The 47287-nt window shown below is 43.9% G+C and carries 44 protein-coding genes and 1 riboswitch; of the genes, 18 read left to right on the top strand and 26 right to left on the bottom strand.

What is annotated here, in order from left to right; genetic code table 11:
- The 3 genes from NC238_01680 to ade all read left to right on the top strand — a co-directional run.
- Nucleotides 1–1044 (top strand): IMP dehydrogenase (locus NC238_01680; GenBank protein MCM1564666.1); only part of this gene is annotated, 1044 nt, incomplete at its 5' end.
- 378 nt (nucleotides 1045–1422) lie between these two features.
- Nucleotides 1423–3063, top strand: coding sequence for an acyl--CoA ligase (locus NC238_01675; GenBank protein ID MCM1564665.1), 1641 nt, complete (start codon nucleotides 1423–1425; stop codon nucleotides 3061–3063).
- 104 nt (nucleotides 3064–3167) lie between these two features.
- A complete protein-coding gene (gene ade, locus NC238_01670) occupies nucleotides 3168–4976 on the top strand; it encodes an adenine deaminase (GenBank protein MCM1564664.1) in 1809 nt (602 codons plus the stop codon).
- A 42-nt stretch (nucleotides 4977–5018) separates the two neighbouring features.
- On the opposite strand, the gene NC238_01665 is transcribed toward ade, so the two are convergent.
- Both NC238_01665 and NC238_01660 read right to left on the bottom strand, forming a co-directional pair.
- Nucleotides 5019–5240: a hypothetical protein gene (locus NC238_01665; GenBank protein ID MCM1564663.1), complete on the bottom strand. Its 222-nt coding sequence runs from the start codon at nucleotides 5238–5240 to the stop codon at nucleotides 5019–5021.
- Nucleotides 5241–5248: 8 nt separating this feature from the next.
- Nucleotides 5249–5845, bottom strand: a complete 597-nt coding sequence (locus tag NC238_01660; protein MCM1564662.1) for a hypothetical protein — start codon at nucleotides 5843–5845, stop codon at nucleotides 5249–5251.
- A gap of 288 nt (nucleotides 5846–6133) precedes the next feature.
- Here NC238_01660 and NC238_01655 point away from each other — a divergent pair, with 288 nt between their 5' ends.
- The 3 genes from NC238_01655 (at nucleotide 6134) to NC238_01645 (ending at nucleotide 9489) form a co-directional block, all read left to right on the top strand.
- Nucleotides 6134–6364 (top strand): hypothetical protein, encoded by a 231-nt coding sequence (locus tag NC238_01655; GenBank protein ID MCM1564661.1) that lies wholly within the window; start codon nucleotides 6134–6136, stop codon nucleotides 6362–6364.
- 631 nt (nucleotides 6365–6995) lie between these two features.
- Nucleotides 6996–8441 (top strand): DEAD/DEAH box helicase, encoded by a 1446-nt coding sequence (locus NC238_01650; protein ID MCM1564660.1) that lies wholly within the window; start codon nucleotides 6996–6998, stop codon nucleotides 8439–8441.
- 142 nt (nucleotides 8442–8583) lie between these two features.
- Nucleotides 8584–9489, top strand: a complete 906-nt coding sequence (locus NC238_01645; GenBank protein ID MCM1564659.1) for a chemotaxis protein — start codon at nucleotides 8584–8586, stop codon at nucleotides 9487–9489.
- Between the two features lie 136 nt (nucleotides 9490–9625).
- Here NC238_01645 and NC238_01640 read toward each other — a convergent pair whose 3' ends face one another.
- Nucleotides 9626–9991: a sporulation protein gene (locus tag NC238_01640; GenBank protein ID MCM1564658.1), complete on the bottom strand. Its 366-nt coding sequence runs from the start codon at nucleotides 9989–9991 to the stop codon at nucleotides 9626–9628.
- Complete coding sequence (locus NC238_01635) at nucleotides 9981–10712, bottom strand: hypothetical protein (protein ID MCM1564657.1); 732 nt, start codon at nucleotides 10710–10712, stop codon at nucleotides 9981–9983. The genes NC238_01640 and NC238_01635 overlap by 11 nt, the downstream gene beginning before the upstream one ends.
- Before the next feature lie 242 nt (nucleotides 10713–10954).
- On the opposite strand from NC238_01635, the gene NC238_01630 reads away from it, so the two are divergent.
- From NC238_01630 to NC238_01620, 3 genes are all read left to right on the top strand, one after another.
- Nucleotides 10955–13330 carry a DNA topoisomerase 3 gene (locus NC238_01630; GenBank protein MCM1564656.1) on the top strand — a complete coding sequence of 792 codons (2376 nt, stop codon included), beginning with the start codon at nucleotides 10955–10957 and terminating at the stop codon, nucleotides 13328–13330.
- Nucleotides 13331–13446: 116 nt separating this feature from the next.
- Nucleotides 13447–15516 carry a DNA topoisomerase III gene (locus NC238_01625; GenBank protein MCM1564655.1) on the top strand — a complete coding sequence of 690 codons (2070 nt, stop codon included), beginning with the start codon at nucleotides 13447–13449 and terminating at the stop codon, nucleotides 15514–15516.
- A gap of 78 nt (nucleotides 15517–15594) precedes the next feature.
- Entirely contained in the window at nucleotides 15595–16455 is an 861-nt protein-coding gene (locus tag NC238_01620; GenBank protein ID MCM1564654.1) for an NYN domain-containing protein, read from the top strand.
- Here the strand turns inward: NC238_01620 and NC238_01615 are convergent.
- The 3 genes from NC238_01615 to motA form a co-directional block, all read right to left on the bottom strand.
- Nucleotides 16452–18002 (bottom strand): diguanylate cyclase, encoded by a 1551-nt coding sequence (locus NC238_01615; protein ID MCM1564653.1) that lies wholly within the window; start codon nucleotides 18000–18002, stop codon nucleotides 16452–16454. The genes NC238_01620 and NC238_01615 overlap by 4 nt on opposite strands.
- A gap of 175 nt (nucleotides 18003–18177) precedes the next feature.
- Complete coding sequence (locus NC238_01610) at nucleotides 18178–18906, bottom strand: OmpA family protein (GenBank protein MCM1564652.1); 729 nt, start codon at nucleotides 18904–18906, stop codon at nucleotides 18178–18180.
- A gap of 2 nt (nucleotides 18907–18908) precedes the next feature.
- Complete coding sequence (gene motA / locus NC238_01605; GenBank protein MCM1564651.1) at nucleotides 18909–19709, bottom strand: flagellar motor stator protein MotA; 801 nt, start codon at nucleotides 19707–19709, stop codon at nucleotides 18909–18911.
- Nucleotides 19710–20037: 328 nt separating this feature from the next.
- Here motA and NC238_01600 point away from each other — a divergent pair, with 328 nt between their 5' ends.
- Both NC238_01600 and NC238_01595 read left to right on the top strand, forming a co-directional pair.
- Nucleotides 20038–20520, top strand: a complete 483-nt coding sequence (locus NC238_01600; GenBank protein MCM1564650.1) for a hypothetical protein — start codon at nucleotides 20038–20040, stop codon at nucleotides 20518–20520.
- A gap of 236 nt (nucleotides 20521–20756) precedes the next feature.
- On the top strand, nucleotides 20757–21221 hold the full coding sequence (locus NC238_01595) for an accessory gene regulator B family protein (protein MCM1564649.1): 465 nt from the start codon (nucleotides 20757–20759) through the stop codon (nucleotides 21219–21221).
- 94 nt (nucleotides 21222–21315) lie between these two features.
- Here the strand turns inward: NC238_01595 and cobT are convergent, their stop codons facing one another.
- Nucleotides 21316–22434, bottom strand: coding sequence for a nicotinate-nucleotide--dimethylbenzimidazole phosphoribosyltransferase (cobT, locus tag NC238_01590; GenBank protein ID MCM1564648.1), 1119 nt, complete (start codon nucleotides 22432–22434; stop codon nucleotides 21316–21318).
- Between the two features lie 103 nt (nucleotides 22435–22537).
- Nucleotides 22538–22715: riboswitch (cobalamin riboswitch) on the bottom strand.
- 160 nt (nucleotides 22716–22875) lie between these two features.
- Here cobT and NC238_01585 point away from each other — a divergent pair.
- The 3 genes from NC238_01585 to NC238_01575 all read left to right on the top strand — a co-directional run bounded on the left by NC238_01585 (nucleotide 22876) and on the right by NC238_01575 (nucleotide 25166).
- Nucleotides 22876–23829 (top strand): tetrahydromethanopterin S-methyltransferase subunit H, encoded by a 954-nt coding sequence (locus NC238_01585; GenBank protein ID MCM1564647.1) that lies wholly within the window; start codon nucleotides 22876–22878, stop codon nucleotides 23827–23829.
- A 217-nt stretch (nucleotides 23830–24046) separates the two neighbouring features.
- On the top strand, nucleotides 24047–24976 hold the full coding sequence (locus NC238_01580) for a hypothetical protein (GenBank protein MCM1564646.1): 930 nt from the start codon (nucleotides 24047–24049) through the stop codon (nucleotides 24974–24976).
- Nucleotides 24977–24992: 16 nt separating this feature from the next.
- Nucleotides 24993–25166, top strand: a complete 174-nt coding sequence (locus NC238_01575; GenBank protein ID MCM1564645.1) for a hypothetical protein — start codon at nucleotides 24993–24995, stop codon at nucleotides 25164–25166.
- Nucleotides 25167–25171: 5 nt separating this feature from the next.
- On the opposite strand, the gene NC238_01570 is transcribed toward NC238_01575, so the two are convergent.
- Nucleotides 25172–26662 (bottom strand): FMN-binding glutamate synthase family protein, encoded by a 1491-nt coding sequence (locus NC238_01570; protein MCM1564644.1) that lies wholly within the window; start codon nucleotides 26660–26662, stop codon nucleotides 25172–25174.
- Between the two features lie 399 nt (nucleotides 26663–27061).
- Between NC238_01570 and NC238_01565 the strand changes: the two genes are divergently transcribed.
- Nucleotides 27062–27322: a hypothetical protein gene (locus NC238_01565; GenBank protein MCM1564643.1), complete on the top strand. Its 261-nt coding sequence runs from the start codon at nucleotides 27062–27064 to the stop codon at nucleotides 27320–27322.
- A gap of 52 nt (nucleotides 27323–27374) precedes the next feature.
- Here the strand turns inward: NC238_01565 and NC238_01560 are convergent, their stop codons facing one another.
- The gene (locus NC238_01560; protein ID MCM1564642.1) at nucleotides 27375–27572 is read right to left on the bottom strand and encodes a cold-shock protein; all 198 of its coding nucleotides are present in this window, start codon (nucleotides 27570–27572) and stop codon (nucleotides 27375–27377) included.
- A 111-nt stretch (nucleotides 27573–27683) separates the two neighbouring features.
- On the opposite strand from NC238_01560, the gene truA reads away from it, so the two are divergent.
- Nucleotides 27684–28418, top strand: coding sequence for a tRNA pseudouridine(38-40) synthase TruA (gene truA / locus NC238_01555; GenBank protein MCM1564641.1), 735 nt, complete (start codon nucleotides 27684–27686; stop codon nucleotides 28416–28418).
- A gap of 346 nt (nucleotides 28419–28764) precedes the next feature.
- Here the strand turns inward: truA and NC238_01550 are convergent, their stop codons facing one another.
- Entirely contained in the window at nucleotides 28765–29697 is a 933-nt protein-coding gene (locus NC238_01550; GenBank protein ID MCM1564640.1) for an arginine deiminase family protein, read from the bottom strand.
- A gap of 172 nt (nucleotides 29698–29869) precedes the next feature.
- Between NC238_01550 and NC238_01545 the strand changes: the two genes are divergently transcribed.
- Nucleotides 29870–30727 carry a DegV family protein gene (locus NC238_01545; GenBank protein MCM1564639.1) on the top strand — a complete coding sequence of 286 codons (858 nt, stop codon included), beginning with the start codon at nucleotides 29870–29872 and terminating at the stop codon, nucleotides 30725–30727.
- 41 nt (nucleotides 30728–30768) lie between these two features.
- Here the strand turns inward: NC238_01545 and NC238_01540 are convergent, their stop codons facing one another.
- The 3 genes from NC238_01540 to NC238_01530 form a co-directional block, all read right to left on the bottom strand.
- A complete protein-coding gene (locus tag NC238_01540; GenBank protein MCM1564638.1) occupies nucleotides 30769–30915 on the bottom strand; it encodes a hypothetical protein in 147 nt (48 codons plus the stop codon).
- Between the two features lie 1080 nt (nucleotides 30916–31995).
- The gene (locus tag NC238_01535) at nucleotides 31996–32796 is read right to left on the bottom strand and encodes a M23 family metallopeptidase (protein ID MCM1564637.1); all 801 of its coding nucleotides are present in this window, start codon (nucleotides 32794–32796) and stop codon (nucleotides 31996–31998) included.
- 134 nt (nucleotides 32797–32930) lie between these two features.
- Nucleotides 32931–33248, bottom strand: coding sequence for a LysM peptidoglycan-binding domain-containing protein (locus tag NC238_01530; GenBank protein MCM1564636.1), 318 nt, complete (start codon nucleotides 33246–33248; stop codon nucleotides 32931–32933).
- A gap of 173 nt (nucleotides 33249–33421) precedes the next feature.
- Between NC238_01530 and lexA the strand changes: the two genes are divergently transcribed.
- A complete protein-coding gene (gene lexA, locus NC238_01525; protein MCM1564635.1) occupies nucleotides 33422–34048 on the top strand; it encodes a transcriptional repressor LexA in 627 nt (208 codons plus the stop codon).
- A gap of 185 nt (nucleotides 34049–34233) precedes the next feature.
- Here the strand turns inward: lexA and NC238_01520 are convergent, their stop codons facing one another.
- From NC238_01520 to NC238_01465, 12 genes are all read right to left on the bottom strand, one after another.
- Nucleotides 34234–35328 (bottom strand): D-alanine--D-alanine ligase, encoded by a 1095-nt coding sequence (locus tag NC238_01520; GenBank protein ID MCM1564634.1) that lies wholly within the window; start codon nucleotides 35326–35328, stop codon nucleotides 34234–34236.
- A 169-nt stretch (nucleotides 35329–35497) separates the two neighbouring features.
- Nucleotides 35498–36031: a signal peptidase I gene (gene lepB, locus NC238_01515; GenBank protein ID MCM1564633.1), complete on the bottom strand. Its 534-nt coding sequence runs from the start codon at nucleotides 36029–36031 to the stop codon at nucleotides 35498–35500.
- 41 nt (nucleotides 36032–36072) lie between these two features.
- Nucleotides 36073–37347, bottom strand: a complete 1275-nt coding sequence (locus NC238_01510; GenBank protein ID MCM1564632.1) for a methionine gamma-lyase family protein — start codon at nucleotides 37345–37347, stop codon at nucleotides 36073–36075.
- 73 nt (nucleotides 37348–37420) lie between these two features.
- Entirely contained in the window at nucleotides 37421–37843 is a 423-nt protein-coding gene (locus NC238_01505; GenBank protein ID MCM1564631.1) for an arsenate reductase ArsC, read from the bottom strand.
- 3 nt (nucleotides 37844–37846) lie between these two features.
- Nucleotides 37847–38932 carry an ACR3 family arsenite efflux transporter gene (arsB, locus tag NC238_01500; protein ID MCM1564630.1) on the bottom strand — a complete coding sequence of 362 codons (1086 nt, stop codon included), beginning with the start codon at nucleotides 38930–38932 and terminating at the stop codon, nucleotides 37847–37849.
- An 80-nt stretch (nucleotides 38933–39012) separates the two neighbouring features.
- Nucleotides 39013–39915, bottom strand: coding sequence for an AAA family ATPase (locus NC238_01495; protein ID MCM1564629.1), 903 nt, complete (start codon nucleotides 39913–39915; stop codon nucleotides 39013–39015).
- A gap of 245 nt (nucleotides 39916–40160) precedes the next feature.
- Nucleotides 40161–40406, bottom strand: coding sequence for an RNA chaperone Hfq (gene hfq, locus NC238_01490; GenBank protein MCM1564628.1), 246 nt, complete (start codon nucleotides 40404–40406; stop codon nucleotides 40161–40163).
- Between the two features lie 47 nt (nucleotides 40407–40453).
- The gene (gene miaA, locus NC238_01485) at nucleotides 40454–41395 is read right to left on the bottom strand and encodes a tRNA (adenosine(37)-N6)-dimethylallyltransferase MiaA (protein MCM1564627.1); all 942 of its coding nucleotides are present in this window, start codon (nucleotides 41393–41395) and stop codon (nucleotides 40454–40456) included.
- Complete coding sequence (locus tag NC238_01480; protein MCM1564626.1) at nucleotides 41392–42222, bottom strand: class I SAM-dependent methyltransferase; 831 nt, start codon at nucleotides 42220–42222, stop codon at nucleotides 41392–41394. Before NC238_01480 ends, miaA begins: the two co-directional genes overlap by 4 nt.
- Before the next feature lie 95 nt (nucleotides 42223–42317).
- Complete coding sequence (mutL, locus tag NC238_01475) at nucleotides 42318–44360, bottom strand: DNA mismatch repair endonuclease MutL (protein MCM1564625.1); 2043 nt, start codon at nucleotides 44358–44360, stop codon at nucleotides 42318–42320.
- Complete coding sequence (locus NC238_01470) at nucleotides 44353–45684, bottom strand: histone deacetylase (GenBank protein ID MCM1564624.1); 1332 nt, start codon at nucleotides 45682–45684, stop codon at nucleotides 44353–44355. Before NC238_01470 ends, mutL begins: the two co-directional genes overlap by 8 nt.
- A partial coding sequence (locus NC238_01465) for a hydantoinase/oxoprolinase family protein (GenBank protein ID MCM1564623.1) occupies nucleotides 45681–47287 on the bottom strand: 1607 nt, incomplete at its 5' end. The genes NC238_01465 and NC238_01470, both read right to left, overlap by 4 nt.

Here is a 47287-nt window from a genome sequence, read left to right as displayed (position 1 = left end):
GTCAGCAGAATGTCCAAAGATACGAAAGTCAAAGAATTCATGACAAAGTTTGAGGATCTGATCTGCGGAAGTGATCAGATCACCCTGAGTGAAGCCAACGATATTATTTGGGACCATAAGCTCAATGCTTTACCTTTGATCGATAAAGACCAAAACCTTAAGTATCTGGTTTTCCGCAAAGACTATGATTCCCATAAAGAATACGAAAGGGAACTTCTGGACACCTCCAAACGGTATATTGTCGGAGCAGGGATTAATACCAGGGACTATGAAGAACGGGTGCCTGCGCTGGTCAATGCCGGAGCGGATGTTCTTTGCATTGATTCTTCCGAAGGCTTTTCGGAATGGCAAAAAAGGACGATTGATTTTATCCGCAAAAAATACGGCGAATCCGTAAAGGTGGGTGCCGGGAATGTCGTGGACCGTGAGGGATTTTTATTCCTGGCCGAAGCAGGGGCTGACTTTGTCAAAGTCGGTATTGGCGGCGGATCGATCTGTATTACCCGCGAACAAAAAGGGATAGGCCGCGGACAGGCTACCGCGTTGATTGAAGTTGCCAATGCGCGTGATGAATATTTTAAGGAAACCGGAATTTATATTCCCGTCTGCTCGGATGGCGGTATCGTCCACGATTATCATATTACGCTGGCTCTGGCGATGGGTGCCGATTTTATCATGCTTGGCCGGTATTTTTCACGTTTTGATGAGAGCCCGACGAACAAAGTCAATATCAATGGCAGCTACATGAAGGAATACTGGGGAGAAGGCTCTAACCGTGCCAGGAACTGGCAGCGCTACGATCTCGGCGGTGACGGCAAGCTTTCTTTTGAAGAAGGCGTTGACTCCTATGTGCCATACGCCGGCAGTTTAAAAGACAACGTAACCCTAAGCCTGAACAAAGTCCGTTCAACCATGAGCAACTGTGGGGTTCTGACGATACCCGAACTGCACAAAAACGCCAAACTTACGCTCGTATCCGCAACAAGCATCGTGGAAGGCGGTTCACATGACGTCCTTCTAAAGGATAACAGCTATATAAAATAAAAAATTACTTTGTTTTATTGCATGTAAACGTGACGTAATCTAACCGCTCTTCGGCTATTGCGCCCTCCTTGGCGCAAAAAGCCGCACTGCACATCCGTGTTCCGCTTGGGCGCGGTTAGATTACGTCACGTTAATTTAATATTAGGTCAAGATAATCGAATGGGTAATAATATACTGTAATGTCGTTGACGATTATGCCAAAAAAGAATTATACTTAAATATGTTATTTTGCAATTTCAAAGCTTGTCTTTCTCCAAAGGGCAGGCTTATTGGTTTGTTGGTCTATATTGAATGGTCCGTCAATGAAAAAGTTTTATATAGTCAATTTGTTTCATCACAAACAAATGTTGTCATGGTAGAACGGGAGGAGATTGAACAATGCCCATTACTGAATTGCTGGCACGCAACGCAGCGTTGTACGGCCAGGAGAAATGTCTGACCGAGATTAATCTGGATCTTCAGGAAAGCCATAACATCACCTGGAGAGAGTATGAACTGATCGAAAATAATCCGGCAGGGGAATACCGGCTGGAAATGACCTGGCGGGTCTTTGACGAGAAAGCGAACCGCATGGCGAATCTGCTGCTGAAAAGAGGCATCAAGAAAGGCGATAAAGTTGCAATTCTATTAATGAATTGCCTGGAATGGCTGCCGATTTACTTCGGTATCTTAAAATCCGGCGCCGTTGCAGTTCCCTTGAATTTTCGTTACACGGCTGAAGAAATCAAATACTGCCTGGAATTGTCCGATACAATTGCGTTGATCTTCGGACCGGAATTTATTGGCCGTGTGGAAACGATTTACGATCAAATCCCTGAAGTCAGAACGCTTTTATTTGCGGGTGAAAACCGTCCGTCTTTTGCGGAGAATTACGACCGGCTGGCAGCGAACAGTTCCTCGGAAGCACCGGAAGTTATGCTGTCTGACGATGATGATGCGGCCGTCTACTTTTCTTCCGGGACGACCGGTTTCCCGAAAGCAATCCTGCATACGCACCGGAGCTTAATGTCGGCCTGTTATACGGAACAAAAGCATCATGGACAGACCCGTGACGACAATTTCGTGTGCATACCGCCGCTTTATCACACCGGCGCCAAAATGCACTGGTTCGGCAGCCTACTCTCAAGCAGCAAAGCTGTCCTGCTGCGCGGCGTCAAACCGGAGTGGATTCTGAAGACGATCAGTGAGGAAAAAATCACCATTGCCTGGCTTCTCGTTCCGTGGGCCCAGGATATCCTGGATGCGATTGAGAGCGGTAAAGTCAAGCTGGAGGATTATGAACTCTCCCAATGGCGGCTGATGCATATCGGGGCCCAGCCGGTACCGCCCAGTCTGATTCGCCGCTGGAAAAACTATTTTCCGAACCATCTGTACGATACAAATTACGGTCTGAGTGAGTCCATTGGACCGGGTTGTGTGCATCTTGGCATAGAGAACATTCATAAAGTCGGCGCGATTGGGATACCTGGTTATCAGTGGGAAATTCAAATTACCGATGAAAACGGCTGTCCGGTTCCGCAGGGCCAGGTAGGGGAACTGAGGGTCAAAGGACCAGGTTTGATGAAATGCTATTATAATGACCCGGAAGCCACGGCCGCAGCCCTGCGAGACAGCTGGCTGCTGACCGGTGATGTGGCCAGGATGGATGAAGACGGCTTTATTTATCTGGTGGACAGGAAAAAAGATGTGATCATCAGCGGCGGCGAGAATATTTATCCGGTTCAGATTGAAGACTTTTTACGGGCGCATACGTCAATTAAAGATGTCGCCGTGATTGGTTTACCCGATCCGCGTCTCGGTGAGATTACCGCAGCAATCATCGAACTCAAACCGGGGAACAACTGTACAGAAGAAGATATCAACGTTTTCTGTGCACCGCTGCCGCGCTATAAACGTCCGCGCCGGATCATTTTCGACAAGATCCCGCGCAATCCAACCGGCAAGATTGAGAAACCGCGTTTAAGGGAAAAATACGGAGCAGCCACCCTGATTGCCGCTCAGACAGAAAATGGTCTATAATCAATGAGATGAAATAGCATCATTAATAATCATCATTGATAATCATTCATAAAAATAATCATAGCAAAAAGGAATCATCCATGAAATAAAACGAGGTGATTCACATGTTGAATGACTGTGCGCTCAATTTTCTTGTGAAAGATTTTCAGGAGAAAACTGCCGAATTGGCTCAAACTGCCATGGGTGTTCTGAAAGCGGACACGGTGATCCGGGGCGGCCGCATCATCAATGTAAATACTTGTGAAATCGAAGAGAACAAGGACATCGCGGTCAAACACGGCCGGATTGTCCTGGTTGGTGATGCCGCGCCTGCTATCGGAGAAAAAACGAAAATCATTGATGCCTCAGGCTATACACTGGCACCAGGTTTTCTGGACGGACACCTGCATGTTGAGAGCAGCATGGTCACGTTGAAGGAATTCACGAGGGCTGTCCTGCCGCAGGGAACGACATGCATTGTGATGGACCCGCATGAGATTGCCAATGTCTTCGGTCTGGAAGGCGTTAAGATGATGGTTAAAGAAGGACAGGTCATGCCGCTTAAAGTATTCGCCACTGTGCCGTCCTGTGTACCTGCTGCCCCGGGTTTTGAAGATGCCGGAGCGGTCATCGGCCCGGCTGAAATCGAGGAAGCCATGCAGGACAGCCGGATCATCGGACTCGGGGAAATGATGAATTACCCGGGAGTCATCTCTGGTGATGCGCAGGTTCATGCCGAATTAAAGGCAACGCTGAACGCCGGCAAGCCGCTTACCGGGCATTACGCTTCTGCTGATCTCGAAAAAGGATTGCAGGCTTATGCAGCAGCCGGAATCCTGTCCTGCCATGAAAGTACAACCAGGGAGGATGCCCTGGCCCGGATGCGTCTCGGTATGTATGCCAAACTACGGGAAGGCTCAGCTTGGCAGGACGTAAAGGAAACCGTCCGGGCCATTACTGAAAACAAAGTGGATTCCCGGTATGCCGTACTGGTGACGGACGATGTACATCCGCATACCCTTCTGGCCAAAGGACACCTGAATCATGTGATCCGCCAGGCGATTCGCCAGGGTGTCAATCCGGTGACGGCGATTCAAATGGCAACCCTTAATCCTGCTCAGTGTTTCGGGCTTGACCGCCATCTCGGGAGTATCTCTCCCGGCAGATGCGCAGATATTGTTTTTCTGCGTGACCTCACGGAAGTCACTGTAGAAAAAGTGATGATCGACGGGGAAATCATGGCGGAACAAGGACGGATGCTGGCTGAAATTTCGTCCGTCAGCTATCCGGAGAAGTTCCGCAGCTCCGTTCATTTGTCCCATAAACTGAAATCCGGAGACTTTATCATCAAAGCTCCGGAAGGAAGAACAACGGTCAGGGCACATGTCATCGAGATCAAAGAAGCCCAGGCCGGAACGCTTCACCGCGTGATCGAGATGGGAACAGCGCAAGGGCAGGTATGTCCTGACATTACGGCCGATATTGCCAAGGTTATGGTCCTGGAAAGGCACGGCGGCCCGGGGAATTATGGCCTCGGGTATGTGAAAGGTTTTCAGCTGAAGAGCGGGGCCGTCGCATCGACAGTGGCTCATGACAGCCATAATCTGATCATTATCGGTGTAAATGACGAGGATATGGCGCTTGCAGGCAACACACTAACTGACCTTGGCGGCGGGATGGCCGCAGTGAGAGACGGGAAAGTGCTGGTCGTACTGCCTCTGCCGATTGCCGGCTTAATGTCGGACAGACCGGTCGAAGAAGTGGCCGGAATGGTAGCTCAACTTGATGAAGCCTGGAAAGAGCTTGGATGCAGTTTGGCCTCGCCATTTATGACCATGGCGCTCTTAAGTCTGCCTGTTATTCCGGAGCTGCGCTTAACGAACCGCGGATTGATTGATTGTCTGAACTTCACATTCCTGTCTTTGCTCGAATGATTCGCTTCAATGATACGACTTCACCCAACGAACATTTCAGTGTTAGTAATCCAGGGATCTGGTCCATTTAAGAGCTTCCACGTATAAAAGCATAAAACGCTGAATACTGAGCTTGTTGATCAGGTTTTGATTCTCAACTTTGCTCCATTGCGCTTTTTCAAAGTCGATGATGAAATCCAATAAGCGCCGCTGTTTATTATCCTGCCCGAGCAAGGCCGATTTTACATGATCCGGCAGGGAAAGGTTCCGGAGAACCTGCTCCATACTTTTGTTCAGCAGGACGTCAATCGAAGAAAACATCCCGGTAAAAAAGAAGTCAGAACTGCTCGTCTTTTCTCCCAGCTCTGAATAGCGTGCAGGAACTCTTCCCGCGTTTCTATTTTTTCAGCGACAAACTTCACCTTCGTGTGAAATTTCTTGATAAGCTTACGCTGAAGTTCTTCATTTACAGCCGGGTACTCTATTTTGATGATGTCTGCTGTTTCGATTAACGGCAAGTAGCTCTGATCGAACACAAAATCGTCAAGTGCCACCAGATAACCCATTCTTCTGACCCGTTTACAGGCTTCAACGGTTAACTGCGTTACCTCTTTCCGTTCAAGTATTTCCAGCACGACATTGTGATTCAGCAGCAGTGAGGGGATATCGCTGTCAACAAGATCCTTGGAGAAATTGATAAAGGCCTTGGTATCATCCGTTAAGTCATGCATTCCAAAAACTAAAAAGGAGTTGTAGATTAACTCTACAGTGGCCTGATTATCGTCGATACCGCTAAAGCTATTGTCCTGACCTTGTCTATACAGTAGTTCATAGCCGTAGATATGCAAATTGCGGTCAAAGATAGGCTGTCTGGCAATAAAGACATCCATTGTTTATCCTCCATAACAACGAAATACATTTCCACAATTGGCCAGTACTACCATTATATTTAAGAATTACGAATAAGTAAATTGCTTAATGTATACAGAAGATGTCTTAATCAAGTGTATGCTGCCGTAAAAGATGGTTGACACATCATTATTCCTTCTATATAATACATTTCGGAGTATTTTTACGGATATCAAGATTTCATTTACATCATTGTTTAACTGAATTCTGAAATATTGAAGTAACACTCCCTGAAGTATTGGAGCATGTGAGAAGGAGGTGTTTTTTTTATGCGTTTTTGTCATGAACTTAAAAAACTGGCGAATGCTTTTGAAGCGGACCAATTTGTGGCCGTCAAAAAAGATGTACTCGTCGTCCTCGAAAATATATATGGTGAAACCTCCAGAGAGTATAAAGTTGTCAAACAGACATCTTCTCCTGCAACCATTATCAAGGTTTTGAACCATATCGCCGAAAGATCAGATGATTTGTCCCTTCATGCGCTTGCTGCAAATATGTAATTTAAATCCATGACGCGGACTACGGCCTCCTTTCTGCAAGGGGGTCGTATTTGTTTAGGTTGCTACTATGCATTTAACGTTAATAAGGCACTTGGAAGAAAGAATAAAGGAATTGATTCCTGATCTGCAGAAATATTATTAAATAGAATAATAATAGATCGATTCGTTTGTTAGGGTTAGTCTGTGGGGCACAATACCGCTTTCCGGTTATTGCGCCATCCTTGGCGAGTCGCTCCTTGCCATCCATGGCATCGCGACATTAGGCCATCCGTGGCCGTCAAAAAGCCGCACTTCGCATCGTGCTCCGCTTACAGCGGAACAGTGCCCCACAGACTGATTATATGGTTATTTGAGCAAGTCGGCATGTCGGAATGCAAATCATTATTTGTGTGGCTATTTTAAGAATATCAACTAATACTTGGATTCCAATGTAATGTTGACTAAAAAAAACAACTGACTAACTCCAGACTAGTCAACGTAATGGATGGACAGTGTCAAGCGGAGCATGGATTGCGAAGCGCGGGATTTTGTGTCAGGATGACACAATGACCGAAAGCGGCCATCCATTAGGTTGACTGACCCATGTAAATCTAAAGATTTATACATATCTGATAAAGAAAGAGATGACCGCATGAACCAGGTTTCTTTTGACCGCTATCCGTTAAGTCCGGAAATATTAAAAGCCCTTCAGCTTCTGAATTATAACAAGCCTACCAACGTCCAGCAGCAGGTCGTCCCATTGTTTCTGGCGCAAAAAGATGTGATTGTTAAATCTCAGACCGGCAGCGGCAAGACGGCTGCTTTTGCTATTCCGCTTTGCCAGCTGGTGGATTGGGAAGAAAATAAACCTCAGGCCCTGATCATCACGCCAACGAGAGAACTGGCCATCCAGGTCAAAGAGGATCTGTTTCATATCGGCCGTTTTAAAAGACTAAAAATTGCTGCAGTATACGGTAAATCTCCTTTCTATTATCAGGAGAAAGAGCTGAAGCAAAAAACGCATATTGTGGTGGGAACGCCTGGCCGGCTGATCGATCATCTTCAGAAAGGAACGCTGGATACTTCTTGTGTCAAATACCTGGTTATTGACGAAGCGGATGAACTGATGAATATGGGCTTTCTGGAACAGACGGAAACCATCCTTGGCAGCTTGTCTGCCGACCGCGTTACAGCCCTGCTGTCGGCCACGATGCCTTCTGATGTCAGAACACTGTGTGATCACTATTTGCGCGAGCCAGTCTATGTAGAAACGCAAGAAGAAACATCCGCCGCGGAAAGAATTTCCCAGGAAAGATACCTCCTTACCCGACAGGATAAAATAAAGCTTCTTAAAGATCTTTCAGTCACTGAGAACCCCGATAGCTGCCTGATTTTCTGCAATACCAAACATCAGGTGGATGAGGTCTATGCGGAATTGAAACTGCTTGATTATCCCTGCGCCAAAATTCATGGCGGAATGGAACAAGGGCACCGTCTGAGTGTCATGGATGATTTTAAACGGGGTTATTTTCGGTACCTGATTGCAACAGATGTGGCAGCCCGGGGGATTGACATCGAAGATATTTCACTTGTCATCAACTTTGATCTGCCGCAGGAAAAAGAAAGCTATGTACACCGGATTGGCAGAACAGGGCGTTTGAATAAAAACGGCAAAGCAATCTCCTTTGTGACCGAAGAAGATGACAGTTACCTGCAGGATATACAGAAATATATTGGACAGGAGATCCCACTGAAACAAAGACCGTCTCAGGATACTGTCCGCAATGCAGAAGTCGGCTTTCAGGAAAAAATAACCGTTTTGCCGGATAATAAAGCCATGAAAGGCACCCGGATCAATTTGGAAATCATGAAGCTCCAGATCAATGCCGGAAAGAAATCCAAGATCCGGCCGGCAGATATTGTGGGCGCACTGACGAACATTGCGGGTATGACTGCAGCTGACATCGGGATTATTAATATTTTGGATGAATTGAGTTATGTGGAAATCCTAAACTTTAAAGGGCCACTTGTCCTTGAAGCCTTGCAAACAACGCCGCTCAAAGGTAAACTGCGGAAAGTAAGAAAAGTGAATTGCTGAATGCTCAAATGGCACAATAAAACTGTATTTATTGAAATAAACCGAAATAATTAATTGAAGAAAAGACGAATTCTGAAGGATTTTGGAACTTCTTTAGCGAAAAATATAAGATATAAATACTCCAGGGAAGAGGAGACAGACGATGCAGGACGATAAAGGAATTTTGCTGGAATCCGGAACCAATGAGTTTGAAATTATCGAGTTTACCGTAGACGGGAAATTCTATGGGATTAACGTCGCCAAAGTAAGGGAAATTATCAACAATGTCAAGGTGACACACCTGGTAGGTTCACATCCATATATAGAGGGACTATTTACTTTACGGGATAAGATCATTCCGCTTGTTGATCTGACGCGATGCCTAACCGGCGTTAAGCAGGCCACAGATAACCAGCAGATCATTGTCTGTGAAATCAATGGCGAAATGATCAGCTTCAGAGTTGATGAAGTCACGAGGATCTACCGCGTATCCTGGACCCAGATGGAACCTTTGTCGGATATTGCCGGTTCGGACTTTGCAGTCGGTGTCGTTAAGCTGGAAGAAAAAATCATCGTTCTGATCGATTTTGAAAAGATTATTTCTGAGATTGATCCGACCATGAACAAAAGGTTATCAACGATACCCGCGGTAGCTGAAGAAATGGACGACCTCAGAAAGACAAAAACGATATTAATCGCAGAGGATTCCCGTGTTCTTAGGGAACTGTTAATCAGAACACTTAGCGCTGCAGGTTATCATGTGGTTCCCAATGATAATGGTCTGGAAGCATGGGATAGTCTGAACAAAATGATTGCTGACGGCAGCTCGATTGAAGATAAAGTGCAGCTGGTCATTACAGACATTGAAATGCCCCAAATGGATGGTCATCATTTGATCAAAAAAATAAAAGAGGATGACAAGTTTAAAGAGCTGCCCGTCATTATCTTCTCCTCGATGATCAGTGAAGAGCTGAGAAGGAAAGGGCAGTCGCTCGGTGCCTATGCCCAAATCACGAAGCCAGAAATCGAACAGTTGATCGTGTTAGTTGATAAAATACTGCTTTCTTAACAACAAAAGATGCATGTCTACGGTGTTTGATTACATTCCGTTAATAGAATGAACACGCATGATTTAAATTAGAAGTGGTGCTTCCTGGTGAACTTTTCGTTTGCCGGGAAGCACCACTAAATATTAGACATATGATTTATTCTTCACTGCATTTTTGATCTTTGACTTTATTCACGATCTCGGGAACCATATCGATTAGTTTTTCGAGCCCTCCTGATTTTTCAATCGGCAGCAGTTGGACCTGATCGCCTCTGATAACCAGAACTGCTGTTGGCGAAATACGGCCGCCACTACAGGCGCCGCCACCCGAACCCTGGTTGCTTTTCTGTTCAATGCCGCTTCCGCCGCTCGTACCCAGACCGAATGTAAAATCGATGAATGGAACAAGAATGATTTCTCCGACCTGCATAGGTTCGCCGACGACGGTCTTGGTCTTCAGAAAGCTTTCCAGTTTTTCAAAGATGTTGGTGATATTTTCGCCCATGTTTAAACTATCCGACATAGGGGGATCCTCCTTTAAATTTGATTTTTAAGTTCGTTAACATGATATTGCGAATTGGTTTCGTGACCAGAAGCCCGATGATTACAGAGAGCAAATAGGGCAGCCAGATCCTTCCGCCAATGAAAAACCTTCCTTCCAGCATTTCCTGACCAAATACAAGTTCGACAGCGATATCAAATCTGTCATACCAAAGGTATCCCTGAGTTAGCAGTACCGACAGGAAACCGGTATACATTGGATCAGAAAAGCCTATTTTGGCGTTCACGATCAGCTGATCCGGCAGGATATGCCTGGCGATTTTCCTCAGGGATGCCAGGATTTTTTTCAAAACATCGGTCCGCAGGAATTGACGAATACCAAATTCATTTTGATGTCTTTTTTGGGCAGATATTGAGTCTTTCACAGAATCAGCGTGCAGATCTTTTTTGGCATTGTTCTTGGGCGCTATTTTGGACTTCCGTTGATCTTCTTTCTTAGAGTCTGACCGTTCCTGGAATTTTTTAGTCAGACCCAGAATGATCAACGTCGTTTCAGCCTTGCGTTTAGGATATTTGATAAACTCCATCCTGATTCCGCCAAAGAGCCAGGAAACGGACCCCTTCATTTGAGAATGGCCAAGATTCTCCGCAACAGCCTGATAATGGTACGGGATAAAGATCATAGCTGCCAGAATCATCACGAGACCCAGCAAAATATAGCCAACAATTGTTAACAAGAACATAGCACCTGATCATCCCTTTTCTTATTTACATTTATTAATACACATGAAATAATAAAAAGTTTCAGCTTTCAACAGAAAAGCTGAAACTTTCTATCCCAAAGTACCGGTTAATTTATGCTATACTGAGTATTATGGAAAATTAAGCTAAACTTTTTCTCAGTGTTACATGCATTTTAGAGCTAATAGGGTACTTGATGTCTGTAAGATTCACATGCAAGAAAATGATATGGAAAGAAGATCCTATGGAAAGAATACTGATTATTGCTGAAAAACCGGCTCAGGCCCGGGAATATGCTGCAGCCCTGGGGGTAAAAGGCAAAGGACAAGGCTGGCTCGAAAATGACCAGTATGTGATAACCTGGTGTATCGGTCATCTTCTGGAGCTGGAAAGGCCGGAAGGCTATATGGATCTAGAACGCGTCGGGAAGCGCTGGAGTCTTAAACGTCTGCCCGTTCTGCCAGCTGTCGATTCGTTTCGGCGTACAATCAAATCCCAAACGCGCCAACAATTTCAAGTTTTACAAAAATGGCTGAAATCTTCTGAAATCAAACAGGTTATTTGCGGAACGGACGCCGACAGGGAAGGGCAGCTTCTCTTTCAGGAAGTCTGGGACTTAGTGGGATGTACAAAACCGCTCTCCCGGCTCTGGATTTCTTCGCTGACGCGAGAGGCTATCCTGGAAGGAATGAATCAGTTAAGGCCGGGTCAGGCCGTGGAAGGTCTGTCAGCAGCAGGTAACGGCAGAGCCTTTGCGGACTGGGACTTTGGGATGAATCTGACCGAAGGCTTCACCTCTTTGTTTGGCAGCTTCGATACAGTCCGCAAAAAGCCGAACGTGATTTCCATCGGCAGGGTACAGACACCGACACTGGCGCTGATCGTCCGTAGAGAGTGGGAAATTGAGCAATTTGTTGCTGAAGCCTATTTTGAAGTCAGTGCAGCCTTCTCTGCGGAGCAGGGACAATACACCGGACGCTGGTTTGATCCCGCTCAGGAAAACAGACGCCTGACCGACAGGGAAACTGCCGAACACATTGCTGCGAGAACACAGGGGCAGCCAGGGAAAATCATCCGGGCTGAACAAAGAAAGGTTTCCGAAGCTCCGCCCTTGCTTTTCGATTTGACAAGCCTGACTGTCACAGCTTCCAGACGATTCGGATTTAGTGCCGAAAAGGTCCTGGAACTGGCCCAGTCTCTTTATGATAAAAAGGCCATCACCTACCCGCGTACAGATTGTGCTTATTTGCCCGCGGATATGATTCCAAAGCTGACAGCCCACCTGAAAGCCCTGCGTCAGGAGCCTTATCAGGAAAATGTAGATGAAGCAATGACCTATAGTGTGCCTCAAAACAAACGGGTCATCAACACGATTACGGCTCACCATGCGATCATTCCAACGACAGAAACTGTTCATTTGAATAAGCTGCCGGAAGCCGAACGTCAGCTTTTTGACCTGATCGCACGGCGTTTTCTGGCTGTCTGGTTTCCTCCTGCCTGGTATCAGCAGACGGAAATCGTTACGGAAGCGGCCCAGGAACATTTTCGCTCCAAAGGCAGGATTCTGCTCAGCTCAGGCTGGAAAAAGGTCTACGATTTCGAAGACGCTCAGGATCCTCAGTCTGAAAGCAGCGGAACAACAGGAAAGACCAGGAGAAAAAATAAGAATCGCGAGAACCAGCAAGAAGAAAACACAGAACTTCCGGCGGTCAGTCAGGGTGACTCTGTTCAGACGACCGAGGTCCGGATCGACGAAAAAAGTACCAACCCCCCGAAACGTTTTACCCAGGGAGACCTGCTTAAAGCGATGGAGAGTGCGGGCAAACAAATTGAAGACGATGTTCTTCGCCAGCAGCTGAAAGGGAAGGGCCTCGGGACAGTGGCTACCCGGCCTGCGATCATTGAAAATCTGCTTCAGCGTGGCTATATCAGACAGGAGCAAAAAACGCTGCGGCCGACAGAAAAGGGGAGCCAGCTGATTTCTTTAATTCAAAACAGGCTTCCGCATGCCGCCCTGCTGATCAGCGCGGAAATGACCGGTCAGCTGGAATATGACCTGGCGCAGGTTGAAAAAGGCGAACTGGCGCTGGAAAAATACATGTCTGAGGTCGAGGAAGCGGTGATACGAATCATTAATGAACTTCGGGCCTATGAACAAAAATATGGCAAAACGCCGTTGGCCCAGGCTCCGGCCAGGTCTGCCAGATCTGCCGAATCTGGGAAATCTTCCAAGAAAGTTCATACGTCTTCGGAAGATCAATCAGATCAAACAGACAAGTCGGCTAAAAAAACAAAGGGCGCCAAAGAAGAAAATGGTTCTTCGGCAGCCCGGGAAAGCGGACCTGAAAAACTGGGCCCCTGTCCGCGGTGCGGGGAAGGTGTCATTGAAGGCAATAAAGGTTACGGCTGCTCCAACTGGAAAAGCGGCTGTGGATTTGTGGTCTGGAAAACACCGATTTGCGGTAAAACACTTAGCCAGGCCCAGATGAAAAGCCTGCTGAAGAAAGGCAAAACACCCTTGATCAAAGGATTCAAATCCAAAAGCGGGAAATCTTTCAACGCCTGTTTGGTTTGGGAAGATGCCGCCAATGGAAAACTTAAATTTGAGTTTGATCATTAAATTAATATCATAAATTCTTTCAAGGAACGGCCGCCAACAGGCCGTTTCTTTATAAAAAACTCCTTACAAATTTATGCTATAATGGTACATAGGATATCTAAATCGGAGGAATATAAATGAAATCGTTGATCCTGGCTGAAAAGCCGAGTGTGGCCCGGGAAATTGCCCGGGTTCTTAAATGCAATATCAAAAACAAGGGTTTTATCGAAGGACCACAATACGTCGTTACTTGGGCTTTGGGACACCTGGTCACTTTAGCCGAACCCGAGGATTATGACCAGAAATATAAAGAATGGCGGATGGAAGATCTGCCAATGCTTCCGGAACAGCTAAAGCTCAAGGTGATTCGCCAGACTTCCCAGCAATATCAGACGGTAAGCAAACTGATGAAACGAAACGATATCAACGAACTGATTATAGCCACCGATGCCGGACGAGAGGGCGAACTGGTCGCACGCTGGATCATGAAACTGAGCAACTGGAAGAAACCTTTCAAACGTCTCTGGATTTCTTCCCAGACCGATGCCGCCATCCTGGAAGGCTTCGCGAGATTAAAGCCCGGACCCGAATATAATGATCTTTACGATGCCGCTGTTTGCAGAGCCGAAGCGGATTGGCTGATCGGCCTGAATGTGACCAGGGCTTTAACCTGTAAGTATAATGCCCAGCTGAATTCCGGAAGAGTGCAGACCCCGACGCTTGCCATGATCGTTCAGCGGGAGGACGAGATCAGGAAGTTTGTTCCGGTTGATTACTGGACAATCCGAGCGGACTTCGGCGACTTTTTTGCTGACTGGCGTGGCAAAGACGGCAGCCGGATTTATGATTACCAGCAGGTTGAAGCCCTGCTGGGCAAGCTGGAAAAGCAATCTGCAAGAATTATGCAGGTCAAGCGCGAGAGCAAAAGCGAACCAGCCCCACTGGCTTATGACCTTACTGAACTGCAGCGTGATGCGAATCGCAAACTTAGCTTTTCCGCCCAGAAAACTTCCAGTACGCTGCAGAATTTATACGAACGGCATAAACTGGTTACCTACCCGCGTACAGATTCGCGCTATCTCTCCGCCGATATTGTACCGACTCTGCCGTCCAGGCTCAAAGGGCTGGCCGCAGGGCCTTATGCCGAAACGGCCAAAAAGCTGTTGGCACAGCCTTACAAGCCGACGAAACGACTGGTGGACGACAGTAAAGTAACGGATCATCATGCGATCATTCCGACTGAGCAGCCTTTGAAGCTCGGGGATCTGACCCATGATGAAAAATCTTTGTATGACCTGATCGTACGGCGTTTTCTGGCCGTCCTCTCTCCGCCGTACCGCTATGACCAACTGACGGTTATCGCTGGTATTAATGGCGAAATGTTTTATGCAACGGGAAAAGTGATGAAAGACCAGGGCTGGCGCTCTATCACTTTCCACCAGACGGAATCAGAAGAAAGCAGGGAGGACGCTTTGCCTGAACAAACGCTCGGGAAACTGGAGCAGGGCGAGGAACGGATGCTAAAAAGCCTGAAGCCCCAAAAGGGGAAGACGAAACCACCGGCACGCTATACGGAAGCCACCCTACTCACAGCAATGGAAAATCCGGGGAAATTCATTGAAGATGAGGAGCTCCGGGAAACGATGAAGGGGAGCGGTCTCGGTACTCCGGCTACAAGAGCGGAAATTATTGAAAAACTGCTGCATACCAGTTATATTGAACGCAGCGGGAAAGAATTGGTGCCTACATCCAAAGGCCGTCAGCTGATCAGCCTTGTAGCTCCTGAGCTTCGGAGTCCTGAGCTGACTGCCCAGTGGGAACAAGCTTTAACAGACATTGCTAAAGGGAACGGAAGCAAGACTGAATTCATTAAAGGGATCCGGACCAAAGCCAGTGAACTGGTTCACAGTGTCGCCTCGGACAGCGCCACATACCATGCCGACAATATGACAAAAACCAGATGTCCGGTATGCAAAAAATACATGCTGCTGGTCAACGGCAAACGCGGCAAAATGCTGGTTTGTCAGGACCGGGCCTGCGGACACCGTCAGCCGGAAAAAGAACGGGACACCGGCTTTACCAGTTCCAAGCGAGCAAGCCAGGCCAACCAAAAACTGATTGCCCAATACAGTGACCAGCAAAATATTGGCAGCAATCTTGGCGATTTGCTTAAAGAGGCTTTGAATAAACAGAACAAAAATCATTAACAGCGGCACTGTGCCCCCCAGACTGATAAAAGTAAATTAATAAAATAAGATATATGAAAAAATGTAAGGAGAATGCGTATGGAAAACGATAAAAAAATTGCCGTACTGATTGACGCAGACAACGTCTCAGAAAAATATATCAAATACATTTTCGATGAAATTGCGAATCACGGCACCCCAACCTATAAACGGATCTACGGAGACTGGACAAAACCGAACCTCGCATCCTGGAAAACCGTGCTTCTAAACTATTCGATCACACCGATACAGCAATACAGCTACACAACAGGGAAAAATGCCACCGACGCTGCCTTGATCATTGATGCGATGGACATTTTATATTCAAAAAGCGTTGATGGCTTTTGCATCGTCTCCAGCGACAGCGATTTTACCAAACTAGCCTCCAGGCTCAGGGAAGCAGGCATGTATGTGATGGGTATGGGCGAGAAGAAAACGCCGCAGCCATTTATCGCTGCCTGTGAAAAGTTCAAATACCTTGAGGTTCTAGGTGTCATTCCGGCAAGTCCTTATGAGACAAACGAACAGGTTAAAACGCGGGTGCAGGGGACACCTCAGGAAGGAATGGCCAGCATTGATGAACTTATTGAAGCCATCAAAATTATCGTCACTGAAAGTTCCGATGAAGATGGCTGGGCATTTTTAGGTGAAGTCGGCATCAAGCTGAATAAGCGCTATCCTGATTTTGATACCAGAAACTACGGCCACGTTAAACTGACACCGCTGATTGCTTCCTTAAAGCAATTTGAGATTCAATCCCGCAGAACCAGTAATCCCAACATCAGCCATAAATATATCCGTAACAAGGCTGAGGCTGAAACATGCAATAAAAAAACACGAACGCCCGAAGCAATCGTGTCTCCTGAAGACTATCGCGTCAAGCCGAATGTCCGCTCCCGCATGAAGTCCATCAAACGTTAACCTGAATATTTTTTCTCCCTATACATGCGGAGATCAGCTGTTTTCAAAAGTTCGTCAGGGGTCATTCCATCCTCCGGACATATACTAATCCCAAACGACATTCCAACCCGGCAAATCTTATTGTTTATCATAATGGGTTTGACAAGTTTTTCCTGCATTCTCTGCATAATTCCGTCAAGCTCTGTCTTATTCTGCAATCTGGAAAACAATAGAACAAATTCGTCGCCGCCCAGACGCGCTATCACATCCTGCCGTCTGACCACCCCGGCCAGGAGCGACGAAACCTTCATCAGCATTTGGTCACCGATGTCGTGGCCAAAGGTATCGTTAATGACCTTAAACCCATCTAAATCGATAAATACCAGCGCAAATTGCTGATCATGCTTATGGTATTTCTCAATGGCCTTCTCCAATTTATTGTAGAACATCCTGCGGTTCGGAAGATTGGTCAGTTTGTCGTAATTGGCCATCTTTTCCAGTTCTTTGGACATAGCTTTGTATCCTGTAATATCATGAAGATTGCCAACAACGCCGACAATTCCGTCAAGCTCGGTTTCGGTCACCGAGAATGATGCCATAATACTGATAACTTTGCCTGACGAATCAACCATATCAAACTCAATATTACGCAAAGACTTGTTTTTAAACAACAAATCTGTTCTTTGCAGGTTATACTTTTGAGCTTTAAAAAAATCTGAAAATCTCCGGCCGAGCATTTCACTGGCATCATATTTCAGCAGGTCAAATGTCGCCTGGTTGCATTTACGGATAATTCCTTTATTATCAAGCAGAACGATCGGATCCATCACTGTCTCCAAAATAATGTCCGGCGTCACCGCTATATTCACATCCATCAGTTTATACCTTCGGATCATATAGATGCCGCCAAATCCCCAGAAGATCGAGAAAAAATGAAATAAAGGCGGAATAAACGGAGTGATCAAAGGGAGGATAAAATCAGTGCCGATCCCGATCAGCATCATGACGCCCGCCAGAATCGAAATGCTTTTGGCTTGTTTAATGAACCTCGGTCTTTGGCTGTTTTTGCCCCATCTTAAGGTGAAAAAAAGTGCAACTCCGATGTAAACGACAAGCATAAGCCAATACAGCCAGAACCAGACGGAGCCCGTATTGAGTTCATAGGTCCAGCCCAGGCCACTTGTACTCTGGACAAAGACTTTGGCCACCAGCGATTCATTTGTCAACAGTGTTTTTAACAGTAAAATTGTCGGCAGGCCATACAAGGGGATATACCAGTGGATACCATGAATATTTTTTGTTTTTTCAGATAGAACCAGAAAAAAGTGAGTGGCCAGCGGACAGAACATCACCCAACCAATCGCCGCGATCCGATGCCAGAATAAAGCACTCTCGGGACTTGGGGCGAGATAAAGGAATGAATAAATGAACGACCAGTATGCAAAACAGAAATTCAGAGAGGCTGATAATCTGTTTAAGGTTTCCTTATGATTCAATTTTAAAATATAGAAACCAAATAAGACAAAGGTATACGCCACAATCATCGATATATAAGACATGGCCAGCATAAATCTCACCTGCGCTCTCACCTGAATGCAATAATTCGACTAATTCCAGGATATTTCAACATTATACTGCTGTCAAGTAGATTTCATTTTCCTGAATATATTAAAAATACGATTGCCTGAATGCAATCGTATTTTTTCAATAATCATGTTTTCTCAGATCAATTTAATTTTCTTATTATTCTGCAACAGGATACTTACGAAGAAGGAATATCTCGACGCGCCTGTTTTCTGCCCGGCCTTCCTCAATCGTATTATCGGAAATAGGGGAGTACTGCCCGTAGCCCTGGACTGAAAATCTTTCAGGATTCATTCCGCCCTGATCAACCAGGAAATTCATGACGTTGATCGCGCGAATTACGCTTAATTCCCAGTTGGAACGAAACTTCTCAGTATGGATAGGCCGGTCGTCCGTATGGCCTACGACTTTTATATCGTTGTCCATACCATTTAGCATTTTCCCGATCTGCAGAAGGAGAGGGGAGAACGCATCGAGGATTTCCGCGTCACCTGACGCAAACAGCATCACATCCTGAATAACGATCTGCAAACCTTCCTTATCCAGATTTACTTTGACGTTATTATAATAACCGCTTTCATAGATTTCCTTTTCGAGTTGTTTCTTTATATCCGCCATCTTATCCTGTTCAAGAGCAGAAGCAGAAACATTCTCAGAACTGGATGGTTCAAGTTCTACCACTTGGTCGCTTTCCTTTTCTAAAAAGCTGGCCCCGCCTGCAAAAATTTCTTTGAAAGACTCGCTCAACTGCTGCAGTTTTACTTTATCAACTTGACTAATGGCAAACATAACGATAAAAAGCGCAAGCAGAAGCGTCAGTAGGTCGGAATAAGGAAGCAGCCAGGATTCATCAACATGTTCTTCATGGTGTTGCTTTTTCTTCGACATCCTTATTCACCGCTGCCTTGTTTATTTTTTTCCTTTTCCTCTAGGATTTTTCTTTCTTTCGGATCGAGCATGCCAGTCAATCTTACTTTAATACTGCTGGGGTTCTCTCCGGCCTGAAGGGCCAGAACTCCTTCGACAATAATGCGCATATTCTTAGTTTCGGCAGCAGATTTTCTTTTTAAGCGGGAGGCGATCGGGTGACAGACAACATAGCCGAGAAAAATTCCGAACAATGTTGCGACGAATGCGGCGGCAATCATATGGCCAAGTTTTTCCGTATCATTTAAATTGCCGAGCGCTCCGATTAGGCCTACGACTGCGCCTAATACTCCCAGCGTCGGAGCATAGCTGCCTGCCGCCGAAAATATCGAGGCATTGGCACGGTGACGATCCTCCATATTATCAATTTCCATTTCCATGATCTCTTGAATATAATCATGTTCCAATCCGTCAACTACCAGGCTTAGCCCTTTTTGCAAATAACGGTCTTCAATTTCCATAATGGTCTGTTCGAGGGACAATAAGCCGTCTTTACGGGCTGTCATCGCCATTTCGGTGATAAGTTCAATCAACGACACAGCATCATATGGTTGTTTTTCTCGAAAAAGGGCAGCTAATACTTTGGGAATGTTCAAGAATTCTTTTCTTGGAAATGAGTTCATCACGGCTGCAGTTGTCCCGATCAGAATAATAATGGCCGCAGCTGGATTCAATAGCACAGCTACATTGGCTCCTTTGACAATCATGCCTACGACTACGGCAAGAGCACCTACAACGATTCCAATAATTAAAAAAATGTCCATTCTTACACCCTTTATCAAATTTTTATCTACAAATAATCTGCGAAGGATAAAAATATTGTAACATTATGCGGATTTTTTAACCAGATAATTAATTAAAATTTTTAATAAACCCGTTATCAGATCAACACAACAAAATGCGTCTAATTAAAAAATATCCTTAAAAATATGATAGCAAAACTATTCTTCTATTAAAAAGAATATATTATGGAGAGAATATATATAAGAATATATATAAGAATATATGAACGGTGAATGAAGAAATTTATTGTATTTCGCGAAAGGGGATTGAGGTATCCAGGAAATAAATATATGGGAAGGGGTGGGCATCATGTGTATAAGAAGAGGTTTTATTCGTAGTTTATCCGTTATCATCCCTCTCGTTATCCTTGTATCCGTTTGTGCTCATTCCGTTCAGCAAGCAGAAGGTAAGTCTGCTGCCGTTCAGGAGATTCCCGCGGGTCAGGGAATCCTGCCGGAAGACCCGCAGGGCACGATCCGGAATCTTTGTGAGGAAAACAATTTATCGTATGCGTTGGTTTTAGCAGTTTATCAGGCAGAAGGAATTGATAATATCCCAATTGACACCACCGCAAAGTCAGATATTGAAAAGTTGGCATACTACAGGAATTACTGGGCTGCTCAGGGGTATGCCGATGAGTTCGTCTTTGATCTGATGCTGCTGTCTAATCACTACGGCCTTGAAGGCTGTCAAAAGCAGATGGAAGACGGCGGCTCAGCTGATCCAGATAGTTATGTCCAGCGCGTCGCAGATTTCAAATATAATCTTGAGCAAAACCAAGGTGTGCAATAATAAATAGCATAATAATAATAATAAATAGCATAATATCGAAGATTAACGCCGCGTAAAAAATACGAGGCGTTTTTTATATCCTCATTTCATGTAGGACTATTATGTAATTTCAACAAACAATTTAGCAGGAAATACCAAAGGTACATAGAATTATATTATATTTAGATGGCTATATTTTCTACATTATCCACAGAAAGGTAATTGATCTTATCATTTTCCAAAACAAAGACTGGAGGATGGGTGAACAATTGTTTGATCTCGAGGGTGTTGCACATCATTTGACAAATCGTATGGTAAAAGGTGAAGAAATGGACGCCGTCCATAAAGTGAAAATAGAATATGGTTTAGCCTTGCTTCTTGGGGTAATGATTGAATTAGTTCTAACCGTAGGGGTATCTGCAATATTCGGTACCATTGTGTATACGTTCGTGATAATGTTTTCTGCTTTGGCTTTACGGGTGTTTACCGGCGGTTCTCATTGTTCCAGCTACCGGCGCTGTCTGTTTTTTTCCATGGTTTTCTTTACCGGGTTGTCATTAGCTGCCAGATGGATCGCATCTCAAATTAACGTATATCCGTTGATCGAAGTGATCCTTATCCCTGCAAACCTCGGAATTCTTTTTCAGGCGTTTATGCAGACAGCTATCGGCAAGAATTTTGTATTAGCAAGTGACAAGCTGATGCAAAAGATTGGGATCTAATTAAACTATCAAGAGTTTCCATTATCGATGATTATGCAAAAAAGACATGAACGGATTATGCCGTACATGTCTTTTTTATCTTTCTTTGCAGATTTTAGAAGTCTCCAGTGGTAACTGCAGCTTGTTCAAATGTGGCCATTTCATCAGCGACTTTAAGGGCTGCCTCGACCATCGGGAACATTAGGGCGGCACCTGTGCCTTCTCCAAGTCTCATATGGAAGTCAAGTCTGGGTTTAAGCCCAAGCTGATGAAGCGCTAGATGCTGTCCAAGCTCTTCTGAACTATGAGAAGCAATCATATAGGAAGTGGACAGGGGTGCTAGTTTTGCTGCGGTTATTGCTGCAGCAGATGAAATGATGCCGTCGAGAATAATCGGTACACGTTGATAGGAAGCTTCGAGGATTGCTCCAACGAGCGCAGCAATTTCGAGTCCGCCAATTTTAGCCAGGGTGTCAATTGGCGCGGCAGGGTCACACTGATTAATTTCGATTGCGCATTTAATCACGTTTTGCTTATTAATCAGGGCATCATCTTTTAAGCCTGTTCCGCGGCCGGTAACATCCTCAACAGAGTGACCGGTAAATACAGAGATCAAGGCAGCGCTCGGTGTTGTATTGCCAATACCGACTTCACCTGTTGCTAACAGATTAACACCAGAGTCAATCGCATTGGCGGCAATCCTTGCACCTGTCAGTATTGCAAGTATGGCCTCTTGACGGGTCATTGCCGGTCCTTTCGCCATATTGTCTGTTCCGTTTTTAACCCGGTAGGCCATAAGCTCAGGAGCGTCCAATGGGGTGGCAATGCCGATATCCGTGCAAATAACATCTGCTCCGGCGTTTCGGGCGAGGACATTGATGCCTGCACCGCCATTCAGGTAACTATAGAACATTTGTTTCGTGATTTCCTGAGGTGCAGCACTGACGCCTTCGACGACAACACCATGATCTCCGGCCATAAGCAGGACTGCTTTTTTATTGATTTTGGGGTGTGTGGTGCCAAATATGCCTGCGAGCTGTTGTGCAATATCCTCTAAGACACCTAAGCTTCCGAGGGGCTTAATTTTCGCATCTACACGGCTTTTCATGCCTGCCAAGGCTCCCTGATCGAGCGCTTTGATTCCACCCAACAGTTCTTGCAAGGCAATTTCAAGTTCCTGCTCAGTCGCATTTTTCAGATTTTTCAAACCATGAAATTTTGTAAGGCTGCTCATTTAAAAACCTCCAATTAAATATTTAAAAATAAATAAAACCCCACCACAAATTTTCTTGTGGTCGGGATTTTGCCGTCATCACCGCCGCTTTCCATTACCCAGGAAAGACTTTTACCTCTTAGGCAGGCCTCCTGACTCAGACTCGAACGTCCTGAACGCACCTTCCCAGCATACGCCAGTGGATCAGCGGGGACTCGTCTACACAGTGGTGGGTCCGTATCGGATTATTACCGATTTTCCTATTCTCCCCTTAGTGGGGCACCTAAGATTATATAAATATATTCAACTTCTATTAAGATAACGAAAATCATAAATAAAGTCAAGTAAATTAATTTTTAAATAATCACTCAATCTGGCAATTGCTGTTAAATAATGGTTATTTGCAATGATCTATGGTATAATACGATTTGCTAAATCATCCAAAGAGATATTGGAGAAAAAATGTTTAAATATGACTTAACACCAAAAGTTTGCCGTATCTGTGACATGATTATCGGTGGCCAACCTGGAGATAATCCGCCTCTGCTTATATCCTCAATGTTTCATAACGGAGACCGTATTCTGGAAAGCCGCCGTGACAGGAAATTTGATCGTGAAAAAGCCCGTTCATACATTCTCAGGCAGGAAGAGCTGTCCGATCAGACAGGAATACCTGCCATAGTCGCTATGACAGCGGTTTCCGCAGATGAGATGAAGGAATATATTGATTTTTACCTTACAATCAGCAACCGCCCTTTTGCTATTGACATTTGGGGAGAAAAAGCGCGTCTTGATGCGGCAGAATATGCTGCCAGTCTTGGCATTCAGGACAAAATTTTATATAACAGCATTACACCCTGGGATAAAGACATGATCGGCCAGGCAGCTGCATTAAAAGAATTGGGAATCAAACACGCGGTTCTGCAGGTCTTTGATGAAACGAACCAGACTCCTTCCGGCAGGGTACAGGCATGCCGTGAAATGCTGACAGCCATTGGAGCGAAAGATTTTGCCTCGGTCCTGATCGATACGACAGTAATGAATCTTCCGTCTATTTCTTTTTCAGCCTTGGCAGGTAAACAAATCAAAGCGGAAACCGGCTGGCCGGTTGGATCAGCCCCTGCTAATGGGACGTATATGTGGAAAGAAAGCCGGGAAATGTGGGGTGGGGAAGGCTTTTCCGCCATAAATGCTGCAGTGCATGCAGTATCGGCCGTCCTGTGGAGCGATTTCCTATTTTATGGGCCGATCAAAGGGGCGCCAAGCGTACTGCCTGCTGTAGCTGCAGCTTCGCTGATGGTTTCTACCTTAGCATATGATGAAAGCGGGGAGCTGCCGGCTAATCCAACGCATCCGCTGTATAGATTTTATGGTGATTTTGCTCAAAAACTGATAGAATTTGATAAAACCAAATAAAACACAGTTATTGTACATTTTGTAAGTGAATGTATAGGACAAACAGCTCCTTTCTGAAGTGGATCCTGTTAAGGATACTGCCCGGAAGGAGCTGTTTATGATATTTGTATTTGTATATTAGAAATTATTTCAAATATTCCACAAGGAGTAATTTTTGACTATATTTTACCATATATTGGTACTGATGTTGTAATCGGACAAAAGTGAGGACAATAATTTGATTTCAAAATGCGGAATCTTAATAGGGATAGCTTGTGGTACTGTTTTAGGAACCATTTTAGGAGCAGTGATCATAACATGCTTTGGCACATTTGAAACGTTTTTGTCTAAAACACTTTATCAGCTAAAACGGCTAAATGCCAGACAAATGTGGGGGATATTCATCGCACTGATCGCAGTATTCATTGGCCTTTATTTCTGTGAGGAGTTATTTCTAAGTAATCCTGTAGGGATAAATACAGATCATTTAGGTGTCTTTGCCCAAATTCTTCAAGCACCCGTATTTCAAGGGATAAGAATCGTCTTATATATTTTATTATGGTTATTAATGATTAAGCTGCCGTTTCTAAGTTTTAAAACGATTGGCATTAAAACACCTTACGGAGAGCTTAGCATGGAGGCTATATTGTCTGAGTCTGCCGTTATTAAAAATGCCATGCTGAATGAAGTCAGTGTTGCCTTGATGGGGATATTAAGAATCTTAAATAACGCATCGATAATGGAAATGATTGAAGATATCAAAAACATTGGAAAGGAAATTACGGATCCATATTTTATTAAAAGTATAACAAAGGTAATCAATATCCAATTTAAACTATATACTATTAGAAAGACACACTGCGATTATCTGATTGTATCTGAAGAGATTGCCTCATATAATAAAGTACCGATTGTGAATAGAGCCACATTAAAGGAGCTGGCTCAGGAATCGATTATTAATAAGGACTTTAGGATCAGCGACGACGCATCAATCATGGCTGTTCCCTTATTCTTTAGAAGTGAGATATGCGCCATCATCTATGTTCAAAGCGAAAAGTATCTGTTTCAGCAGGTCGATGCTATGATCATCGATAGTATCTGGAACAACATCTGTCATAACAACGAAGCCTATGAGGAATTGATCATTAATCGTGAACGAGATATTTAAGAGGGGGAGGGGATTGATGAATATGCGAAAATCTTATAAGGTAAAGGAAATTATTGAAACAGCTGAAAAAGAAGACTACGGGTTCCTCAAGATTCTGCCTCAATTGCGTGAAAATAAGGTAACCGTGAAGCCGAATCTACAGTTTAAGAAACAGTTAAAAGAAGAATTCAAGCAAATTCTAGGTTTATAATTAAACTAATAGGCTCTTTTTACCCCAGTTAATTCAGCAGAAAACGTATCAAGTGCCACTAAGTCGCTAGGGCTTAGCTCTTTGATAGAAGTTTTCCCCAAACCACGAATGGCTTGTTCCATTTCAACCGTCATAGAGCGTAAGACATTCGATACCCTTTCAGCGCTTAAGTTTATGTTCAGCTTTTTGTTATATTTCGATGCATAGCTAACAAGGACTGTAGGAGGTTCCCAGGGGATTACTTTTTTATGCTGCTTGTTGGCTAAGGCATATAAGGGGACGGTACCCAGATAAATAGCATCAGCACCAAGCGCAAGTGCTTTTAAACAGCTTCCAGGATTAAAATAGCCGCCAGATACAATCAGACTTATCTGCTCTCGAACTCCGCGGTTTTGTAAGTAACGAACCGCGCGAACTAACGCATGGAGACTGGGAATTCCAAAGTCATCCTGCATTGTGGGGTTGGAAACAAGAGATCCGCCTTGCGTTCCGTCGACGGCAATGACATCAAACCCTGCATCTACAGCTAAACCTAAATCTTCTTCAATTTTGTCTGTGGCCATCAATTTCAGAGCAATAGGTATTCCATTCGCTTTATTACGCAGGTTATTGACCAGTATGGGCCAATCTGCGGCACTTTGTACACCGGGAGGAGCAGGTAGACTCGATATCCCTTGATTGCGGGATAAACCCATGAGTTTACGTGCTTTGCCTTTAATTTCATCCGGAGCTACATAGAAGACGCCTTTCTGCCCTCCTTGCGAAATATGTACTTCCAGCATGTCCGCAGAAGCAATCTCTTGATCCGTGCGTAAGCCCCATGGCCAATTGGCAATTTGCAAAATATATTTATCCGCTTCGTCGCGTTCTTCTTTCAGATAGGGGCCTTCACCGGAGTTTGTAGCTGTCCCTGCTAGCTTTGCTCCCCTGGCTAAAGCTATTTTTGCGGGCTCACTTAGAGCGATTCCATAAGCCATTCCAGAAATAAGAAAAGGTATATTGACTGTAAGAGGCTTGGCTGCCTTAGGGCCCAGTGTCACTTTCATATCAACTGCGGTCTCGCCTGATTTAGAGAGCATCGTCATTTGAGGTGGAACAAACATAAGGTTATCGAACCCGTCAAACCTTTTTGAACTGCCAATTGGCCTGTTAATCGTTGTCCCTTGTGTTGCCCTTAAGTTGTTTTCAACAATGTTTTGAACACCGGCCCGATGAATGGCAGTCCATAGCTCCATGACGTTTTTGCCGTATTCATCTGTTGTTAAAATAGTAATTGCTTTTGCTACATTTTTTTGAATTAACTTACGCGTTAGTGGTCCGGTAGTTAATAAAGCTAGCGGTAAAGATGCCAGCATTATTTTTCGATTTTTTGCCCGGCGGATTTTTAGGGACTTTTGTTCTTTGTGATGGCCAATTGCGTAACCAGCTGTTAAAATGGCTGCAATAGAGCCGAGAGCCTTAAAAGAAAAACTGAAGTCTCGCGAATCTTTATTCATGTAATGTCACCTCACGTGTAATGCTTAGTTCGAAGAGTTCGAATACCTTTTTATTATTTTTGATGAACAGTATTATTCTTATCCTAAATTTTAAAAAAATACCTTTTTATTATTTGTCACTTCTAGATATCGATAATATTTCGTGTTTAGATACTAGTAAGGAAGACTGTCAAAAAAACATAACAAAATAATAAATAACATAATCGTCGGCATACTAGAATGTTCATTGATTAACGAAAGCCCGGCTGTTATAGTAAAGAAAATATTTTTATGTTATAATGAACTTAGTTTAATAAAGCAAAGCTAAGAGGTTCGATTCCGAACCCTTTTTCTTTTCCCTTATTAAAGAACTTGGATTTTGGATAAAATAACATTAACTTTTTTTGTGGAAGTGAAAAAATGAGACATCAAAAATTAAGACGACGTAATGCTCAAGGCTATCTTAAAGGTCATCAGGATGCTGAATTTCAACGATGTGAATTATGTAATGTACCGATATTTCGTAACGCTTGCAGTGATGAAAGAAGTATTCGTGCTTTTCAAGGTAAAGGAAAGATACTATGTAACAAATGTGCTGCCTTAATTGAGAATATGCCTGAAGAACAAGCACTTCAGGCTTTGAATAACGCATCTGAGACCTATCCAAAAAGAGTACCCTAACCCAAAAAATAGCACCGTATAAAAATAACAGTGCTATTATAAAGATATTTTTTTAAGAAAGCGTTACATTTGTTGCCTGGAGTCCGCGTTGTCCTTCTTCTACATCAAATTGTACTTTTTGACCTTCATTGAGTGATTTATATCCTTGGGATTTAATGGATGAAAAATGAACGAACACATCCTGTCCGCCATCTCCCTCGATAAATCCAAATCCCTTTTCGGAGTTGAACCACTTAACAGTGCCATACATGGAATACACCTCCAAATTATTTTGTTTCATTATTATTATGTTGATCGTTGTAGTAAGTTATTCTAGGGATAATTAAGACATCTTACAAAAATATAGAAAGGCAGACTCTAAATGAGAAATTTAAGAATGACAATCGCCTATGATGGGACCAAATATAAAGGTTGGCAAAAACAAAAAGATACCGATCTGACGATTCAAGGTAAAATCGAAACTGTCTTAGCAAAAATGGCAGAGGAGAAGATTCAGATTATCGGTTGTGGAAGGACAGATGCCGGTGTACACGCCGAAAATTACATCGCTAATTTCCATACAACTTCTACCTTTAAGACAAAGAGAATCTTAGCCTATTTATATGAATTTTTGCCAGAAGATATTGTTGTAAAATCAATGGAAGAAGTATCTGAAAGATTTCATGCCAGATATAACGTTAAAGCAAAAACGTATGTTTATACCATCAATAATAATAAATTCAGGGATGTATTTAACCGAAAATACACCTATCATTTAGCGGATAAGCTGGATCTGGAACAAATGAAGACCGCTACGGAACTGCTCATTGGAACGCATGATTTTCAGAGCTTCACCAATGAGCGCAGTCATAAATCCACGGTAAAAACGATCAATTCTATTTTGATTCACGAAAATAAAGGCCTTATTAAAATCGAATTTAACGGCAATAGCTTTTTATGGAACATGCTCAGGATTATTGTTGGAACTCTGCTCGAAGTAGGAAAGGGCACGCTGCAGCCGAATGATGTCGAAAAAATCTTACAGGAAAGGAAACGTTGGGAAGCCGGACCCTTGGCTCAAGCCAAAGGTTTATGCTTAATCGATGTTCAGTACTAACCATTATTATGGCAAAGAGGATAAAACCGAAGATTTACAAATATAAACTGAGGAAACAAATATAAACCGAGTAAGCAAAAGGCAAGAATCAATTGTATGGTTCTTGCCTTTTTTACAGATGGCCTTATACCTCACTGCCATGGATGGATATCTTACTTAAGACAACAACCTGGGAGGCGATAAAAGCCAAATTGCTTCCACCCTGATTGGTGTCGGTTACACCATGCAATTATCCACCGTTATCTTAGCGGTAGGGTTTTCAGCTGTCGTCGGAATTATCTTTGGCTATATGCCTGCGAGAAGAGCCAGTAAATTAAACCCGATTGACGCTCTGAGAAGTCTTTAGTTAAAGATTAGAGTCTCGCCAAACACGCAAAGTCAGGCAGCGGAGACTTCCGCCCCCAGCTAATAAGGCCTCAGGATGGAAGGGGATCATTTCCACCCCTCTGCGGCTCAGCTCATTTTGAGTTCTAAAATTTAAGGCAATATCATAATGGATGAGAATATTGGCATCCACAGAAACAAAACTGCAGCCCCATAACTGCTGTTCCTGGTCGGAAATATCAATAAGTTCCATTTCCCGGCGAGCAAGATAATCCCGTATATTAATTTCCGTGCGCTGCTTTTCGGTAATCAGATATGTTTTCAAAAAAGCCGGCAAATAAGCTAAGGCCAGACTTTCACTGATTCTGCCAAAAATCATATCAGGGTGCATATACCGTCTTTCCTGGGGAATCTCCGCATAGATGATCTGCGGAAAAAGATGGAGTGCTTTATTAAAAAATTCTTCGAGTGTTTTTTGAGCATGCCGCTCGGTATCTGCTAAAAAAAGAATTTCAGGCGAAATTGCCAGACACCCTTCAAATTGATCCTCACCCTCAAAGGCATGAAAGATGGGAATGCCGAGATTCTCCAGAGCTTCTCCGACAACCGTTTCTTCGCCTGCGCGGCTACCGGGGCACATCTTGGAGAGGATAGCTCCTTGACTTGTAATCAGGCAAGTATCATTAAGATAGGGTAAATTTGGTAGAGAATCCATGAGCGTTCTATTCTTCTGTACATAATCCTGAAGGTTAAGTACCTCAATTCCTTGAGAGCGCAGAAGGTCGGCATACCGGTCATGTTCCAACTGATATTGAAAAATATCAGGTACAAAATTAAATAAGCATTCCTGATAATTTGCCGGATTGACTAAATTCAGAGACTGTTGGGGCTTATGAAGAATGACTTTACGTAAACGAGCTAATTTTTCCGTACCAAATACTTCAATATGTTTCAAACGGAATTCCCCCTTAAAAAGCAAAATTATATGGATGTAGTATTCACAATAATAGGTACTTTAGAAGTGTATTTTGAACAATAATAGACAAGTGGTGTTTAACATTATATGATAAAAAAGAAAAATAATTGTCGAAATAGAAAATAGGCCAATAAGAAAGTGAGATAAACAGATGGCAGTACAGGTTCTAACTGACAGTACAAGCTATATAAGTAAGGAAATCAAAGAAGAACTAAATATTAGAATGGTATCTTTGAGCCTTTCATTTGGGAGTGACAGTATACGAGAAGCAGATATCGATAACGATCTGTTTTATAAAAAAATGGCTTCTTATGGAATTCCGACATCTTCACAGCCTTCTATTGGCGAGTTATATAATGAAATGCTTGCGGTAATCGAGAAGGGAGATAGCCTCTGCTGTATTTTCTTATCTTCAGAAATGAGCGGGACCTTTTCGACAGGTCAATTAGTGAAAGAGATGGTATTAGAGAAGCATAAAAATGCCAGGATAGAGATCATTGATTCTAGGTCAAATTCTATGCAGTTAGGGTTAGCGGTCATTATGGCTGCAAGAGAAGCAAAAGCGGATAAAACGCTAGAGGAAGTTAAAGAAGCAGCGTTAGAAAATATTCAAAGAAGTAGGTTCTTATTTATTCCTGAAAATCTCAAATACCTGAAAAAAGGCGGCAGAATTGGCGGGGCCAGTGCTTTAATTGGTGATTTATTTGGGATTGTTCCGATTCTGACTGTGGAAAACGGCATAACAACCGTTGTGACAAAAGTAAGAACGAAGAAAAAGGCAGTATTATCGATGATTAATATCATGCTGGATAACATAAGCAAATATGGTTTAGGAGAGATCATTATTCATCATATCGATTGTCTGGACGAAGCAAAGGAACTTGCACAACTGATTTATGATAAGTTGAAAGTTAACATAGATATCATAGCTATCGGACCGGTCATTGGCCTGCATGTTGGTCCAGGTACCATTGGCATTGTTTATTACACGCAAAAAGCATTAAGGTAATAAAAATAGCTAACTAAAGCCAAAAGATTCTTGAAAGAGCATTATTTACTCTTTTCATGTTTGCCATCATGTACACCAATTTTATTGCCGTCAATAATTCCTACATCTGCGTTATCTTTTGGTTTCATTTTTCTTAATTCAGCATTGCTTTTTTCTCTGTCTTTGATTCTATTTTTATTATTATCCATAATAATCCCTTCCTTTCACTGAATGAAACTAAGTCAATTTAATATTCGTATAAAAGAAGTGAATTATTCAAAGGAAAATAACAAGGAAACTTGATAGGGCAGGGGCCTTATATTATTTTATTTTGATAAGCCAGGGAAATATTAATAATTTCATTTTTATATAGATTTGAAAGTAAAAAGACATATTGAAATTCAGATGAAAAGGAAGTATTATTAAAATAAGAACTTGTGAAATATATCACTTATTAAAAGAGGGGAAACTTAAAACATGAGATCTCTTAATCAAAATGTAATATCCTTTTTTATTAGTAGATATTTTATCTAATTGACCTATAACGATGAAATAATTAATCCTATCGACTGGCGTGTTCATATGAGGATTAAAATTACTCTATATTTAATCTAACGAAAATTATCAAACTATATCCTAAAGTTTAAGCGTTGCAATTAGACCAGAATCTGGCTACAAATCACAAAAGAACTAAAATTGCCTCGATATTGATTAACTCAAATAAGCGTACAAATATTCCAAGGTACAAATTACCTTACCCAATATATTTTAACGCCTTACAGGGCAAATATGAGGCTGCTATTCAGAAGCATTTTGGGGCAAAAAACAGTAAGAAAACAGAACAGCAATTAATAGGATAAAATTACAATAATAAAAAACTGATAAAGTAAAACAGGCCAGCAGATAAAGCAGAGATGAATATGAAAAATACAAAAGCTATGAAAAAGATATGCGGGCGACAATAATATAAGCTATATAATTTAGTAAGTCATAAAATAAACAGAAGCTGAGTGAAACAAGAATCCAAGCAAGAGCAAAGAATAATATTTATGACAAACAATAAATATAAAACACTGGAACAGTGCGATCGCTACTGATTTATTGCTGATTACAAACCTAAACACATAACCCCATCTTTGCATTACACTTTACTTTACATAATATTTATTATCGGACCCAAATAGTTTTAAATAACACCTTACACCATCAACAAACCTTTTTGGTGAATTATAAAAATCTCAAAATACAGGTAGCAATAATCTTAGGTTGGCTGTATACCGATCTATCTCCTATCTGTTTAGACGACTGTTAAATTCCCAAACTTTTAACCAAGAGTATGGATTGATCCATTTGCCATTCGGCAGTTCGATCCCGAAATGCAAATGATCAGGAGTTGTAATTGCATCACCTGTGTTCCCCATTGTTCCGATCAGTTCTCCTTTGGAAATACTGTTCCCGACAACCAATGCTTCATTGACCGTGTCCAGATGGGCATAGTAATAATAGTTTCCGTCCTGGCCTCTTACGCCGACCCTTTCTCCACCAAGCCTATTCCATCCAATTCTTTCCAGCGTGCCATTGCATACACTGAATATTAGCGTACCCTTTTGATTAAAAATATCTGTACCTTCATGCTTTCGCTGTCCCCCCTCCCTATCGGCACCATAGGTATCTGTATAATGCGAAGATTCCTGAAGCGGGAACTGATATTCTTCCGGGGTAAAGAATAGATACTGATCAAGTAAATGACGGCAGTATTTTACTTGTTTGAATTCTTCACTATTTAGTTTGGACCAGTCAAGGTTATTGAAGTTAATTCCATTATCCAGCTGCTGAACGAGGTGATTTGCTGTTGGACCGCAAACATGAATAACAGCCACATAGTCCTTCCATGAGTCCGGTTTTACTTTCTGAAAATGAATAACAACTTCCGAAGATATAAGTGAAAGATCGCTATAGGCGTCTGATTTTGATTCATCATGGATAACTACTTGCTTAACAATAATGGCGGTGATAGCAATCATCACAAAAATGATCAATATGATAGAATTAGGCCATATTGTCTTTCTGAATTGTTTAATGAGTTTCATATGACAATAACCTCCATAGTTGTATATATGGAGGTTATATTAAAATATAGACTAAAATATAGACAATATAGAGACATAATTAAGTTCGTAAGAATTGAAAGATCGTTATCGTTAATGATAAACTAAATTCTAAATTATGACCGAACCGGAATATAGATCACCTGTCCTGGTTCAATATACGTGCTGCGTAGGTTATTATAGCGCATGGTTTTATCCACCAGTGCACTGATATCGCTGCTGTAGTTGGATTCTGCAGCAAGTTCCCACAACGTATCTCCCTGTTGTATTGTGATCGCCTTATATGATGTAGGGTTGGAATTTTCAGCAGTTAGATAATTTACCACCAGAGACATTAAAAGTGCAGCAATAATTGTTAGGCACAGCCCCAATACAAATACAATTTTAGTTGAATTTCTTCTATAACGCATATAGGATCTGGATACCGCAATCATGATCATCAACCTCCATTAGATCAAACATATGTTCTATTTATATTTCGATTATAATACGAACAAATGTTCGTGTCAAGAAAAATCACGAACATTTGTTTGCTTTTTTCCAATTTTTATGTTACGATCTAGCTAGATCAAATATGGATTCAAAATAAATAATCAGGAGGGATGTCATGACTTCGGATCTGTCCTCGCGTCAGATGCAGATTTTGGATATTATCAAGAAGGAGATTGCCTTAAAAGGTTATCCCCCTTCGGTCCGTGAAATAGGCGAAGCTGTTGGGCTCTCATCAAGTTCGACTGTGCATAATCATCTGAACATCCTTGAAGAAAAAGGATATATCAGACGGGACCCTACGAAGCCCAGGGCCATCGAGGTCCTCGATTCCTTTAATGAATACAGTACCAGAAAGACCGTTCACGTTCCGGTAGTCGGACATGTTGCCGCCGGTGAACCGATCCTAGCCATAGAAAACATTGAGGATTCCTTCCCTGTTCCGTATGATATGGTAAAATCGGACACGGTCTTTATGCTCAAGGTTCAGGGCGAAAGCATGATCGATGCCGGTATTTTTGACGATGATTTAATTCTGGTCAGACAACAGCAGAATGCCAGCAACGGCGATATTGTTGTTGCTTTAGTCTCAGACGGCCCGGAAGACGGCGCCACAGTCAAGCGTTTCTACAAAGAAAAGAACCAGATCCGGCTCCAGCCGGAGAATCAGTATATGGAGCCGATTTATTCCGATCACGTAACCATTCTCGGCAAAGTGATCGGACTGTTCCGAGATATCCACTGATACATAATATGCGGGAGAAAGCGAGGGCGCAGCAGAAATATTATCTGCTGCGCCCTTTTTTGGCGGGTAAGACTTAAAGTATTACCTGTATATCATTTTATATGATTATCTTAATTTCGAAGAAATTCTTGTTTGAGGTCACCTGATTAAGGATAGACTCCCTTAACTCCCTTTAGAAGATGTGCTCAGGAAAGTCTTCTGTCGGCATAATCCCTGAATTTTTCGAATCCGAGTCTGATCAGTTCATCAAGAAGTAGGCTGTAACTTAAGCCGCTGGCTTCCCACAGTTTTGGGTACATCGAGATTTGCGTAAAGCCAGGCATCGTATTGATTTCATTAATAAAGATTTGCTCGTCTTCAGTAACGAAGAAATCAACTCTGCTTAGCCCCGAAGCGCCGACGGCCTCAAAGGCAGTCACTGCATGGGACTGAAGCTGTTCGATCAATTTCTGGCTCAATATGGCTGGAATGATCAGTACTGAGCTATTATCCAGGTATTTAGCCTCATAATCATAAAAATCTTTGGCCGGTTTGATTTCACCGGGAATGGAGGCTTTGGCACTTTCATTGCCAAGGACGCTCAGTTCAACTTCCCTTGCCTTCACACCTTTTTCAATCACAATTTTCCGGTCAAATTTTGCTGCGTAGATCAAAGCTTCCAGCAGTTGCTTATCATCTTCAGCTTTGGAAATTCCGACACTGGAACCAAGATTGGCTGGTTTGATAAAACAGGGGAAACCAATGCTGTCTGAGATGCGTTTCACCGCTGCTTCGGGTGCAGCATTGATTTCACTTCGAAGCAAGGTAAGGTGAGGCACAATCGGCAGCCCGGCTTCTTTGAAAACAGCCTTCATCCGGTCTTTATCCATTCCGAGAGAAGAACCCAGCACACCTGAACCTACATAGGGGAACCCCGCCATTTCGAAAAGTCCCTGAATCGTACCGTCTTCCCCTTTGGGGCCATGCATGACCGGAAAAATAATATCACATCTGCCCTGATCCGGCAGTTCGCTTCCGTCTATAGCCTGAAAGTAAGGTTTTTGCGGGTTTAAAACGACTGCAACCTGTTTGGCGCCGTCCGTGATATCGGCTTTGGCTTCCTTCCACGCTTCCGGCCTTGCCCCCCAATACCAGCTTCCTTCCTTGGTGATCCCGATGGTCTGAATCTCATACCGGTCAGCATGCAGCGCTTTGATGACTGAAGCTGCAGAAATGACCGAAACTTCATGTTCCCCCGATTGACCGCCAAAGATAACAAGCACTTTCGTTTTGTTGTTCATTTTGATTGTACTCCCTTCAAGTCATACCGTGTCTAAATTCCCGGTTATTTTTTACGATAGATTCCAGGTAAAATTACCCTTAATCATTCTTATTCATATGTTCCGTTCCTTACATCTTGTTAAGTAAAAATAGTACCTTGTCAATCTAAAATGATGGATCGACATGGCCCTACAGGATTTGAACACTGCTCAGCGGCCAGTAGCAGAACAGGGCTTTGCCTTCTATGCTCTGAATCGGGACACTGCCGAATGAACGGGAATCATTCTTACTCGCCCGATTGTCATTCAACGTAAAAACATGGTCTTCCGGCACAACAACCGTTGAAAATGTATATGTCTTTGGTGTATTGGCATAAGGTTCGTAAATTGGTTTGTTATTAACATACGTATAACCGTTTTTAATTTCTACTTTCTCACCTGGTAAGCCGATTACCCGTTTGATGCTCTCTACACCGTTATCTGAATAGAGAATGACATCTCCCCTGTCCAAAGCGTCAATGCTGCGGTAAAAATATTTTTCAACCAGCACCTGGCTGTCCAGCGAAAGTGTCGGCATCATTTCCGCTCCTTCAAGATGGGCAAACCCGATCAGATAAGTTTTTAGCAGCCAGGACAAGGCAAAAACGATCAGGATAATCTCAATGATTTCCTGAAGAAATTGGCTATACGGATTGTTCATCATATCGCGTCTTATTCTTACCATATTGACGATCCCTGCTTCCGGCGCATTATTGGCTTAGACCGTTATAACAGATGATTTTGTTCAAGCATTTGCGCAGCTGAAATATTAGCGTTCTTCACATAGATATGAGAAATCGCGCCCTGCATATAGACGGCATAAGGGGCTCTAATCGGACCATCGGCAGAAAATTCGCTCGTGGCTCCCTGAATGAAAGTTCCTCCGGCCATGATCACTTCGTCCGTATATCCTGGCATCTCCGAAGGCAGCGGCAGAACATGCGAATCGATCGGCGAACCTTTCTGGAGACCCTGGCAAAAGGCCAGCATCTTTTCTTTGGAATTCAATTTTACCGCCTGAATGATATCCGTCCGTAAATCCACCGGACCCGGATGGACTTCAAAACCCAGTCTGGACCAAAAGGCCGAGGAAAAAACGGCAGCTTTGATCGCTTCACTGACCGTCAGCGGGCTGAAGTACAGTCCCTGGTACATGAGCCGAAGATTATCGAGGGTTGCTCCCACATCGGCATTGATGCCGGGTGCGGTAAACCTGGCCGCGGCTTTCGTGACCAAATCTTCTCTGCCGGCAATGTAGCCGCCTGTCGGGGCCAGCGTGCCTCCGAGATTCTTGATTAGTGATCCTGCCAGCAGGTCTACGCCCACATGTCCGGGTTCCCGATCCTCAACAAGCTCGCCGTAGCAATTATCGACGAAGATATTAATCTCAGGAAAATGCGTTTTGGCATAGCCAACAAATTCACTGATCTGGGCAATGGAAACAGAGTTTCTCCATTCATAGCCTTTGGAACGCTGGAGGATAAACAGCTTCGTTTGCGGAGTCACCATCGCAGCCAGTTTTTCCATTTGAATCTGACTATCCGCATCCAAAGGCAGGATATCAAAGGACACGCCCCAGTCAGCCAGGCTACCGGAAATGTTGTTTTTAATTCCGATCACCTGCTGAAGCGTATCATATGGCATCCCGGTAACAGAAATAAAATGATCTCCAGGCCGGAGAACACCAAAGAGCGCTGATGCAATCGCATGGGTACCCGATACAAACTGGTGCCTGATGATGGCTTTTTCAGTACCCATGATGGATGCGGTCACCGTATCAAGTTTTTCTCTCCCGGAATCGCCGAGTCCGTAGCCGGTTGTTCCGTTCAGATTATAAGCTGAGACTCTGGCCTCTTGGAAAGCTTTGAGGACACGTTGATGGTTCTTCTCAATGATTGGATTTACGATACAGGTTTGTTTTGTCAAAACCTGTTCAGCATAGCACAGGGCGTCCGCAATTTTCGCAGATAAATTCAAATCGGACAAAAAACGATCCTCCATAAAGTAAAGTTCTTCTAAAATACTACATCGAATTGGCTTACTTTTCAATATACGAAAAAATATTACTTGACGATCAAGGCAGAGACACATAGGACTTCATATTCACTCTGCATTTGAGCTCCAGTATTTTTTCTTCGATGATTTTGGCCGTCTTAATATATTCCTGCTTATCTTTCCCCGTTGGGTCTTCAAGACCCCAATCTTCTCTGAATTTGCAAGGCACAAAAGGACAATTCACATTACACCCCATGGTAATCACGATATCGACCGGTGGGATATCCGAAATAAGTTTTGGTTTTTGCGATAAGCTCATGTCCATGTTGTAGTGTTCCTGAATTACAGTAACAGCCACGGGATTAATTCCATTTTTAATTTCTGTACCTGCTGAATAGGCTTCGAAGCTATCCGATGCAATTATCTTGGCGATGGCCTCTGCCATTTGTGAGCGGCAGGAGTTGTGAACACAGACAAAGGCTACTTTTATCTTTTCCGGCATTGGTTAAATCTCTCCTTTATGCCTACGTGGCCAACCCTGCTGGTCATAAAATTTGCGCTTTAAGGCAAGTGCTGAATTCACCAGGCCAATCATGACCGGCACCTCTACCAATGGCCCAATAACGGCTGTAAAAGCTACGTCGGAGGCAATGCCAAACACCGCTACAGCTACCGCAATCGCCAGTTCAAAGTTATTGCTTGCTGCTGTAAAAGCCAGTGTTACCGTCTGGTCATATTGAAAGCCGCCTTTGTAAGACATAAAGAAGCTGACAAAAAACATAATCGCAAAATAGATCAATAAGGGAATGGCTATTCTTACGACTCCCATTGGATTGGTGACAATCTCCTGCCCTTTGGTCATAAACATAATAACGATTGTATAGAGCAGGGCGATCAAAGCTAACGGTGAAATTTTAGGGATAAATACATTCTCGTACCATTCTCTTGTCTTAACTCGAATCAGTCTAAAACGGGTAATAAAACCCGCTGCAAAAGGAATCCCCAAATAAATCAGAACACTTTTGGCAACATCCCATATTGAAATATCCACGATTTGCCCACCCCAGGAAAGGCCAAGCCATTTCGGAATTAAAGTAACAAAAAGATAGATATAAACCGAATACAAGAGTATTTGGAATATGGAGTTCAGGGCCACGAGTGCTGCACAATACTCGTTATCACCCTTCGCGAGCGTATTCCAGACAATGACCATGGCAATACACCGGGCTAAACCGATGATGATCAAACCAATAGCATAACCTGGCATATCTCTCAAAAACACGATAGCCAGTACAAACATCAAAACCGGTCCGATAATCCAGTTCTGAAGCAGTGAAAAACTGAAGACCTTTTTATTTTGTACGACTTTGCCGATCTCTTCATATTTTACCTTGGCCAGTGGAGGATACATCATTACAATGAGTCCGATGGCAATCGGCCAGGAAATCGTACCCGTGCTGAACTCACCCAACGATACAGCAATGTTTGGGAACAGATAACCTCCGAAAACACCAATAGCCATCGCAATAAAGATCCAAAGCGTCAAAAATCGGTCTAAAAATGATAATCCTGATTGATTTTCATTTTCCATTTTATTCCTCCAGATTTATGTGGTTATAGGCATATTGTAGCTTATTCTCATTGATATGTAAAAGGGCAAACGCCCCCCGATCAAGAAAGATCCACTTCTTTGATACACATTAAATCTTCCCTGGACAGATTCGCCTGCCTGTAGAGTCTGACGGCCTGCTTGCGAACCGCTTTTTCCACGAAATTGCGCACCATCCGGGCATTACCGGAATAAGGCTGCATGTCATTCATATCCTGCAGGTTTCTTCGGAACACAATTTTTGCCTGCGGAGAAAATGTATATTGCCTGTCTGTCAGCATCTGCTCACCAATAGACATCAGTTCATCCAGAGAGTAGTCGGGGAAATCGATATGGAGCGGAAAGCGCGACCGCAAACCAGGGTTTGTCTTTATGAATGCATCCATTTCAACCTTATATCCGGCAAGGATAAGGATGAGGTTATCCTTATGGTCTTCCATCGCTTTGACTAAGGCATCAATTGCTTCCTTGCCAAAATCCTTTTCCCCACCCCTTGCCAAGGAATAGGCTTCATCAATAAACAGGATCCCGCCGAGCGCCTTTTTAACCAATTCTCTGGTCTTATTGGCTGTATGTCCGACATACTCTCCGACAAGATCTGCTCTTTCACATTCGATAATATGTCCTTTCGGTAAGACGCCCATTTCCTTAAACAATCTTCCGATCAGCCTTGCGACTGTAGTTTTTCCTGTACCCGGATTGCCGCTGAAAACCGTATGTAAGACTAAAGGCTCCGTATTCAGTTTCTCTTTTTCCCGTCGTTTACAGATTTCTACAAAAGCATACAACTCATGAATCAGTTTTTTTACTGACTCTAAGCCAATTAAACTATCGAGTTCCGTGATGATTTCTTCAGTCTTTTTGTTACTGCTGCCGGCATAGTCCGGCAACTCAGGTTCTGATGTCATTGGCTGGGTTTGGAGCACCGGCGGAAGATTTGATCTGAAGGTTATCTTAATGGACACAAAAGAAGCACCCCCTATAAGAACGTCATTATATATATATAGCGCAGCGCAAAAAAGGTGAATCATTAATCTGGAAAAAATATAAATAATAAAAAAAAATAAACATCGTGCTATGTCGGGTACACAACACGATGTTCACTTCATTTCATTTTATTTCATTTTATTTCTGTTCTAGGCCTCAGTGATATCGATCCGCTATATCTATCAGCTATATGTCCCAGCCCAAAGATGGCCCCATCAGGAAATTACTCAGTCATTTCCCCGACTAAGGCATTTAAATTGACTTGTCTCATTGGCATTATGGTAGAAATGGCATGTTTATATACCATTTGTTGTTTGCCTTCGTAGTCCAGAACAACCGTAAAATTATCAAAACCTTTGACTAATCCTTTAAGCTGGAATCCATTGACCAAATAGATCGTAACAGGTATGTTATCTTTGCGGATTTGGTTCAAGAAAACATCCTGCAAGTTAATCGGTGATTTATTCATTTTATTTTTTACCTCCATCACCATTTTTCTTATTGTCTAATTTTACCTTAGTTTCCATCACTGTGCAAGTCAAGAGAATCGCAAATTTCGTCAAGAATTTGTTTAGCCGAACATTCTGTGACGTCATACCATTTGATTCGAGGATCCCTCCTAAACCAGGTTAATTGTCTTTTGGCAAAGTGTCTGGTATCTCTCTGAAGCAGACGCAGCATTTCTTTTTGGGTGACCAAACCTCTCAAAAAATAAACAACATGACGGTAGCCGATGGTTTGAAGGGATTTTAGCCTTGGTGAATAGCCCTCCTGGAGTAAACGTAAAGTTTCTCCGATTATACCACAATCTACCATTTTATGGCAACGCTCATTGATTTGTTCATAAATCACGTCTCTTGGAGCCGTCAGCCCTAAATAAATGACTGATTCATCCAATTCAGCGTACATTTTTTCCATGTATGACCTTTGTTCAGATAATGGTTTGCCGGTTAATTCAAAGATCTCCAGGGCCCTGACAATTCTTGCAGTATCGTTCACATGAAGTTTTTCGGCAGAAGCCCGATCACATTCCGCGAGTCTTTGATGCAGCTCCTTATTGCCATGCTGATTGGCATAAGCCAGCCACTTTTGCTTGATTGGGTCCGATCCTTCTTCCGGAAATTCAAATTCATCCAAAATTGAACGAATGTAAAGTCCCGTTCCGCCAACGACAATCGGGATTTTCCCTTTGGCTTGAATATTCTCAATCCATTTTCTGGCCTGAGACTGAAATCCTGCCACTGTAAACGGTTCAGCCGGATCAAGCAGATCGATCAGATGATGCGGCACACCCTTCTGTTCAGCCTTCGATGGTTTTGCTGATCCGATATCAAGCTTCCGGTAAACCTGAACGGAATCCCCGGAAATGATTTCTCCGTTCAGCCTGAGTGCCAGTTCGACGCCAAGAGCACTCTTGCCGACTGCTGTCGGTCCGATAATAACGATCAGGGGCTTCATCGGAAACCCTCCCCCACCCTGGCTAAATCAATGATACCAAAATCCACAGGGCTGTATTTATTCTTCTCTTCAACATAAAAACCAAGCCGGGAAAATTCGCTGCTGCCTTTTCGTTCTTTCAGTACAACTCTTTTCCTGGCCACGCGGCATGCTTCCCGGATTGTGCCTTTGTCCAAAGGATTCGGGTCGGACCATTTCTTCAACGGCCGGATCGAGGAAGATTCTTTAACCGTAATACGGAACATTGGGTCAAAATAGACGACATCCACAGATGCATCCGGCTGCCCTTCCAATATCCTGGTATGATCTGCCCAGATCGTTTCAATGCGGGAAGCGGCCCGGCTCAATTCTGTCCAGGCTTGAGTTTTTTCCTGAGATATTTTCTTGGCAGGTTTAAACTGGTTGACCTGATCCAGACCATCCTGAACCAGAAAGTGGATCAGCGGCGAGCTTTCCACAGCAATCACTCTGCCTTTGCCACCTGCCGCGTACGCAGCAATCAGTGTATCCGACGCAAGACCCATAGTCGCATCAAGAAAAATATCCCCAGCCTCAAGATTCACTGCCTGAAGAAAACGGTCCGGCACGCCGCGTAAGATATTGATCATCCTTAACAATGCCATACTTGGATGGAAAAAGAGTCTTTCTCCATCATCTTCAAGACAGAGCTTCTGTTTAACGTAACGAAGTATCGGGAGACCATCAGCTTCTGATAAGGCATCCATCGGAACAATTTTTATCCCGGATTGCATACTGAGCTTTTCAAGCCGCAGTTTAAGTTTTTCATCTGACCGTTTATAGGCAATCACATTATCCGTTTGATCCATTCTACTATCCTATCAATCTATTTTTCTGTCTGCGCTCATTGATCTTATTTATTTGATCACCTTTAATTGATCATTATTTCGAAATTAAATTCTTTTTATTCCCTCTCAAACTTATGATTGAGTTCTTTCTCAGATATCTGAATGACCGTAGGGCGGCCATGGGGACAGGAGTAAGGATTATCTGCTCTGCCTAATTTTTGGATGATCTCATCCATTTCCTGAACCATTAAGCGCTCCTTGCCTTTGACAGCCGACCTGCAGGCCAGCATCATGATCCACTCTTCCAGAAGTTTCTCCAAGGATGGAGAAAAAGATGTGTTCAGGATTTCATCGATAAAGGCCTTGAACATCTTCCCCGGTGATTCCAGGTTATCCAGCAGCGGAATCCCTCGCAGAAAGTACGTCCTGTCTCCGAAGTGTTCAAAAATGAAGCCCATTCCATGCAGTTCGTCAAAATGCGCAAGCAGGATCTGCTCCTCTTGAACCGTAAGCTCCACCGTTTCCGGAATTAAAAGGAGCTGGCTTGCTGTCTCACGTTGTTTGGCGAGTCGGAGCAGGCTTTCGTATCTGATCCGTTCATGGGCTGCATGCTGGTCTATAATATACAGATTCTTGTCGTCTGCAGCAAGAATATACAGATGAAAGACTTGTCCAACAGCTTTCAGTTCCAGGAATTTCGAGACGGTTTCCTTATCCTGCTGCGAGGTGTGAGATACTTCAGTCATTTCGTCCGGGAATATCTTCGAAATATTGTCGGTGATGCGCCCACGATTGCGGTCTGGGGAAATCTCTGGATTATGATCAGAAATCATGTCGGGAGTGCGCTCTGGAACCCGATCAGGTATACTTTCTGGCATACCCCCGGATAATCTGTCAGAAATGTATTCTGTCTGGTCTAACTGCGGTTCAGACAGTTGTTCTTTAAGGTATGGGTAATGATGTTCTTTTATCTTCTCTACATCTCTGAAAGACTGAGTTTTGGGGATAATTGGTGTATCAGGATCGTACGCCGGAGAGCTTTGATCTGGCCTATTCGGTTCCAGCGGCCGGTATAATATTTTGAGTTGTTCCCAGTGAGACGGACTGGATTCAGACGGAGCGGATTCTGAGGTCCTTGTTTTTCCCGTAAAGGAATATTTCCGCATTGGAAAACTGTCCAGAAGGTTTTTCCGGATAACCTCCGCAATCTTTCTGCTCAATTCTTTTTCTTCTTTAAATTTGATTTCCAGTTTGGCGGGATGGACATTCACGTCATAATCCGAAGGAGGCAGGTTCAGCGAAATAACGCATACCGGATAGGTATTGGCGGGAATCAGCGTATGATAACCGTCTTTAATGGCCTGATTCATTAACTGGGAACGGATCACCCTGCCGTTAACAAAAAAGGTAAGACCGCTGCGTGACGACCTGACATGCTCCGGCATGCTGACATAACCGAAAATCTCAAGGCTTTCATCCTGGTAGGATATCGGCAGCATTTTACGGGCAGCATCATTGCCACTGACGGCTGCTATGGCCTCGAGAAGACTGCCGTTTCCAGGCGTATGCAGTAAGATATTATTCGGGTGACGCAGGGAAAAAGCAACATCAGGTCTGGCTAGGGAAAGTCTGCCGACCATGTCAGAAATCCAGCCAAACTCCGTAACGGCTGAACGCAGGAACTTGTGTCTGGCCGGTGTATTATAAAACAAGTCTTTGACAGTTACGACTGTACCCGGCGGGCATCCGGTTTCCGTCATGGAAAGGAACGTGCCGCCCTCAACTTTTAATTCCTGTCCTGCAACATCATCCGGTGTCCGCGTCATAATACTCAATTTGGATACCGAAGCGATGCTCGGCAGCGCTTCTCCGCGAAATCCCAATGTTCTGAGGTCATCGAGATCTGCAATTGCCGATATTTTACTGGTAGCATGCGGAAGAACTGCCAGACGCAAATCTTCGGCCAGAATTCCGGCGCCGTCGTCTTTCACTCTGATTAGCGCTGTACCTCCGCCCTCTATACTGATATCTATTTTTCGGGCACCGGCATCCAGTGCGTTTTCAACCAGTTCTTTGACTACGGAAAGAGGCCTTTCCACAACTTCGCCGGCTGCAATTTGATTAATGCAATGCTCATCAAGGAGCTTAATTCTAGCCACCAAATGGATTCACCTCCCTGCCGTCCGTCCATAAATGGACTTGATCTCTCAACTGATTTTGCAGTAGAACGGTTTTTTCCAATTTTTGAAAAGTCTCTGCCAGATCGTATCCGGCCTGTTCGCAATTGGGACATGCTTCAAACGGAATTCTGACAAGCACCGCTTTTTGAAAAGCCGACGGTTTTCGGGATATCATCAGCACCGTCCCCCCGCAATGACTGCATTTGCGGATGTATTCCCTGCGGTTTTCTTTAAATCCATCCGTATCATAATAAATACTTTTTTCGGAATATGCCCAGTCACCTGCCGGCAGAAACTGTTCTTTACGAAAAACCCAGGAAGGCCGGACAGCTTCATTCGTTCTTTTCAGATCGGTCAGAAAAGAACGAATCGTATCTCCGCCAATTTCAGTATGCTTAGGCTTCTGCGACTCCACCACCCCGGAATAATCTTCTCCGGCCAGCGCCAAGAAAATAGCCATATTAATATAGGGCAGTGCGCCTTCAATCGCGTATCCGCCTTCCAGTACTGCAAGATCGGGCTTGATCATTTCAGTGATTTTGCCATAACCTCTAGCCGTCACATTCATTGAAGCCAACGGATCCGTGAAATGGTTGTCCTGTCCGGCGGAATTGATGATCAGATCCGGTTTAAATGCTTCCACTGCAGGCATAATCCAGTTTTCCAGCGCATAGAGGAAACCTTCATCACCAACTCCCGGCAGAAGCGGGATATTCAGCACCGATCCCCAGGCATTCGGCCCACCTTTCTCTTCCGTAAATCCGGTTCCGGGAAATATGGTTCTGCCGTCCTGATGGATCGATATATATAAGACATTCGGATCATGATAAAAAATATCCTGCGTCCCATCACCGTGATGAACATCCGTATCTATGACAGCAATTTTTTTGATGCCGTATTTGGTCCGAAGAACATTAATTAAAATTGCTTCATTATTTAGGGTACAGAATCCTCTGTTTCCCCAGACTGTAGCTCCGGAATGATGGCCAGGCGGACGCACCAGCGCAAAGCCGTTCGTAATTTCCTTTTTCATCAGCGCATTGCCAAGTACGAGCGAACTTCCAACCGCAATCAGATGGGCATCGAGATTATGCTGCTGGAGATCCGGAAAAATCGCCTGGGTTCGTAAAACATCAAAGAGATCCGCCACCCCGGGAGAGTATTGCCTGACCTGGGGAAGATCCATGATCCCTTCTTCAAAGATCTGTTCCTGGGTGTAAAGCAAGCGTTCTTCCCGTTCCGGATGGAATTCCCCAAGAGACCAGTCAAAAGCCGGAAAGAAGATAATTCCTGTCTTGTTCATGACCGTATCCTCCCAATGACTCCCGGCGGAACATGCATCGCACCTTTGACAATCTGGCCGACCGTATGATAATTCTCAACCAGCGGAAAATAATCAAAGATCTCTTTCTCCAGGTCGTCTGTTTCTATTCCAAGGCCGACTGCCTGTTTTTGCGCTAATTCTTTTAAAAAATTTTCTACTTCCCGATGGGGTTTTTTTGGTCCGCTCCAAATACCTTGCTCCCCGGTTTCCTCTATCCTGTAAATGGAGAACTTCGTATCCAGGTGGAGCGTCCAGGAAAAGGTTGGTTTAGCCATCGCTGCTCCGATCGCATTCGAGACTTCCGAGAATTCAGTCAGAACCGTCCTCATCTTCATCCTGTTCTCCAGTGCTGCCTCAAGCCCCGGTGCTCCTCCTCCGCTGAGTTGGATATAGAATTTAAAATCATCATGATGATGGAGGACTTCCCAGACCTTATAGGCCGGCTCGGTTTTCCATTTCTCTAGCAGCTGCTCAATGGCCAGGGCAATTTTTTCAATCATTTTGTCAACGATGATTTCTGCTGTCCGGCGCAGATCAGATGCTGTTCTTTGGTTCTCGGGCAGGAGCATGCCAAGCGCTTCTTCAGCCCGCTGCAGATCACCGTAATCCGTCAGATTCAGGTAGCGCAGCGCATCCGTAGGTGTCGGGCTGATTCCTCCTATGCAGTAGGCAGGACCTAAGCGGTACTCGGCCAGCATAACCTCTCCCTGATCCAGACAGACAGCTGAATCCCCTCCAATAGAGACTGAACGTACAGCCAGCGAGCGGACATTCGTCAGGAAGGGTCCGATCTGCGCACCGTGGGTGCTGATTAACGGAGATCCGGATAATACCAGCCCTATATCGGTCGTGGTTCCGCCGATATCGACAACGACATAGGATTCCTCCGGATTGCTCTGGGCGAGCGTTCCAAGTACACTTGCCGCCGGTCCGGAGTAAATCGACTCAACCGGTCTGATCTTTGCCAGCGGCAAGACCCCGCCATCCGCCTTTAGCACCCGGATCGGTGCCCGGCATCCCCTTGCCTCGACCGCCATCTTCAACTGATAAGCAAAATTCTGAAACAATTCTGTTGCGGCCAGGTTCAGATAAGTCGTCAGACTTCTGCGGTAGAAATTGGCCTGTCCGGACTGACTTCCCAGAGCCGTTGTAATTCCGGGCACCTCTCGATGCAAATAGGCCGCCAGCTGCTCCTCAAAGACATTGTTGCGATGGGAGAATTTGCTGACAATGGCCGTAAGCGGCTTAACGGATTGTTGATTCAATTTTTCAGCAAGCGTCTGCCACTCTGATTGATCCGCTGGCACAACGACCCTTCCGCGATAATCCAAAACACCGGTCAAAACACTGTAATCCACAGGCCAAGGCAATGAGGAAAGCTTCATGCCGGTCCCCGGGAAAAGGATCAGTTCGACCTCAGGCAGGTGTTTTTGCATAATCGCGTTCGTGACAAGCGTCGTACTGACGGTGATGGTTTCGATGTTTTTAGCCTTGGAAATTTGGAGATAATCCAGGGCGCTGATGATTGTATTCAGAATGTCATCCTGATTGGTCGGAATTTTACCCTTGCGCTCGATCACGC

The organism is Dehalobacter sp., from assembly GCA_023667845.1.
In the GTDB taxonomy this organism is placed as follows: Bacteria; Bacillota; Desulfitobacteriia; order Desulfitobacteriales; family Syntrophobotulaceae; genus Dehalobacter.
This window is presented reverse-complemented; position numbering and strand designations above follow the sequence as displayed.

Bases quoted from the DNA above. Each gene is read 5' to 3' on its own strand.
- NC238_01675 (MCM1564665.1), top strand. From the start codon at position 1,423: ATGCCCATTACTGAATTGCTGGCACGCAACGCAGCGTTGTACGGCCAG.
- ade (MCM1564664.1), top strand. From the start codon at position 3,168: ATGTTGAATGACTGTGCGCTCAATTTTCTTGTGAAAGATTTTCAGGAG.
- NC238_01665 (MCM1564663.1), bottom strand. From the start codon at position 5,240: ATGGAGCAGGTTCTCCGGAACCTTTCCCTGCCGGATCATGTAAAATCG.
- NC238_01660 (MCM1564662.1), bottom strand. From the start codon at position 5,845: ATGGATGTCTTTATTGCCAGACAGCCTATCTTTGACCGCAATTTGCAT.
- NC238_01655 (MCM1564661.1), top strand. From the start codon at position 6,134: ATGCGTTTTTGTCATGAACTTAAAAAACTGGCGAATGCTTTTGAAGCG.
- NC238_01650 (MCM1564660.1), top strand. From the start codon at position 6,996: ATGAACCAGGTTTCTTTTGACCGCTATCCGTTAAGTCCGGAAATATTA.
- NC238_01645 (MCM1564659.1), top strand. From the start codon at position 8,584: ATGCAGGACGATAAAGGAATTTTGCTGGAATCCGGAACCAATGAGTTT.
- NC238_01640 (MCM1564658.1), bottom strand. From the start codon at position 9,991: ATGTCGGATAGTTTAAACATGGGCGAAAATATCACCAACATCTTTGAA.
- NC238_01635 (MCM1564657.1), bottom strand. From the start codon at position 10,712: ATGTTCTTGTTAACAATTGTTGGCTATATTTTGCTGGGTCTCGTGATG.
- NC238_01630 (MCM1564656.1), top strand. From the start codon at position 10,955: ATGGAAAGAATACTGATTATTGCTGAAAAACCGGCTCAGGCCCGGGAA.
- NC238_01625 (MCM1564655.1), top strand. From the start codon at position 13,447: ATGAAATCGTTGATCCTGGCTGAAAAGCCGAGTGTGGCCCGGGAAATT.
- NC238_01620 (MCM1564654.1), top strand. From the start codon at position 15,595: ATGGAAAACGATAAAAAAATTGCCGTACTGATTGACGCAGACAACGTC.
- NC238_01615 (MCM1564653.1), bottom strand. From the start codon at position 18,002: ATGCTGGCCATGTCTTATATATCGATGATTGTGGCGTATACCTTTGTC.
- NC238_01610 (MCM1564652.1), bottom strand. From the start codon at position 18,906: ATGTCGAAGAAAAAGCAACACCATGAAGAACATGTTGATGAATCCTGG.
- motA (MCM1564651.1), bottom strand. From the start codon at position 19,709: ATGGACATTTTTTTAATTATTGGAATCGTTGTAGGTGCTCTTGCCGTA.
- NC238_01600 (MCM1564650.1), top strand. From the start codon at position 20,038: ATGTGTATAAGAAGAGGTTTTATTCGTAGTTTATCCGTTATCATCCCT.
- NC238_01595 (MCM1564649.1), top strand. From the start codon at position 20,757: ATGGGTGAACAATTGTTTGATCTCGAGGGTGTTGCACATCATTTGACA.
- cobT (MCM1564648.1), bottom strand. From the start codon at position 22,434: ATGAGCAGCCTTACAAAATTTCATGGTTTGAAAAATCTGAAAAATGCG.
- NC238_01585 (MCM1564647.1), top strand. From the start codon at position 22,876: ATGTTTAAATATGACTTAACACCAAAAGTTTGCCGTATCTGTGACATG.
- NC238_01575 (MCM1564645.1), top strand. From the start codon at position 24,993: ATGAATATGCGAAAATCTTATAAGGTAAAGGAAATTATTGAAACAGCT.
- NC238_01570 (MCM1564644.1), bottom strand. From the start codon at position 26,662: ATGAATAAAGATTCGCGAGACTTCAGTTTTTCTTTTAAGGCTCTCGGC.
- NC238_01565 (MCM1564643.1), top strand. From the start codon at position 27,062: ATGAGACATCAAAAATTAAGACGACGTAATGCTCAAGGCTATCTTAAA.
- NC238_01560 (MCM1564642.1), bottom strand. From the start codon at position 27,572: ATGTATGGCACTGTTAAGTGGTTCAACTCCGAAAAGGGATTTGGATTT.
- truA (MCM1564641.1), top strand. From the start codon at position 27,684: ATGAGAAATTTAAGAATGACAATCGCCTATGATGGGACCAAATATAAA.
- NC238_01545 (MCM1564639.1), top strand. From the start codon at position 29,870: ATGGCAGTACAGGTTCTAACTGACAGTACAAGCTATATAAGTAAGGAA.
- NC238_01540 (MCM1564638.1), bottom strand. From the start codon at position 30,915: ATGGATAATAATAAAAATAGAATCAAAGACAGAGAAAAAAGCAATGCT.
- NC238_01535 (MCM1564637.1), bottom strand. From the start codon at position 32,796: ATGAAACTCATTAAACAATTCAGAAAGACAATATGGCCTAATTCTATC.
- NC238_01530 (MCM1564636.1), bottom strand. From the start codon at position 33,248: ATGATTGCGGTATCCAGATCCTATATGCGTTATAGAAGAAATTCAACT.
- lexA (MCM1564635.1), top strand. From the start codon at position 33,422: ATGACTTCGGATCTGTCCTCGCGTCAGATGCAGATTTTGGATATTATC.
- NC238_01520 (MCM1564634.1), bottom strand. From the start codon at position 35,328: ATGAACAACAAAACGAAAGTGCTTGTTATCTTTGGCGGTCAATCGGGG.
- lepB (MCM1564633.1), bottom strand. From the start codon at position 36,031: ATGGTAAGAATAAGACGCGATATGATGAACAATCCGTATAGCCAATTT.
- NC238_01510 (MCM1564632.1), bottom strand. From the start codon at position 37,347: ATGGAGGATCGTTTTTTGTCCGATTTGAATTTATCTGCGAAAATTGCG.
- NC238_01505 (MCM1564631.1), bottom strand. From the start codon at position 37,843: ATGCCGGAAAAGATAAAAGTAGCCTTTGTCTGTGTTCACAACTCCTGC.
- arsB (MCM1564630.1), bottom strand. From the start codon at position 38,932: ATGGAAAATGAAAATCAATCAGGATTATCATTTTTAGACCGATTTTTG.
- hfq (MCM1564628.1), bottom strand. From the start codon at position 40,406: ATGAATAAATCACCGATTAACTTGCAGGATGTTTTCTTGAACCAAATC.
- miaA (MCM1564627.1), bottom strand. From the start codon at position 41,395: ATGAAGCCCCTGATCGTTATTATCGGACCGACAGCAGTCGGCAAGAGT.
- NC238_01480 (MCM1564626.1), bottom strand. From the start codon at position 42,222: ATGGATCAAACGGATAATGTGATTGCCTATAAACGGTCAGATGAAAAA.
- NC238_01470 (MCM1564624.1), bottom strand. From the start codon at position 45,684: ATGAACAAGACAGGAATTATCTTCTTTCCGGCTTTTGACTGGTCTCTT.